Source organism: Stenotrophomonas sp. STEN063, from assembly GCF_056854515.1.
Genome location: NZ_JBXFWF010000043.1, coordinates 1 through 41,109, shown reverse-complemented (window position 1 = coordinate 41,109; position 41,109 = coordinate 1). Strand labels below are relative to the sequence as shown.

Below are 41,109 nucleotides of genomic sequence, written 5' to 3'. Positions count from 1 at the left end.
CCCCCCCCCCGCCCCGGCCCGCGGCGCCGGGTGTCCGACTCCCACTATATAATCAGCTCCCCGCCCGGGCCCCCCTCGCCCCCCCACTACAGCCCCCCTCTCCCGAGGGGAGAGGGGCTAAAGGTCAAGCGATCAGCGATCGCTCTTCATGTATTGCAGGAACGGGTCGTTCTTGTCGAGCACGATCACGCCGTTGCCGTCGGTCATCGAGGCGCGGTAGGCCTCCAGGCTGCGGTAGAAGGCGTAGAACGACGGGTCAGCCGAACCGGCCTTGCCGTAGATCGACGCGGCCTGGGCATCGCCCTCACCGCGCAGCTGCTGCGCATCACGTTCGGCTTCGGCCACGATCACGGTGCTTTCGCGGTCGGCCTGGGCGCGGATGGTCAGCGACTGCTCCTCACCCTCGGCGCGCAGCTTGGCGGCCTCCTGCTTACGCTGGGCGCGCATGCGCTCGTAGACGTCGGCAATCACCTGGCTGTCGGTCGGCAGGTCGATCTGCTTGATGCGCAGGTCGATGATCTCCATGCCCAAGGCAGCAATCGCCTCGTTGATCGACTTCAGCTGACCGGCAATCAACTCGCCACGGTCACCGGACACCAGTGCCTGCAAGGTGCGCGAGTTGATCTGGTTACGCAGCGAGTCGGTGATGATCGGTGCGAGGCGGGCGTTGACGATCTTGCTGTCGCCGCCGGTGGCGCGGTAGTAGGCGCGCACGTCGGAGATCCGGCCAATGGCGAAGAAGTCGACGCTGACGTCCTTCTGCTCGGCAGTGAAGTAACGCGCCGGGGCGGTGTCCAGCACCTGGAAGCGACGGTCGAACACGCGCACGGTTTCAACCAGCGGCACCTTGAAGTGCAGGCCAGGCTTGATGTCGGCACGCACCACCTTGCCCAGGTTGAGCACCATGGCGGTCTGGTCTTCGCGAACCACATAGACCGAACCCAACAGGCCCAGCAACACCGCGACGAGTACGCCGATAACGACTGAATTTTTCATCGGCCGGCCTCCTCACGCGATGCCGAGCGCGAGACCGAACGGTCCGCGTTGCGAATACTGTCGGTCGCTGCCGGCAAGGCCGGTGCCACCATTTCCGGAGTCAGCTGCGGGGCGTTGCCGGTCTTGCTGGCATCGGCCGGCATCGGCACGTAGATCAGCTGGCGGCCGTCACCACCGATGACCTTGCGGTTCTCGGCCAGCACCTGCTGCACGGTTTCCAGCCACAGGCGCTTGCGGGTGACTTCCGGCGCGTTCTTGTACTCCCCCTGCAACAGGGTGAAGCGGCGGGCGTCACCTTCGGCGCGGGCGACGATGGCCTGCTTGTAGCCTTCGGCGGTGGTACGGGCACGCGAGGCCTGGCCGCGCGCTTCGGGTACAACCTTGGCGGCGTAAGCCTGGGCTTCGTTGATCAAACGCTCCTTGACCTGCTGGGCACCGTTGACCTCGTCGAAGGCCGGCTTCACTTCTTCCGGCGGACGCGCATCGGGCAGGGTCAGGCCGGTCACACTGAGGCCGGTCTTGTAGGTCTTCAGCGAGGCCTGCAGGCGCTGCTCGGCGACCACGGCCAGCGGGCCACGGTTGTTCAGCACGGTATTCAGGTCGGCGCGGCCGACCTGCTCACGCACGGCGCTCTGCGCGGACTGTTCCAGCATCTGGTCGGCATCAACCGTACCGAACAGGTACTCGCGCGGGTCGTCCACGCGGTACTGCACGTTGACCGACACATTGACGATGTTCTCGTCCCGGGTCAGCACCGGCACGTTGCTGCTGAAAGTCTTGATCTGGGTCGCATTGACCTTGACCACCGATTCCAGCGGCCACGGCAGCTTGAAGTTGGGGCCCGGCTGCAGGATGCGCGAGTACTCGCCGAAGCGCAGGACCACACCGCGCTGCTGTTCGCCGATCAGCTGGAAGCTGGAGAACAACAACAGCAGAGCCAACGCGACCAGCACCCAGCGCCAGATACCGCCATCAAACAGGTCGCGCAGCGGTCCGGGCAGTCCACCACCCCAACCTCCGCCATTGCCGCCACGTGGCGTACGCGGCGCGCGGTTGTTGTCCGCACCACCACCGCTGTTGCCGCCGGGTGTATTCCAGGCCATGCATGCTCCATCTGTAAGGGCCAGGCTGCGGGGGCTCCCGCCGAGGACCTGACCATCTATCGAATCCCGATTCTAACAAGGCAGACTCTGAACAGGTTCGGGGCTACCTGAACGGAACGTTTTGCCCGCCAATCAGCTAGTCAGGCAGCTGATCCAGCGGTGCGAGCCCCAGCCAAGACGGGCCCCGCGGTATCCGTGCAGGCCCCTCCCGGCACCTGCTCTAAATAGGAATAAGGGCAGACCCGCCTTTTCACAACAGTTATGGTTGCACTCCCCCGTTCCGACGCAGGCCTACCGATGTCCCCTACCGCCCCGTTCACCGCCTTCCGCATCCACAACGACGACGCGGGCTACCGCAGCGGTCCTGAACAAGTGGACCTGGACCAGCTGAGCCCGGGCGAGGTGGTGATCCGCGCCCGCTGGTCGTCGGTCAATTACAAGGACGCGCTGGCCGGTACCGGCAAGGGCAAGATCCTGCGCCGCTTCCCGCTGGTCGGCGGTATCGACGTGGCCGGCGAGGTTGTCGCCTCCAGCGACCCGGTCTTCCGTGAAGGCGACCAGGTGCTGACCACCGGCTGCGGCCTGAGCGAAACCCGTGACGGCGGCTACAGCCAGTACGTGCGCCTGGAATCCAGGTGGGTGATCCCGCTGCCGGCACAGCTCAGCCTGCGCGAGGCCATGGTGCTGGGCACGGCCGGTTTCACCGCCGCACTGGCACTGCTGCGCATGACCGACAACCGGCAGACGCCTGCCCATGGCCCGCTGGCCGTCACCGGTGCCACCGGCGGCGTCGGCTCGCTGGCGGTGGACATCTTCAGCCAGGCTGGCTACGAGGTGCATGCCATCAGCGGCAAGGCCGAGGCGGCCGACTACCTGACCGCGATCGGTGCCAGCCAGATCCTCGGCCGCGATGCGCTGGCCACCACCCGGCCCATGGAATCAGCCCGCTTCGGCGGCGGCCTGGACAATGTCGGCGGCAGCATGCTGACCAGCCTGCTGGCGCAGACCAGCCCTTATGGCAACGTGGCATCGGCCGGCTTGGCCGCCTCCGGCGAGCTGGACATGACAGTGATGCCCTTCATCATCCGCGGCGTCTCCCTGCTCGGCGTGGCTTCGGCCGGAACTGCCCGCGACATCCGCGAGCAGGTCTGGCAGCGCCTGGGCAGCGACTGGAAGCCGCGTCACCTGGACCGCATCTGTACCCGCGAAGTGGGCCTGGATGGCCTGCCCGAGGTGTTCGCCACGATGCTGGAAGGCAAATCCTTCGGCCGTACCGTCGTAAGAATTGATTGACGGCAGTCACATGAACTTCCCCGGCGTGAAGGCAGCGACTTCACGCCGGCGGCGCGCCAGCACTACACTGCCGCTACTACTTGGGGAAAAACATGGCGCGTATCCTGATCGTCGACGATTCACCATCGCAGTTGATGGGCATCCAGCGCATTGTGGAAAAGCTGGGGCATGAGATTTTCACCGCAACTGATGGCGCCTCTGGGGTGGAGGTTGCCAAGCAGGTGCTGCCGGACCTGGTGCTGATGGACGTGGTGATGCCGAACCTCAACGGGTTCCAGGCAACGCGCACGCTCAAGCGCGAGGCGACCACGCAGCACATCCCGGTGATCCTGGTGACCACCAAGGATCAGGACACTGATCGCTTGTGGGGCATGCGCCAGGGGGCGAAGGCGTACATCACCAAACCGTTTACCGAAGACGACCTGTCGGCGGTGATCGCGCAGGTGTTCAGTGCCGAGGCGCCGCCGGTTGGGTGAGATGGCTTTCTTGGGGAAAGCTTTTTGAAAGGCGGGCTTTGCCCGCCTTTCTTGTTTTTGGGTGTTGGGTTTGCGTTGGGTTTGCTTTGGGTTTGCTAGCTAGAAGCTTCCCCTCACCCCAACCCCTCTCCCGCAGGCGGGAGAGGGGCTCGGATTGCTTGCGCTCGTAGTGCACTGGCAGCCCCGCATTGCTAGCCCCTCTCCCGCGTGCGGGAGAGGGGTTGGGGTGAGGGGAAGCTCCTGGCCAAAAATCCCAGCCAAAGAAAAAAGAAAAGCGGGCAAAGCCCGCTTCTCTTCAGCTGCAACAGCGCGAACCAAGCCGCGCTCAGTCCTCGCCAAACGCCTTGGCCAGGTCCTTGTACGCCTTGCGCTGGGCTTCGTTGCTCGCTACCGGCGCAATCACTTCCAGCTCCACGATCTGGTCACCATCCGGGCTGCCGGGCAAGCCTCGACCGCGCAGGCGCAGCTTGCGGCCGCTGTCCGAATCGGCCGGCACCTTCAGCTCCACCGCGCCACCCAACGTCGGCACGCTGATGCTGGTACCCAAGGCGGCCTGCCAGGGCGTCACCTGCAGCGTGTAAAGAATATTGCGGCCATCCACCTCGAACTGCGGATGCGAGGCGTACTCCACCTCCAGCATCAGGTTGCCGCCGCCACTGCCCTGCCCGCTCAGGCGGATCACCTGGCCCGGGCGGATGCCCTTGGGGACGCGCACGTCGAGCTGGCGACCGTCCACGGTGATGCGCAGGCTGTCGCCACTGTAAGCAGCCTCCAGCGGTACCGACAGCTTGGCGCGGGTATCGCGCATCGGCTGCGGGCCGGCACCACCGAAACCCGGGCCCGGGCGACGTCCACCGGCACCTGCGCCACCGCGCTGACGGGCAAACAGGCTCTCGAAGAAATCGCTGAAGCCGCCATTGGCGTTGCCACCGCCGAACACTTCCTCGAAATCAAAGCCCTGCCCGCCGCCAAAGCCCGGCGGTGCATTGAATTCCTCGCCAGGGCGATAGCCCTGCGCGCGCAGCTGGTCATAGGCCTTGCGCTTGGCTGGATCGCGCAGCGCCTCATAAGCCTCATTGACCGCCTTGAATTTCTCCTCAGCGCCGGCTTCCTTGCTTACGTCCGGGTGGTACTTGCGCGCCAACCGACGGTAGGCCGTCTTGATCTCGGCATCACCGGCGCTGGGTTCAACCCCAAGCGTGGCGTAGTAATCCTTGAATTCCATCCTCACACCTCTGAAAAAAAGCTGGCCCGACACCTTGCGGCAACGGGCCATCGTGCAATCGGCAAGCACCGTGGCCCCATTCTACCGGGCCACGGTGCCTGCGCAGGTGGAAGTTCGCTCACGCCGTCAGGCGCTGGGCTGGCCCTGCACCACCTGGATGCGGCGCGGTGCCGCCTCGCTGCGCTTGGGAATGCGCACTTCCAATACGCCATTGTGGCTATGGGCCACGATGCCCTCGGCATCGGCGCTGTCAGGCAGCACGAAACGGCGGTTGAAGGCACCCTGGGCGCGTTCACTGCGGGTCAGACGCTGGCCTTCAGCCAGCTCAGGCGCGCTGCGCTGGCCGCTGATGGTCAACACGCCCTTTTCCATCTGCACGTCGATGCTGGAAGCATCCACGCCGGGCAGGTCTGCCGAAACAACGAACCGGCCAGTTTCCTCGCGGATATCGACCGCAGGCACCCAGGCTGACGCGCTGCTGTTGGTGACGGTTTCAAGCAATGGCGACAACAACTGATGAATCTCGGACTGGGTCGGCCACTGGCGGTAACGTACGATGCTCATGATGTCCTCCTGCAAGATATGGGGACTGGCATGCCGGAATGGCGCTGCCTTTCCCATGCACACGACGTATTGTGTGAAGACCGCCTTTTCAAGCTGTTGACGCGGTGCTTCCACCGTCTCTTTAAACTTCAATTCAGCCTAGGAGTCCTGCATGTCCATCAACGTTGGCGACCGCATCCCTGAAGTCACTCTCAAGCGTCTGCGCGAAGGGCTGGAAACGATCGACACCCACGCATTGTTCGATGGCCGCAAGGCGGTGCTGTTCGCCGTGCCCGGCGCATTCACCCCGACCTGCTCGGCCCGCCACCTGCCCGGTTATGTCGAGCATTTCGAGGATTTCCGTAACCGCGGTATTGAAGTGTTCTGCATGGCGGTCAACGACCCGTTCGTGATGCAGGCCTGGGCCAAGAGCCAATCAGTGCCCGATGGATTGCAGATGCTGTCCGACGGCAATGGCGATTTCACCCGCGCACTGGGCCTGGAAATGGATGCCAGCGCGTCCGGCATGGGCATCCGTTCGCGTCGTTTTGCGCTGTACATCGAGAACGGCGTGGTCCGCGCAACCTACATCGAACAGCCGGGACAATTCGAGGTATCCGGGGCCGAGCATGTGCTCGCCCATCTCCCCACCTAGGGGTTCAATAGAAGGAAAGGCCAGCCATGAGCAAGCAGCCCGCCGCCAAGTCGACAAAAACAACGCAGTTGGCAGGAATCACTGATCGAAAAACCCTGCGCGCCAACGCGCGCAAGAGCATCGAGGATGGCGCGGTCACGCCCACCTACAGTGCCAACCGCCCAGCGGTGATCAAACTGCTCAACGACGCGCTGGCCACCGAATGGGTGTGCGTGCTGCGCTATTACCGGCATTACTACATGGCCAAGGGCATGCTGGCCGACTCGGTCAAGGCCGAGTTCCTTGAACACGCGCAGCAGGAGCAGACACATGCCGCCCTGCTATCCGAACGCATCGTGCAACTGGGCGGCGAACCCGACCTCAATCCGGACACCCTCACCGCCCGCGCGCACGCCGAATACAAGGAAGGCGGCAATCTGCGCGACATGGTGCGCGAGAACCTGATCGCCGAGCGCACCGCCATCGACAGCTATCGCGAGATGATCAACTTCATCGGCGACAAGGACACCACCACCAAGCGCATCCTGGAGCAGATATTGGCGCAGGAAGAGGAGCATGCCGACGATTTCGCCGACATGCTGGAAGGCTGGATAGGCGAGTAAGCCGGAGATGTGGTAGAGCCGAGCCATGCTCGGCTGGAGCGTTACCGACAAACCCATGTTGTAGGAGCGGTGTAAGCCGCGAAGCTGACACCAATGAAATTGCTGGGATCTCTGCAGCTTGATTCATTTGTTGCTTCGCGGCTTACGCCGTTCCTACAAGCGGGCGGTATTGCTTGCAACGCCCCTTGCCGAGCATGGCTCGGCACTACAGGGCATTGCTGGGAAAGCCCCTGCCGAGCATGGCTCGGCACTACATTGCGCTTCTCAGTTCACTACGCGGAAGCGGACGCGCGTCCATGTGCCGTCGGCGGCCAGCGCCGTCAGGGTGTGTTCGCCGGCATCGTTGAAGTCGCGGGTGAAGGTGCGCGCGCCTTGTGTCTGCGCTATCCAGCGGCCGTCGAGCAGCCATTCAATCGTTGCTTCGCTGCCCAGCGCGCGCAGCTGCAGGCGCGGGCCATGCTGTGCACCCGGCGGGCGCGCCAGCGTGGCCAGGTCATTCAAGCCATCGATATGCAGTACGCCATCGGACTGCCGCCCGTCATCGGTACAGTCCGCTGCCAAAGGCGGCAGGCTTTGCGCCTGCCGTTGCGCCACGGTCAGCCAAGGCGACGCCATCGCTGGCCAGCGCGCGATCTCGCGATCCTCGACCCGTGGATGGCCTTCGCAACCGGGCGACAGCCGCTGGCCCGTCGTTGCATCCACCTGGTAGCGCATGCGCCCGGATTGCCAGAACCTTGCCTCGCGCTCAGGGAAGCTTGGCGGCACCACGCCGTCCAGCACCCAGGCAGGGAAGCGGCGTTGGCACATCGCAGGCGGGGTCTGCTCGGCGGCAATGCCCAACGGCCAGCAGATCTCGACCTCGCTGACGCTATCCGGCCGTGCCCGCACGGCATTGTCACCGGCCTGGCGCGGCAGGCTGTCGATCACCTCGAACATCAGCGGCAAGGCCGTCACCGCGCCGTACTGCCCCGGCAACGGCGTGCCATCCGGACGACCGACCCAGACGCCGACGGTATAGGAGCGAGTGCTGCCGATTGCCCAGGCGTCGCGGTAGCCGTAGCTGGTACCGGTCTTCCATGCCACGCGCGGGCGGTTGCCAGTATCGAAGGTACCCACGCCATAGCCCGGGCGCGGATTGGATTCGAGCACATCGCGCACGATCCACGCGGCACCCGGCGATACCAGCCTACGCTCGATGCGTGGGTCGTTGGGCGTGTAGCGCACGCGACCGGCGATACCTTCCCGGTTGAGCGCGGAGAACGCACCGACCAGATCCTCCAGGCGTGCCCCGGTACCACCGAGTATCAACGCAAGGCTGGGCTGCGTGCCATGCGGAAAACGCAGATTGATGCCGGCATTGCCCAACCGTGCAGCGAACCGCGATGGACCAACCCTGTCCAGCAGATCCACCGACGGCACGTTCAAGGACAAACGCAACGCCGTTGCCGCACCAACCGGCCCGTTGAAAGCCGCATCGAAATTACCGGGACGGTAGCCACCAAAACTCTGCGGCGCATCGACGATCAGGCTTTCCGAATGGATCAGCCCATCGTCCAGCGCCATGCCATACAGGAACGGCTTGAGCGTTGAACCCGGCGAACGCCACGCCTGCACCATGTCCACATGACCAAGCCGCGCCTTGTCGGCAAAGGTGACCGAACCGACATAGGCGCGTGCTTCCAGCGTGTTGTTGTCCATCACCAGCAGCGCAGCCGAGGTGCGTTCCGGCAGTTGTGAGAAGTACGAGGAAACACGCTCTTCCAGCGTGCGTTGCAGACCGCTGTCGATCGTGGTTTTGATCTGCGGCACACGCGGATAGGCGCTGCGCATGCGTTGCGCCAGCAAGGCGGCATGCAAAGGCTGTTGCAGCGAACGCGCCACCACCGGCTCGATGCGCGCGTCGGCGACATCATCGGCCGACCACACTTTGAGCTCGGCCATGCGTGCCAGCACCTTGTCGCGGGCGCGCTGCGCGGCTTCCGGGTGCCGATCAGGACGCAGCCGGCTCGGCGACTGCGGCAACACCGCCAGCAACGCGGCCTCGGCCTGCGACAGATGCGTGGCCGACTTGCCGAGATAGGCCCAACTCGCCGCTTCCACACCTTCGATGGTGCCACCGTAAGGCGCGCGTTCCAGGTACAGGTCGAGGATCTGTGTCTTGCTCAGGTGCACTTCCAGCTGCAGCGCACGCAGCAGCTGTTTGAGTTTGCCCCAGGGCGTGCGCGTATGCGGATCGAGGATGCGCGCGACCTGCATGGTCAGGGTTGAGCCACCGGAGACGATGCGTCGCTCCAGCAGCATCTGCTTGCCGGCGCGCGCCAGCGCCCACGGGTTGATGCCGGGATGGCGCCAGAACCAGCGGTCCTCGTAGGTCAGCAAAGCCTGCAGGTACAGCGGCGAGATGGTCTTTGCATCGGCCGGGTAACGCCACACGCCTTCTGCATCCGCGAAGGCACGCAGCGGTGTGCCGTCGCGCGCGACCACCAGCGTGCTGGTGTCGCGTGATTTCGGCAGCGGCAACGGAAATGCCAGGTCCAGCACCAGCAACAAGGTCAGCAGGGCGGCAAGCGCCCAGCGCAGGTTGCGGAGCGTAAGGACGGCGCGCACGCGGGTGGCAATCTGTTTCAGCCGGGAGGCGCGCGTTTTCAATGGGGATGATTCTTCAGACATTGCCTGTGGAGCTGGGGCGGAACGGCTTGGCCGCGGAAGAGCTTACCCCTCCCCAGCCCTCCCCTTGCCTTCGGCAAAGGGAGGGAGCAGGAGCCGACTACGGCTGCACCACCGTGATGGTGCTGGGGTTGGAGCGGCCCACGCCGCGCATGTCGGGACGGTACATGTCCTCGGCCAGCGGCGGCGGCACCATGTACGTGCCCGGGGTGACCGCACGCACCAGATAGAACACGTGCGCTGTGCTGCCACGCGACAGCTTCAAGGCGGCCACATAGCGGTCGTCGCGGAACTCCTCGTGCTTGACGTCGGCAGCGCTGGAGCGGTCACTCACCTTGACCTCGCCCACCACCACGTCGGCCCACTGCTTGGCATCGCCGAGGTTGAAGTTCTCGATTTCCAGGCCGGCCGGCAACAGGTCGGTGAGCAAGGCATCGGGCATGTTCGTGTTGGAAGTGACGCTGAGGCGCACGATCAGGGCCTCGCCTTCCTTCAACGGGCGCGGCGTCCACGGCTTGCCGTCGGTGCCGAACCAGGAGCGCTCGATGCCGATCACGCTGTTGTCCGGTGCCGGTGGCTGACGCGGAATGCCGGCAACGTCGAGGCTGGCGAACATCGGCGCCTCGCCCTGCGGCGAGAACCGCACGCCCTGCGCCAGCTGCGCCATGTCGAACACGCGACCAAAGGCCTTGCGTGCACTGATGTCCTCAACCTTGTCGCCAACCGCCAGTTCGCCGGACACCAGCTTCTTCTGGTTGGCCATCAAGGCCTTGCCCAGGCGCGCCAGTGCCACCTGTTCCTGCGTGCTCAGCCACATCAGGCCACTGCCACGACGCACGTCCAGCGTGCGTCCCAGATCGATCACGCGCGCGTCGTATTCCGGCTTGGACAGGCCGCGCTCATGCAGCAGGGCGATCATCAAAGCCTCGTCGCGCAGGCGGGTGCCGTAGTCGCCGAAGTATTCCGGACGGTCGGCGCTGGACTTGGCGAAGCCAGCAGCAATAGCCGCCTGGCCACGCTTGCTGTCGCCCTGGATCGCCAGGGCCGTACCCAGATGCACCAGCGACAAACCGGTCACCGCCTTGCTGCGCTCGTTGTCCCACAGCGTGCGCAGCGTACCCAGCGGTGCGCGATTGACGCGTGCCAGCACATAGCCGGAATAGGCCTGGTTGGCGAACTTCAAACCGTCACGGCGATCACTGCCGTAGAACTGGTTGCCACCGCTGAGCAGGTCTTCGCTGATCCGGTTCAAGGCCTTCTGCAGCACGTTCTCCGGCACCGCGAAGCCTGCATCCTTGGCGTCGAGCAGGAACTCTGCGACATACGGCGTCAGCGCCGGATTGATGTAGTCGTCATCGCCCCACATCGAGAAGTTGCCGTTGGACACCTGCATCGACGCCAGCCGGCCGAACGCACCTTCCATGCGCTCACGACGGACCTTGGCGTCCAGACCATCGGCACCGAGCATCGCCGACGTGGCCTCATCCAGCATCAGCGCTGCATACCCCTTGCTGGTGGTCTGTTCGGCGCAGCCATAGGGATAGTTCAAGGCGCCCTGCAGGGCCGATGCGAACGGGATCGGCGGCAAGGCGCTGACCAGCATGCGCGCATTGACCGAGCCACTCATCAAACCATTGGCGAAGCCGCTGTCCAAGGTGATCGGCGCCAGCGGATCCAGGGTCCGGGTCTGCGAACGCAGCACCGATGGCCACGCCGCGCGCACCGGCAGGTCGTAGCGGCGGTCCACCTTGAAGCCATTGCCATCAACGCGCACCCGCACCTTGGCCACGCTATAGCCTTCCTGCGCGCTCAGCGGGAAGCTCAGCGTGCTCTTGGCGTCCGCCGCCAGTTGCACCGTACGGGTCGACTCAGCGATGCCGAGCGGGCCTTCACCGTCCACGCGCACGTTGAACTCGCCGGGCTTGCCGGTGAAGTTCTGCACGTCGAGGGTGACCGTGCTGCGATCGCCCGGTGCCATCACCCGCGGCATGCTGGCCTCGGCCAGGATCGGCGCGCGCACCAGCGTCTCCACATCCCGATTGCCGTAGCGGTCGGCCGAGTAGACCATCGTCGAAACGCGCAGGGTGCCGTTGAAATCCGGCACCTGCAGGCGCACCCGCGCATTGCCCTTGGCATCCAGCGCCACCGGCCCGGAGAACAGGTCCACGGTCTGCACGCGGGCGGTCGGCCGCTTGGCCTGCGGCAGTGCCGCCAATGCCATGTCGCCGCCGAACTTCAGCTTGCCGCTATTGCCCTCGAAACTCTCGATCACGCGGCCATAGATGTCATAGGCATCCACGCCCAACCGACGCTGCGCGAAGAAGTGCCCGGGTGCATCCGGCACCGGGAAGCGGGTGATGTTGAGGATGCCCACGTCCACCGCCGAGACGGTGACGTGTGCCGGCTTGCCGGCCAGCTCGGGCGCGCTGACGGTAACCGTCATCGGCTGTTCCGGGCGCATCTGCTTGGGCGCGATCAGGCCGACCGCGACGCGGCGGTCGCGGCGGTCCATCGGCACATGCGCCACGCCAACGGCACGCGCCGGGGTAATCTTGCTCGGCGCGCTGCCACCACGGAACACCAAGGCGGTGATGTAGACATCGTGCCGCTCCCAGTCCTTGCTGACCGGGATTTCAAACGTGCTGCCCGGCTTGGCATCGATGTCCTGCACGTACAGCATGCGGTCGCTTTCCACCATCAACACGCCACGGCCGGCATGCGGCGGGGTCAGCGTGACCTTGACGGTGTCACCGGCGCGATAAGCGGTCTTGTCCAGCGACAGCTTGACCTTGTCAGGGCGGGCATCCAGCCCACGGTTCTGATCGTCCCAGCTCCAACCGGCGCGGAACGGATAGCGCATGGTCAGGCCGGTGGCCGGATCGAACACGTCCACCCGGTACTCGCCCCACTCCACCGGGAAATCGAACCGGGCCGAGGTGGCACCGGCATCGATGGTGCGGGTTTCCTTGTTCTCGAAGCGGCGGGTGAAGTCGTAGTCCCAGCGGTTGTCGGTATAGGTCCAGTGGTAGTCGCGCAGTTCGCGCACCAGGGTGACCTTCAGCCCCTTGGCCGGCTGCGGCTTGCCGTCGGCATCCACCCGCATCAGCTCGAAGCGGGCATTGGCGTTGGCATCCGCACCGTCGCTGTCGCTGAACAGCGGGCGCAGGGCGACCAGCGCAGGTGCCGGCCACATCACCCGCTTCAGGGTGCGGGTAACGGTGCGGCCACCGGTTTCATAGACACTTCCGGACAGCAGCGCAGCCACGGTGGTGGCCTTGCCTGCCTCGGCCGGCAAGGCGACGTCTTCGCGCAGCTTGCCGTCCTTGGGCAGGGTGGTATCGATCACGTCATTGGCTTCGCGCGGCAGCTGCACGGTCGGGTCGCCGAAGAACCAGCCCGGCATCGACTCGACCGGGTGCTGCTCCACCGCCACCGCCAGTCGCGCGGTAAAGCGGTTGCCGTCGGCCGGTGCGCCATACAGATAGGCCGCATCGGCCTGCAGCTTCAATGCCTCGCCCGGCTTCAGCGTCTTCTGCGCGCTGGCCAGGTCCAGCTTCATGCGCTCGGGCAGGAACTCCTCGATGCGCAGGGTCATGCCCTGCACCGCCTCCTTGCTGGCCGGATCGGTGCGGAACTCGACAGTCCAGCGCCCGGTTGGTGCCTCCACCGGAATGGTCTGCTCGAACGCGAAATAGCCCTGCTCGCCCGGTTGCAGGCGGGTCTCGCGGAAGGTCTTGCCGTCCGGCTGCTTGAGCCGCAGGAACACCGGCTGGCCGCCGGTGGCTGGCCCGGCCAGGGTCTTGCCGTCGTTGTCGCGCAGCAGCGCGGAGATGCGCACGGTCTCGCCCGGGCGGTACAGATCGCGCCCGGACCAGGCGAATACATCGAAATTGGCGTTCTGGCGCCCGGCCACCGCGAACTCGCTCAGGTCCAACGCTGGCTGGTTGAACGGCAGCATGGTGGTGTCGCTGCCACTGCTGGCGACCAGCACATGCGCGGCATCCAGCGTGTAGTTGAGCAAGGCGTTGCCGTTGCCGTCGGTCTGGCCCTTGAGGATGACCTCGCCCTTGCCGTCGATGACCTTCAGCTCGACCTTCTTGGCCGGCGCGCCGTCGGCCAGCGAGGCGGTGTGGACGAACAGCTTGTCCTTGTAGGCGCGGGTATGCAGGCCGATGTCGCTGACGGTGAAGAACGAGGTATCGAACTCGCTGTCGAAACTGCCCGTGCGCTTCATCACCGCGAAGTACAGGCCGGGCTGCTGCAGCTCCTTCACGTCCTGGATCGGCAGATAGGTCAGCACGCGCTCGTTCTGCTTGCCGCCGAGGATGAAGCGGTTGACGTAGACCGGCTCGGCCAGCTGGTTGAGCGGGGTCTTGTCACCGTATTCGCTGTCCAGCTCCCAGCTGCCACGGCGACCGCCGCGCTGGTACTGGCTGAAGAAGGTGGGCAGGTCCTTTTCGCGCACGCGCAGGAACTCCACGTCCACCTCCGGCACGTTCACCGAGACCACCGGCAGGCCGCGGCTTTCGCGGGCCGGCAGCACGCTGCCCTGCGAGGCGAAACCTACTGCAGGATCCAGCTCGCCGGTGAAGACCTTCTGCTTGACCTCGGTACCCAGCCGGTTGCCGTCGGCCGCCAGCAGGTCGGCCGAGATGATCAGCGTGTACTCCTTGGCCGCCTCCACATAGGGATAGCGCAGGGTCTTGCCGTCATCGGACAGCGACCAGCTGCTGTCCTCGTTGCCGACCTTCTCCTCGAAGCGCAGCAGCTTGTCGAAGTCCTGGGTGCCAACCAGCGGGCGCGAGAACTCCACCGCCAGCGCAAGGCCGTCACCGCTCTTCTGGTCCGGGTAGGCGCGCAGCATGGCAAAACCCTTGACCTCTTCCTGCTTGGTCTGGATCGCCTCACCGCTGGCCCCGGGCAGCTGCCCGGTTTCGTTCCTGCTGCATCCTGCAACCAAGGCCAGCGCCACCAAGGCGGCCGCAGCCCAACGCATACCCTTCAACATCCTGTTACCCATGGCGTCCTCCCGCAGATCGCCGGAGTATAACCAGCCTGCTTGTAAGGGCTTGTGTAGCAAGCTGCCCTCTGCTGGGGATTTGTCTGGAAACCCGCCAGGCGTGCTACACCCGCTACATGTGGGTCCTCGAAATCGCAAAAAGCATAAGGGCCACTGATCCCAGCAGCCCTTGCTCTTCTTTCGCCGCCCTCATTGCCATGGACGGAGCGCGATATCAGAACGCATCACCGGGCACGCGCACCCAGCCTTCCATCAGGATGCGGGCACTGCGGCTCATCACCGCCTTGGTGACCGTCCACTGACCATCAACCAGCGCGACCGCCGCACCGACGCGCAGCGTGCCGGAAGGATGGCCAAAGCGCACCGCATCACGCTGACCACCACCGGCGGCGAGGTTGACCAGCGTGCCCGGCACTGCCGCTGCCGTGGCAATTGCCACCGAGGCGGTGCCCATCATCGCGTGGTGCAGCTTGCCCATCGACATGGCGCGGGCGTTGAGGTCGATGTCGGCGGCGCGGATCTGCTTGTTGCCGCTGGACAGGTAGTCCTGCGGCGGCGCCACGAAGGCGACCTTGGGCGTGTGCTGGCGCTTGAGCGCTTCTTCAGGACTCTTGATCAGGCCCATGCGCAGGGCGCCGGCAACGCGGATCGCCTCAAGCTTTGCCAATGCCGCCTTGTCTTCATTGATGGCCGGCTGCAACTCGGCACCGGTGTAACCGATATCCGTTGCATTGATGAAAACCGTGGGGATGCCGGCGGTGATCATGGTCGCCTGCAGCTTGCCGACCCCGGGCACATCGAGCTCATCCACCAGGTTGCCGGTGGGGAACATCGCGCCACCACCCTCGCCTTCGCCCTCATCGGCCGGGTCGATGAACTCCAGCACGATCTCTGCTGCCGGGAAGGTCACGCCATCGAGATCGAAATCACCGGTTTCCTGCACCTGTCCGTTGCTGACCGGCACGTGGGCAATGATGGTCTTGCTGATGTTGGCCTGCCAGATACGCACCGCGCAGACGCCGTTTTCGGGCACGCGTGCCGGATCAACGTAGCCCGCGTGCAGCGCGAATGCACCAGCACCCGTGGACAGGTTGCCGCAGTTGCCGGACCAGTCGACGAAGTCGGTATCGATCGACACCTGCCCATATAAATAATCCACATCGTGATCGGGCTTGCTGCTGGGCGAGATGATCACGCACTTGCTGGTGCTGGAGGTGGCGCCGCCCATGCCGTCGGTGTGCTTGGCGTAGGGATCAGGGGAGCCGATCACCCGCTGCAATAAGCGGTCACGTGCCTGGCCCGGCTGTTGGGCGCTGGCTGGCAGGTCTTCCAAGCGGAAAAACACGCCCTTGGAGGTACCGCCGCGCATGTAGGTTGCCGGGATCTTGATCTGGGGGATGTGGGACATGGTGCGGGTTTCCTTGCTTCGATCGTGATGTGGAAGGCCGGATGCGATGCTAGCCGCCCATGCCCTCACCCCAACCCCCGCTCCGCGCCCCGGCCCTTGCGCTGGCGCAAGGGCGTTCGTGGGGCCGCGAACCAGGGGTTTGCTTACAGGCCCCTCTCCCGCGCGGGGGAGAGGGGCTCAAGTCATGCGTTTGCCGATTCCAGGAAGTCCTGCGCAAACCGCTGCAGTACGCCACCGGCCTCGTAGATCGCCACTTCTTCATCCGAATCCAGGCGACAGGTCATCGGCACCCTGACCACTTCACCGTTGCGGCGGGTGATGACCAGGGTCAGATCGGTACGCGGGGTGCGCAGGCCGATCACGTCATAGCTCTCGGTGCCGTCGATGCCCAGCGTGTTGCGGTTGGTGCCCGGCTTGAACTCCAGCGGCAACACGCCCATGCCGATCAGGTTGGTGCGGTGGATGCGCTCGAAACCTTCAGCCGCAATCGCCTCCACGCCCGCAAGACGCACGCCCTTGGCGGCCCAGTCACGCGAGCTGCCCTGGCCGTAGTCGGCACCGGCGATGATGATCAGCGGCTGCTTGCGCTCCATGTAGGTCTCGATTGCCTCCCACATGCGCATGACCTTGCCTTCCGGCTCCACCCGCGCCAGTGAGCCCTGCTTCACGCTGCCATCCTCGTTGCGCACCATCTCGTTGAACAGCTTGGGATTGGCGAAGGTGGCGCGCTGCGCGGTTAGGTGATCGCCGCGGTGGGTGGCGTAGGAATTGAAGTCCTCTTCCGGCAAACCCATCTTGGCCAGGTACTCGCCGGCGGCGCTGGACAGCAGGATCGCGTTGGACGGCGACAGATGGTCGGTGGTGATATTGTCCGGCAGCACCGCCAGCGGAAGCATGCCGCGCAGCGTACGCTCACCGGCCAATGCACCCTCCCAATACGGCGGGCGGCGGATGTAGGTGCTCTGCGGGCGCCAGTCGTACAGCGGACTGACCTTCTCGCCATGCTCGACGCGGACGTTGAACATCGGGTTGTAGACCTTGCGGAACTGCTCCGGCTTGACCGCTGCCTTCACCACCGCATCGATCTCGGCATCGCTCGGCCAGATGTCCTTCAGGCGCACTTCCTTGCCATCGGCATCCACACCCAGCACGTCCTTCTCGATGTCGAAGCGCACGGTACCGGCAATGGCATAGGCGATCACCAGCGGCGGCGAGGCCAGGAAGGCCTGCTTTGCATACGGGTGGATGCGGCCATCGAAGTTGCGGTTGCCCGACAGCACGGCGGTCGCGTACAGGTCGCGATCGATGATTTCCTGCTGGATCTTCGGGTCCAGCGCGCCACTCATACCATTGCAGGTGGTGCAGGCGAAGGCAACGATGCCAAAGCCCAGCTGCTCCAAGTCCGGCAGCAGGCCGGCTTCTTCCAGATACAGCTGCACTGCCTTGGAGCCCGGCGCAAGCGATGACTTCACCCACGGTTTGCGGGTCAAACCACGCGCATTGGCATTGCGCGCCAGCAGCGCGGCGGCAATCACATTGCGCGGATTTGAAGTATTGGTGCAGCTGGTGATGGCAGCGATGATCACCGCGCCATCCGGCATCAGGCCTTCGGCTTCCTCACCCTTGCCACTGAGCAGCTTGGCTTCGTCGGCGATGCCGCGCTCGGCCAGGTCCGACACCGGCAAGCGCTTGTGCGGATTGCTGGGGCCGGCCATGTTGCGCACCACGCTGGACAGGTCAAACTCAACGACGCGCTCGTACTGCGCGGTTTCCAGTGCATCCGCCCACAGACCGGTGGTCCTGGCGTAGTTCTCGACCAGTGCGATCTGCGCTTCCTCGCGGCCGGTCAGGCGCAGATAGTCGATGGTCTGCTGGTCGATGTAGAACATCGCCGCGGTTGCGCCATATTCGGGGCACATATTGGAGATAGTGGCGCGGTCACCGATGGTCAGTGCTGCTGCGCCCTCGCCGAAGAACTCAAGGTAGGCGCCAACCACGCGCTCCTTGCGCAGGAACTCGGTGATCGCCAGCACCACGTCGGTGGCGGTGATGTTCGGCTGCGGCTTGCCGCTCAGCTTGACGCCGATGATGTCGGGCAGACGCATCCACGAGGCGCGACCCAGCATCACGTTCTCGGCTTCCAGGCCGCCGACACCTATGGCGATGACGCCCAGCGCATCCACGTGCGGGGTATGGCTGTCGGTGCCGACGCAGGTATCCGGGAAGGCCACCCCGCCCTGCTGGTAGATCACCGGCGACATCTTCTCCAGATTGATCTGGTGCATGATGCCGTTGCCCGGCGGAATCACATCGACGTTCTCGAAGGCCAGCTTGGTCCAGTCGATGAAGTGGAAGCGGTCTTCATTGCGGCGGTCTTCGATGGCGCGGTTCTTGGCGAACGCGTCCGGATCGTAGCCACCGCATTCCACTGCAAGGGAGTGATCGACGATCAGCTGCACCGGCACCACCGGGTTGACCTTGGCCGGATCACCACCCTTGTCGGCGATGGCGTCACGCAGGCCCGCCAGGTCGACCAGTGCGGTCTGGCCGAGGATGTCGTGGCAGACCACGCGCGCCGGGAACCACGGGAAATCGAGGTCACGTTTACGCTCGATCAGCTGCTTGAGCGAATCGCGGAGCGTGGCCGGATTGCAGCGGCGCACCAGGTTTTCGGCCAGCACGCGCGAGGTATACGGCAGCGTGGCGTAAGCGCCGGGCTGGATGGCATCGACTGCGGCGCGCGCATCGAAGTAGTCGAGCGTGCTGCCTGCGAGGTGTTTGCGGTAATCGGTATTCATGGCTGGCCTGTGAGGGTCTGGGCTTGCTGGTGTGCTTTGGGTTGTGCGCGAATGCCGCAAACCCACAGCAGCACATGGAATCTGAAGTATCCCTTCTCCCGCATGCGGGGGAAGGTGCCCAAAGGGCGGATGGGGGGAGCTTTGGCTTTGGCTTTGGCTTTGGCTTTGGCTTTGGCTTTGGCTGTGGCTTTGGCTTTGGCCTTTTCCAAAAGCGAGAACCTGCTCCACGTGCCAGGAGCTTCCCCTCACCCCAACCCCTCTCCCGCAGGCGGGAGAGGGGCTTTATCTCGCTTGTGGCGGAGATGCTGCAGGCGTCATCTCGCTTGTGGCGAAGATGGCTTTGTCTCCATCAAGCGCGCTTGTCCAACGGCACGAAGGTCTGGTCTTCCGGGCCGGTGTAATTCGCGCTCGGGCGGATGATCTTGCCGTCGATGCGCTGCTCGATGATGTGCGCACTCCAACCTGCGGTACGTGCAATCACGAACAACGGGGTGAACATCGCGGTCGGCACGCCCATCATGTGGTAGCTGACGGCGCTGAACCAATCCAGGTTCGGGAACATCTTCTTGATGTCCCACATCACCGACTCAAGACGCTCGGCGATGTCGTACATCTTCATGTTTTCCTGCTCGGCCGACAGCTCACGCGAGACATCCTTGATCACCTTGTTGCGCGGGTCGGACACGGTGTAGACCGGGTGACCGAAACCGATCACCACTTCCTTGCGCTCGACGCGGGCCTTGATGTCGGCTTCGGCTTCGTCCGGGGTTTCATAACGCTTCTGCACTTCGAAGGCGACTTCATTGGCGCCACCGTGCTTCGGGCCACGCAGTGCGCCGATGCCGCCGGTGATGGCGCTGTACATGTCGCTGCCGGTGCCGGCGATGACGCGGCAGGCGAAAGTCGAGGCGTTGAATTCATGCTCCGCGTACAGGATCAGGCTGGTGTGCATGGCCTTGACCCAGGAGTCGCGCGGCTGCTCGCCGTGCAGCAGGTGCAGGAAGTGGCCGCCGATCGAGTCATCGTCGGTCTCCACGTCGATGACCTTGCCGTTGTGGCTCCAGTGGTACCAGTACAGCAACATCGAACCCAGCGAGGCCATCAGCTTGTCGGCGATGTCGCGTGCGCCCGGGTGGTTGTGGTCGTCCTTCTCCGGCGACACGCAGCCCAGCACGGAAACGCCGGTACGCATCACGTCCATCGGGTGCGCCGACGGCGGCAGTTCTTCGAGCGCGGCCTTCACCGATGCGGGAATGCCACGCAGCGCCTTCAGCTTGGCCTTGTAGGCGCGCAGCTCGGCCTTGTTCGGCAGTTTGCCGTGCACCAGCAGGTGGGCGATTTCCTCGAACTCGCTGGTGTTGGCCAGGTCCAGGATGTCGTAGCCACGGTAGTGCAGGTCGTTGCCGCTGCGGCCAACGGTACACAGGGCGGTGTTGCCGGCAGCGGTACCGGACAGGGCGACGGACTTCTTCGGCTTGAACGCGGGTGCGGTGGTGGATTCAGACATGGTGTGAACCTCGATCAGATGCGGGATTTTGATGCCCCTCTCCCGCCGGGAGAGGGGTTGGGGTGAGGGTGCAGTCAGCCACAAAGACTTCGTCGTACCCTCATCCGGCGCTACGCGCCACCTTCTCCCACAGGGAGAAGGAAGTGCTGTTACTTCTTCGCAGCAAACGTCTTGTCCAGGCTGCGCTCGAATTCGTGGTAGCCAATACGGTCATACAGCTCCTCGCGGGTCTGCATGCTTTCCACCACATTACGCTGGTGGCCATCACGGCGGATGGCTTCGTAGACGTTCTCGGCCGCCTTGTTCGCTGCACGGAACGCCGACAGCGGGAACAGCTGCATCGCCACACCGGCCGAGGCCAGTTCATCACGGCTGAACAGCGGCGTCGCGCCAAATTCGGTGATGTTGGCCAGCAACGGCACCTTCACCGCGTCGGCGAAGCGCTTATAGGTCTCCAGGTCGTAGGCAGCCTCGGCAAAGATGCCGTCTGCGCCAGCTTCCACGCAGGCCAGCGCGCGCTCGATGGCCGCGTCCACGCCTTCCATCTGGATAGCATCGGTGCGGGCGATCAGGAAGAAATCCGGATCGGTCTTGGCATCGGCGGCAGCCTTCACCCGGTCGACCATTTCACCCTGCGAGACGATTTCCTTGCCCGGGCGGTGGCCACAACGCTTGGCGCCCACCTGATCCTCGATATGGCAGGCAGCAGCACCGGCCTTGATCAGCGACTTCACCGTGCGCGCGATGTTGAACGCGCTTGGGCCGAAACCGGTGTCGATATCGACCATCAACGGCAGATCGCAGACATCACTGATGCGGCGCACGTCGATCAGCACGTCTTCCATGGTGTTGATACCCAGGTCCGGCAGGCCCAGCGAGCCGGCAGCAACGCCGCCGCCGGACAGGTAGATGGCGCGGTAACCGGCGCGCTTGGCCAGCAGGGCGTGGTTGGCGTTGATCGCGCCGACCACCTGCAACGGGGATTCGGCGGCCAGTGCGGCGCGGAATGCAGCGCCGGCGGAAGAACGACTCATGGGATGGCTCCTGGCTTGTGGCTGGGCGGTGGCGAGCATGCCATTCCGCTGTGACGGTTAATCTGTCACCATCAGATGCATTGATCAATCTTGATTCAATAAATCAATATATTGAATACGCCATGTCCGACGCCCTCGACCCCGAACTGATACCCGCCAGTGAAGCCTGTGCCCTGCTCGGCATCAGCGCCGCCACGCTGTACGCCTATGTCAGCCGCGGCCTGCTCAGCTCGCGACCTGGCACCTCGGCGCGCAGCCGGGTGTACCTGCGGGCGGAAGTAGAGCGCCTGGCGCAGCGCAAACAGGCCGGGCGCGGTGCCGAGCGCGGTGCCGCGCAGAGCCTGGACCGCGGCCTGCCGGTGCTGGAAACCCGTATCTCGCTGATCCGTCCGGATGCGCCCTATTACCGGGGCCGGTCAGCCGTGGCTGCCGCGCAGGCCGGTGCCACGCTGGAAGACATCGCGCGCCTGCTATGGGAATGCGAGGAGCAGGATCCGTTCGCCGCGGCCGCCCTGCCCTCCTGGCCGCCGCGTATCGCCAGCCTGGCGCTTGATGGCAGCCTGCCGCCGGTGGAGCGCGCAATGGCCTGCATTCCGCTGCTGGCCTTGGAGCAACGCCAGTCGCTCAATGCAGCGGTCTCCGTGCGCCGCGAGGTCGCTGCGACGCTGCTGCGCCAGAACGCGGCGTTGCTGGTCGGCACCGAGCCAGATGCGCGGCCGGTGCATCGCCTGCTCGCCGATGCCTGGATGCCTGGCGATGCGGACTTCGCCGAACTGGTGCGCTCGGCCTTGGTGCTGTGTGCCGACCACGAACTGAATGTTTCGGCGTTTGCAGCGCGCGTGGTCGCCTCCACTGGCGCACACCTGCACGCGACGGTGAGCGCTGGATTGGCTGCCCTGTCCGGCCCGCGCCATGGCGGTGCTACCGCTCGTGCACATGCCCTCCTGGTCGATGCCGAAACCCGCGGGTCACCCGCCACCTTCATCGCCGAACGCTGGCGGCGCGGTGATGAACTACCCGGCTTCAACCATCTGCTGTATCCCGATGGCGACCCACGAGGCGCGGAGGTTCTGCGTCAATTGCGCGAACTGCGCGGCGATTCACCGCGCATGCGCCATGTGGAAGCGGTTTTGGCTGCTACCGAAGAAGTCAGCGGCCAGCGGCCGAATATTGACGGGATGCTGGGGGCTATCTGTTATGTGCACGAACTGCCAGGCGCGCATGCCTTGGTGATGTTTGCTACCGCCCGGCTTACTGGTTGGTTGGCGCATGCATTGGAGCAGCAAGCCCTGGGCACCTTGATACGGCCGCGTGCGCGCTACACCGGGTTGGCACCGAGAGGGTGAGCTCTTGCCTCCTCCCTTTGGCCAAAGGCCAAGGGGAGGGTTGGGGAGGGGTAAGCTCTTGCGGCCTTTCCAGCATCACCAGCTTCGCGGCTCATGCCGCTCCCACATCCGGTAGATGTGCCGTGATTGCAGATTGATCGGCGGCTGGGCTGTTGTGAGCTTCGCGGCTTACGCCGCTCCTACAAGGCCCCTGCCCGTTTTGACCATTGATTGATGATCTGCGCGATCGCCTGCACGCCATCGGTCAAGGCCGCCGGCCCGGGCTGCAGGATCAGCGGTGACTTGATCTCGTGCAGCTCGCCATCACGCACGGCGTTGATCGCCTCCCAGCCCGGGCGCGCAGCCACCCGCTCCGGGCGAAATTTCTTGCCGCACCATGAGCCGATGATGATGTCCGGGTTGCGCGCGATCACCGGATCACCATTGGCAAGGATGCGCGCCTTGGCCAGCGGCTCACGCGACAACTCCGGGAACACATCGATGCCGCCGGCAATCTCCACCAGCTCCGCGCCCCATTGGATGCCGGTGATGATGGGCTCATCCCATTCCTCGACATAGACGCGCGGACGCTGCGACAGCTTAGCCGCCTGCCCGGCAATTGCATCCAAGCCCTGCTGCAGTTCGTCCGCATAGGCATTGGCACGCGCGGCCACGCCCACCAACCCGCCCAGTCGACGGATGTAGTCGATGATGCCGGCGACGCTGCGGTGGTTGGCGATCCACACTTCCACACCGTTGCGTATCAACTCGGCAGCGATATCGGCCTGGATATCGGAGAAACCAATCGCCAGGTCCGGCTTCAGCTTCAGTATCTCGCCGACCTTGGCGCTGGTGAAAGCGCTGACCTTGGGCTTGTCACGGCGTGCCTCGGGCGGCCGCACGGTGAAGCCACTGATGCCGACGATGCGGTCCTGCTCGCCGAGTGCATAAAGCGTTTCGGTCGGCTCTTCGGTCAGGCAGACAATGCGGCGCGGGCCAATCATGGCGCGGCGAACTCCGTTGTATCGACGAATACGGCAGGGCTGCTCCAGGGATGATTGGCGGCAATGCCATCATCCAGAATCCGTTGCAGCCGCTGCGGATCGCGCTCGATGCAGAACTCCAGCCGCACCGCGGACACGCGCACCAGCTCGCCCGCCCCGCCAACTGCGCTCTGCGCACCTTGCAGCACACGGAACTGCTCCTGCCCCGGCGCCGACTCCCACATGCCGTGTGCGTAGCCTCCGGCAGCCAGATCGTCCACTGCAAGGATGCCCTGCTTCAGCGCCTCCAGCTGCGCCGGCGGCACGAATACGGTGATCCTGTAGATCGGATGGAGCTGCATCAGCCAATCGCCCGCAGTGGCATGTGGTAGTAGACGACTCGCTCGGTTTCAGTGAAGCCGCACGCCTCGTGCGCCGCCTGCGCCGATACATTCGCCAAGTCCGAATCCGATGCCAGCTCGGTACAGCCCTGGTCACGCGCCCATTGCGCCACAGCGTCAATCAACAAACGCCCAAGACCACTGCCCCGCGCCGATGCATGCACAACCCAGCCTTCCAGAAAGCCCACCGGAGAGCCGTCGGTACCATTGACATACTCATGGCGGACACTCGCTTCAGCCATACCCAGAACCCGCCCATCGGCGGTGCAGGCAAGCAGGCAGGTGCTAGCTGCCGATTCAATCAAGTCCAGCAGGTCAACCAGTTCTGTCTCGCTGTCTGGCCACAGTTCCAAGCGCAGCTCGGCCCAGTCCTGCCAATCCCCGGCTTGGGCACGCCGCACACTGCAGCCAGCGTTGTTCACGGGAATAGCATCCGCTTGCTCCACTCGCCCGCCGCATCGGCCTCGTAGCACCAACGCTCATGCAGGCGGAAGTCAGCGCCGTACCAGAACTCGATGCGCCGCGGCACCACACGCACCCCGCCCCAGCCGTCCGGACGCGGCACATCGCGGCCTTCAAAACGTGTCTCGAAGTTGGCCAGGCGCTGTTCGAACTCCTCGCGCGACGCCAATGGCTGCGACTGCACCGAGGCCCAGGCGCCAATCTGGCTCATGCGCGGGCGGCTGGCGAAGTAGGCATCGGATTCGGCAGCCGATACCAACTGAGCATCGCCTTCGATCCGCACCTGGATGCCAGCCTCGCGCAGGCTGCGCCACAGGAACAACAGCGCCGTTGCCCGGTTGTCGTGCAGTTCGCGGCCCTTGCGGCTGTCCAGATGGGTATAGAACACAAAGCCGCGCTCGTCGAAGGCCTTCAGCAACACCGTGCGCGCCGACGGGCGGCCATCGATGTCAGCGGTTGCAACCGTCATCGCGGTGGCATCGATCTCCTTGCCAGCCTTGGCCTCTTCAAACAATGCGGCGAAAGTCGAAAGCGCTTCTGCGTAAAGATTGGTCATGGTCCTGCTTCGTAGGGCACGTGTTTGGGCTATTGTGGCGGCATGTCCCCCGTTCCGCACAGTTTTTCCCAACGCCGCTTTGCGCCGACACTGGTTGCACAGGCGTTGGACGATGCGCTGGCCAGTACCAACGGCACGCCGGTACTGGCAATCAGTGGTGTGCAAGGCAGTGGCAAGTCCACGCTGGCCGCGCAGATCGTGGACCTGGCGCGCACGCGCGGCCTGTGCGCGGCGGCGGTGTCCATCGACGACACCTACCTGACCCGCGCGCAACGGCAACGGCTTGCCGATCGCGTGCATCCCTTGCTCGCCACACGTGGGCCGCCGGGCACGCATGACCTGGCCCTGGCGATGGCCACGCTGGATGCGGCCAAGGCCGGGCAAGGCTTCCTGCTGCCGCGCTTTGACAAGCTCGCCGATGAACGGGTGCCGGAAGCACAGTGGAAGAAGATCGAGCAACCGCTGGACCTGCTGGTGTTCGAGGGCTGGTTCCTGGGCACGCCGGCAGAAGCCGACGATGCGCTGCAGGTGCCCTTGAACGCACTGGAACGCGAGGCCGATGCCGACGGCCGCTGGCGGCGCTGGTGCAACCAATCACTGGCCGAGCATTACCCCGGCCTGTGGCAACGTTTTGACCGGCTGTGGATGCTGCAACCGCCAAGCTTCGCCGTGGTCCCGCACTGGCGCTGGCAGCAGGAGCAGGCGCTGCAGCAGGCATCGCCTGGCCGCAGCAGCATGACAAGGCCGCAGCTGGAGCGCTTCGTGCAGTTCTACGAGCGCATCAGCCGGCAGGCGCTGCGCACCCTGCCCGGCATCGCCGACCGGGTCATTGCCCTGGATGCACAACGACAGCCGTTGGCGGATACAGCGGACTGAGGCGACCCGGCCAGCTGCAGCACAACGGTTTCGCATGAACGGCTCGACGGCGCTGGCGCCGCCGAGCCCTTGCAGATGCGTGCCCAGCCTGATCAGCGGGCACCCACCGCGCGATTACTGCAAATGCATTACTGCACCAGGAACGTGATCCGCAGGTTGACCCGCCACTCGGTGACGTTGCCGTCGCCGTCGGTGACAACCTTGGTTTCGTTGATCCACGCACCCTGGATGCCCTTGACCGTCTCGGCCACCTTCTTGATGCCGCTGCGCACCGCATCCTCGATGCTGGTCTTGGAGGACGCGTTGACTTCAATGATTTTCGCCACTGACATGTCCAACTCCTTGGTTGCACCACGAACCATTCGTGGAACTGCCGAGCTTGGCTGCTACCGTGTTAAGGCACTGACACGAGGTGCTAGCATCTTCCGGTAATGAATCCCGCCCCCAATCTCATTCTGGTCGGCCCCATGGGCGCCGGCAAAACCAGCATCGGCCGTCGCCTGGCCGAGCGTTTCGGGCTGGTGTTCGTGGATGCCGACCAAGCCATCGTCGACGACGTGGGCTCCAGCATTCCGGCCATTTTCGAGAACGTCGGCGAAGCCGGCTTCCGTGCCCATGAAAAACGGGTCCTGTCACGCCTGCTGGACGGCAGCGGCCAGCTGATCTCGACCGGCGGCGGCTGTGTGCTCGACCCGGAGAACCGTGAACGCATCCGCGTCCGTGGTTTCGTGGTCTACCTGCGGGTCAGCGTGGCCTCGCAGCTGTCACGGCTGCAGCGCGACAAGACCCGCCCGCTGCTGCAACGCCCCGACCGCGAGCAGGTGCTGCACGCCATGGCGGCCATCCGCGACCCGCTGTACCGCGACGTTGCCGACCTGATCATCGATACCGACCTCTACACCCCCGCCGACGCCACCGCGCACACCGTCACACGGCTTGCCGCGCAATGGCAGATCCTGGAACCGACCCGCATGACCGCTCCCACCCGCACCGTCGCCGTCGGCGGCGAACACCCCTACCAGATCCATATCGGCCCGGGCCTGTTGTCGCAGGCACAGGCGCTGGTCGGCGCCATCCGTGGCCGCCATGTGCTGCTGGTCAGCGACGACACCGTCGCACCGCTGTACCTGGCCAAGGTACAGACCGCGCTATTGGCAGCCCGACCCGACCTGAAGATCGGCCAGCACATCATCCCGGCCGGCGAGGCATCCAAGACCCTGGACAATTTCGCTGGCGCGATCAACGCGCTGGCAAGCCTCGGCGCCACCCGCGACGCCTGCGTGCTGGCGCTGGGCGGCGGCGTGGTCGGCGACCTGGCCGGCTTCGCCGCGGCCTGCTGGATGCGCGGCGTGGACTGCGTGCAGTTGCCCACCACCCTGCTGTCGATGGTCGACTCCTCGGTCGGCGGCAAGACCGCGGTGGATATCCCGCAGGGCAAGAACCTGGTCGGTGCCTTCCATCCGCCGCGTGCGGTCGTCGCGGATACCGCTGCGCTGCGCACCCTGCCTGCACGTGAGCTGCGGGCCGGCCTGGCCGAGGTGATCAAGTACGGCGCCATCCGCGATCCGCTGTTCTTCCAGTGGCTGCAGGCAGAACGCCAGGCCCTGCTGGCCGGCGACGACGGCGCGCTGGCCCAGGCCATCGCCCGCAGCTGCGAGCACAAGGCCGAGATCGTCGAACGTGACCCGCTGGAGAAGGGTGAACGCGCCCTGCTCAACCTCGGCCACACCTTCGGCCATGCGATCGAGACCGCGCAGGGTTACGGCGCGCCGGGCAATGACAACCTCAATCACGGCGAGGCGGTAGCGGTTGGCATGATGTTGGCCGCCAAGCTGTCGGCGGCGCTGGGCATGGCCGATGCGGCCGATACCGAGGTTCTGCGCGAGCTGCTGGAGGCTTACGGCCTGCCGACCACCATCCCCGCAGGCCTGGATGCCGAGGCGCTGCTTGGGCATATGCGGCTGGACAAGAAGAACATCGCCGGGCGCCTGCGACTGGTGCTGTGGCGCGGCATCGGCAAGGCCGAGGTGGTGCCGGATGTGGATGAGGCGGCGGTGTTGGACGTGCTGCGACTGGGTTGAGCGGGAAGTCAAAGGCTTACCCCTCCCCAACCCTCCCCTGCTAAGCAAGGGAGGGGGAAGAGCGGGCATGGTCGTTATCTGACAGATCGCAGAGGACGGCCCCCTCCCCTGCGCAGCAGGGGAGGGCTGGGGAGGGGTAGCTCTTCGCAACACCCCAAAAACCAGCCCAAAACCCGCACACCGGCTACAATCGCCGCCATGCGCGTCCTACTGCAACAGCCGCCCAGCGGCAAAGAAGCCCCCCGCTACGTTCAACTGTCCCTGGTGCCGGATCTGCTCGGCGGCTGGGAGTTGCTGCGTGAAAGCGGCCAGACCGGTGGCCGCATTCAGTTGCGCCGCGAGCTTTTCCTGCAGCACGACGACGCCATCCACGCCTTCGAAAAGGCCCGCGATGGCCAGATCAAGAAAGGCTTCCAGGTGATGTTCACCGCCGGCCAGCCCGCGCCCTGAATCCCGCATTCCCTGCAGGTGCGCCGCAGCGCGCCTGCGGTTCTTACCCAGGAGTTCCATGTGACCAGCCCACTTCGCAATGATCGCTTCCTGCGCGCCCTGCGCCGCGAGCCCGTGGACTACACCCCCGTCTGGCTGATGCGCCAGGCCGGCCGCTACCTGCCCGAATACCGCGCCACCCGCGCCCGCGCCGGCAGCTTCCTGGGCATGGCCAAGAACCCGGAAGTCGCCTGCGAAGTGACCCTGCAGCCGCTGGAACGCTTCGACCTGGATGCCGCGATCCTGTTCTCGGACATCCTCACCGTGCCGGACGCCATGGGCCTGGGTCTGTACTTCGTCGACGGCGAAGGCCCCAAGTTCAAGCACCCGGTGCGTGATGCCGCCGCGGTCGCCAAGCTGGCGGTGCCGGACATGGAAACCGAGCTGCGCTACGTGATGGACGCAGTCCGCCTGATCCGCCGCGAGCTCGACGGCAAGGTGCCGCTGATCGGTTTCTCCGGCAGCCCGTGGACCTTGGCCTGCTACATGATCGAAGGCGGCGGCAGCAAGGATTTCGCCCGCATCAAGGCAATGGCGCTGAACGAGCCCAAGGCCCTGCACCAGCTGCTGGAAGTGGTGACCGATGCGGTCATCGCCTACCTGTCGGCACAGCGCGCGGCCGGTGCGCAGGCCCTGCAGGTGTTCGACACCTGGGGCGGCGTGCTGGGTCCGGCGATGTACCGCGAGTTCTCACTGCGTTACCTCAACCGCATCGCCAGCGAGCTCAAGCGCGGCGACGGCGCCGAGCGCACCCCGCTGATCCTGTTCGGCAAGGGCACCGGCCAGTACGTCGCCGAGTTGGCCGCCAGCGGCGCTGAAGGCGTCGGCGTGGACTGGACCATCTCGCTGGAAGACGCTGCACGCGCAGCCGGCGGCAAGGTCGCACTGCAGGGCAATCTGGACCCGACCACGCTGTATGGCTCGCCCGATGCGATCAGCCGCGAAGTCGGCAAGGTGCTGGAAAGCTATGCCGCTGGCAACGGTGGCTCGCGCGAAGGCCACGTGTTCAACCTGGGCCACGGCATGTCGCCGGATATGAACCCCGAGCACGTCGCCGTGCTGGTGGATGCGGTGCATCGCCTCAGCCGCCGCTGAGGTCCGAAGGCCCGGAAGCTTGACTTCAATCTTCCGGGCCCGGACGCTGGGCGCCCCTCATCAGGCCCGCGTCCCATGTCCAAACGTTGCACGTCACTGCTGCTCGCACTGGCAATCGCTGCGCCGATTGCAGCAATCGCTGCACCGCCGCCACTGCAGTTGGGCGAGGATGACTTCCCGACGCTGGCCGCGTTTCCTGAAGTCGCACAGCTGACCATCTTCAGCACCGGACCGATGGAATTCCCGACCAGCTGCAAACAGATCCGCATTGCGCGAGCAGAAGAAATCGCACCTCGCTGGCGGCCGTACATCACCCGCCTTTCGCTCGACCGCTGCAGCACCGAATCCGTCGGCACCGATGCCATGCAGGACACCTCGTACGATGCCAGCGCCCGGATCAGGCCCGGACTGGTAACCCTGTACGGATTGCCGGTGACCGAGACGCGCGAAACGTTGGCCGAAATGTACGGCAACCGCACGCTGGTGCTTGCGGTTCCGCTGCAGGAGGCATTGGAGAAAATACGTCCGATCAGCGAGCGCAACTGTGCACCGGTGGCGCGCAACAACCCCGGCATCCCAACCAACTGCAAGATGGAACGCATCGACGAGGACAGCTGGAGCATCACCATCGGTGAACTCAATTCCACCATCATGCTGAGCCGGAACCCTGATGATTCCGGATCAACCCTGTACACCATTGGCGGCGGCGACTGATCTACGCAACATCTGCACACGCATCGGAGGACAATAAGCGCCTGCTCCAGTGCGAGTCGTCTTGATGCCCCCAGCTCCCCCCATCCCGCAGCCTGCCAGTTCCGCCCAGAAGCCGCTGCTATGGCTGGTGTCGCTGGCCATCTTCATGCAGATGCTGGACTCGACCATCGTCAACACGGCCTTGCCGGCGATGGCGCGCAGCCTCGGCGAGAGCCCGCTGCAGATGCAGTCGGTGGTGTTCAGCTACGCGCTGGCGGTGGCTACCTTCATCCCCGCCTCGGGCTGGATCGCCGACCGCTTCGGCACGCGTCGCACCTTCCTCGCCGCGATCGTGCTGTTCACCCTGGGCTCGCTGGCTTGCGCGCTGTCACCCACGCTGCAGTGGCTGGTGGCCTCACGCGTGCTGCAGGGCATTGGCGGCGCGATGTTGCTGCCGGTCGGCCGTCTGGCGGTGATGCGTTCGGTGCCGCGCGAACAGTTCCTGTCGGCGATGAGCTTCATCGCCATCCCCGCGCTGATCGGCCCCCTGCTGGGCCCGACCCTCGGCGGCTGGCTGGTGGAAGTCGCCTCCTGGCATTGGATCTTCCTGATCAATCTGCCGATCGGCATCATCGGCTTCGTCGCCGCGCTGAAGATCATGCCCGACCACTACGGCCAGCGGAATCAACGCTTCGACCTGGCCGGCTATGTGATGCTGGCGTTCGGCATGATTGCCTTGTCACTGGCATTGGATGGTGTGTCAGCGCTCAACTCGGCGCATGCACTGGTGCTGCTGCTGGCAGTGGTTGGCATCGCCGCATTGGCCGGTTACTGGCTGCATGCGGCCAACGCCGCCAATGCGCTGTTTCCGCTGAGCCTGTTCAAGGTGATCAGCTTTCGCATCGGCATCCTCGGCAACCTGTTTTCGCGCATCGGCAGCGGAGCGATGCCGCTGCTGATTCCGCTGCTGTTGCAGGTCGGCATGGGCCTGAGCCCGATGACCGCAGGCATGATGATGATTCCGGTCGCCCTGTCCGGCATGGCCGCCAAGCGCGCAGCGGTGAGTCTGGTGGAGCGCTTTGGCTACCGCCGCATCCTGATGATCAACACCGTCTGCGTCGGCCTGGCGATGGCCAGTTTCTCGCTGATCACCGCCGAGCAGCCGCTGTGGTTGCGGCTGACCCAGCTGGCGATCTTTGGTGCGGTCAATTCGATGCAGTTCACCGTGATGAACACCGTCACCCTGCGCGACCTGGACACGCACCAGGCCAGCAGCGGCAACAGCTTGTTGTCGATGGTGATGATGCTCGCCACCGGCTTTGGCGCGGCCACCGCCGGCAGCCTGCTGGCGGCCTTTGGCAATCACTTGAGCGGCCACGGCGCGACTGCCGCGTTGCACGCAACTTTCCTCTGCGTCGGGGCGATCACCCTCAGCTCGACCTTGGTGTTCTGGCAGCTGCCCGACAACCGCCCGCACCCGCGGGCGGTGGAAGAAGTTGCCGAGTAAGCGCGCCCTTCAGTCGGGCGCGGCCTGCGCCTGCTGCCGGCGCTGCGCCTCCAATACGCCAGCGATAGCCTCCAACAACACCTGCGCGGTCACCGGCTTGCGCAGGAAGTCGGCAAAGCCGGCCTCACGTGCCAGCGGCTCGGCCTCGGCATCAGAGCGCGCGGTTACCGCGATCAACGGCATCTCGTAGCCCATTGCCTTCAATTGCCGTGCGAGCCCGAAGCCATCGATGCCGGGCAGATCCAGATCCAGCAAGGCCACATCGAACTCCTGGCTGGAAAGTTCGGCCAATGCTGCCAGGCCATGCGCGGCATGCACCGCGCTATGCCCGTGCACTTCCAGCAAGCCACGGATCACCGCAGCAATCGTCGGGTCGTCCTCCACCAGCAGCACCCGCTGCGCCGGCAAGTTCATCCACGCGTCGCTGGTGGCATCATCGTCCATCGAGGTCGGCGGCACTTCCCAGGCCAGCGGCAGGTCGACGATGAAACAGGTGCCCTCCCCCAGACTGCTCTCCACATCGATGCTGCCGCCCATCGCCACGCTCAACTCGTTGCAGATGGCCAAGCCCAGACCGCTGCCACCATAGCGCGCGGCGGTGCGCGCGCCATCGGCCTGCTCAAAGCGACGGAACAGGCGTTGCTGCTGCTCGGCACTGATACCCGGACCGGTGTCACTGACCTCGAAACGGACACCCTTGCCACCGTCCTGCAGGCGCACGCGCAGGCTCACCGAACCATGGCTGGTGAACTTGATCGCATTACCAAGCAGGTTGAGCAGTATCTGCCGCAAACGCATCACATCGCCGATCAGGCGCGTGCGTGGCGCTGCAGCGCTGTCGAATTCGAATGCCAGCCCGCGCCGCTGCGCCAGCGGTTCCATCAGGCCGCGCACGTCTTCCAGCAACTGCCGCAGCTCCAGGGGCTGATTCTGCAGCTCCAGTCGCCCGGCTTCGATACGGGCAAGATCCAGCGCATCGTTGACCAGTCGCAGCAGGTGTTCACCCGCCCGGCGGATCGACTGCGTATAGCCACGCTGGCGCTCGTCCAGCGGTGTCGCCAGCAACAGTTCGCTCATGCCCAGCACCCCGGTCATCGGCGTGCGCACCTCATGGCCGAGCGTGGCAAGGAAGCGGGTCTTGGCCAGGGACGCCTGCTCGGCCAGCTCCTGCTTGTGTCGCGCCAGCTGCCATTCATTGCGGCGGCGCAGGCGCCGCTGGTACAGCCAGGCACCACTCAATATCAGCGCAACAGCTATCACGAGGAAAGTCATCACCCCGGCCGGGCTGCGCGCCCATGGCGGCTGCACGCGGAAGGCCAGGGTCTGCACCGGCGACCACACATTGTCCGAAGTGGCGGCCTGTATCTCCAGCTGATAGCGCCCCGGCGGCAGCCGCGAGAACACGCGATCGCCGGACGCGCCCACGTCCACCCAGTCCGGGTCATAGCCGGCCAGGCGGAAGCGGTAGGTATTGGTCGCCGAGTCGGCGAAGGACAGCAGGCGCGCGGCAATGCGCAGGTCGCGGTCGCCGTCGAGGATCTGCAAGGGTGACTCCAGGGTGATGTCGCGTTCCTTGTCGCCACGACGCACGCTTACCCGCTCGATGATCAGCGGCGGTCGGCGGGTTGAAGGCTTCACCTGGCTGGGGTCGAACAACACCACGCCATCGGGCGTGCCACCGGCCAGCTGGCCGGTACGCGCCTGCACCAGCGAGCGACGGCGGAACTCCTGCCCAGGCAGGCCATCGTGCACGCCATACATGCGCACCGAGCGATTGGCCGGGTCAATGCGGATCAGGCCGCGCGCACTGATCGCCCATGCCACGCCTTCGGCGTCCACCAGCAGGCCGGTGGCAGCCAGCATCGGAAAGCCCTGCTCGACGCCGACGCGATCAAGCAAGGTCATGCGCTGACCATCCCACAGATAGCGATCCATGCGCCCAAGGCCGGCGATCCAGACCACACCGGTATCGGTGACGTGGAAGGTGGAGACGCGCCCTGTCGGCGCGCCCGGCACCGGCGCGAAGCGCCCCTGCTGCGACTGCCAGGCATGCAGGCCGGTACCGGTCGCCAACCACAGCTGATCCGCAGGGCCGCACTGCATGTCTTCGATCAGTGCTTCCGGCACCCCGGCCTGGCCCGGTTTCAGCTGCAGCAGCACGTGGCCATCAGCATCGCGTTGCTGCATGCCGCCGTCTTCGGAATAGATCCAGATCCGGCCACCGTTGCAGCTGCGCACGATGTCGGCATCACCGATCATCGCCGCGTCCTTGCCGTCATTGCCATGCCAGCGCTGTACGCTGCCGTCACCCGGGTCGTAGCGCACCAGCGCATCCAGACTGCCTATCCAGACCTTGCCGTGTGCATCCTCAACCAACGACTGCGGCCAGTTCTTGCCATCAATCGCCTGCAGGTGGTGTTGCACTTCACCGGTACCGGGGTCGAGCCGATCCAAGGCGCCGCGCGTACCCACCACCCAGATACCACCAGAGGCCGATGGCGCCAAGGCCAGTGCATAAGGATTGCGCAACGAGGATGGATCGTCCATATGCCGCGACAACACCGAGAACTGCCGCCAGCTAGGTGGCAGATGCCATAACCCGGCATTGGTGCTGGCGAACCACAGCCCGCCTTCGCGGTCCTCGTAGGCGCTGGACCAGTTGGGCTTGACCAGCCCGCGTTCCTGCGCGCTGTACAAGGGCACGTTGCGCACCACGTTGCTGCGTATCCGGCCCAGCCCGGAACGGGTATCCAGCCAGTAACTGCCATCGGCCGAATACTGCAGCATGTTGAACACATCGCCGGGCGCGGCACCTGCCCAGGTTGCCGCCTCGAAGCGGCCGTCGGCATGGCGCTGGACCACGCCTTCATTGGTGGCCACCCACAGCCGGCCTTGCTTATCAACCTTCAAGCCATTGATGCGCGGCGAAGGCAGCAATGCATTGCTGACCCGGTCGAAGCCCGCGCCATTCCAACGCGCCAAGCCGCCCTTGGTGCCAACCCAGAGGCTGCCATCCGGGGTGACTGTCATGTAGGTCACCGACGACGCCGGCAGGCTGTGCTCATCGCCGGCTATCGGCATGAAGCGACGGATATTGCCGTCCGGATCGAGCCGGTGCAGGCCACCGGTAGCGGTACCGAACCAGACGCTGCCATCAGGCGTGGAGGCGATGGCCCAGATCGTATTGCTGCCGATCTGCGGATAGGTCTGCTGGTCGAAGAAGGTGAACTTGAGCCGGTCCGGCGACAACATCACCAGCCCGGCGTTCTGCGTGCCAATCCACAGCCGGTTGCTTTTATCCGCGTGCAGACTCCACACCACGTTGTCGCGCAGCCCGTTCTCCGCGCGCCAGATGCGGTAATTGCGACCGTCGTAGCGGGCAAGCCCGTCTCGGCTGGCCAGCCACAGGTAACCGGTGAGGTCTTCGGCAAAGGCATTGATGTTGCTGGAAGGCAGGCCATCGGCCACGGTCAACTGCCGTGGCTGCGGTGTTGCAGGCACTTCGGCCAGTGCCGCAGATGGCACCAGCAACAGTCCGCCCAGCAACAACCCTGCGAGCCATTTCATCAAACCCAACCTCCTGCCACGCCGCCCGGCGCGCCTGTGATGGCGACTATTGTGCCTGTCCCGGCGCCAACGCATCAGCGATCGCATCGACCAGCATCTGCCCGGTTACCGGCTTGCGCAGGAATTCCTTCATACCTGCAGCGCGCGCCAGCTGTTCGGCCTGTGCGTCAGCGCGCGCGGTGACCGCAATCAACGGGAAGCGGTGACCGGACCCACGCAGCTGGTCAGCCAGCGCGATGCCATCCAACGCCGGCAGATCCAGGTCCAGCAGACCCACATCGAATGCCTGCTCGCCCACCTCCGCCAACGCGGCCAGTCCGTGTGCGGCATGTATCACCTGATGGCCGCGCGCGGTCAGTAGACCGGTGATCACCTGGGCCACGGTCGGATCGTCCTCCACCAGCAGTATGGTCAGTGGCCGCAGCGCGACCGCAGGCTCGGCAGCAACCGCCCCGGCGCTGCTCGAGTGCTGCCATGGCAGCGGCACTTCAAGCACGAAGCACGCGCCTTCACCCAGACGGCTCTCGACGCGGATGTTGCCGCCCATTGCTATTGCAAGCTCCTGGCATATCGCCAGACCCAGACCACTGCCACCGTAGCGCGATGCAGTACGGTTGCCGTCAGCCTGCTCAAAACGTTGGAACAGACGACTCTGCTGCTCGGCACTGATACCCGGCCCGGTGTCGCTGACGCTCAGGCAGATGCCGCCGTGCCCTGGCAGCAGCTGCGCGCCAACCGCGACCTTGCCACGTTCGGTGAACTTGATTGCATTGCCCAGCAGGTTCATCAGGATCTGCCGCAGGCGCATGGCATCACCCACCACCATCACCGGTGTTGCAAACGGCGCAGCAGCCTCGAACACCAGCCCGCGACGCTCCGCCATCGGCGCCATCAGAGCGCTCACTTCCTGCAGCAGGCGGCCGAGGTCGAACGGGCGATTGTCGAGCTCCAACTTGCCTGCCTCGATACGCGCCAGGTCCAGCGCGTCATTGACCAAGGCCAACAGGTGCGTGCCGGCCTGCTGGATCGCACCGGCAAAGCGCTGCTGGCGCTCGTCCAGATCGGTGCTCAGCAACAATTCGCTCATGCCCAGGACACCGGTCAACGGTGTGCGCACCTCATGGCCCAAGGTTGCCAGGAAGCGGGTTTTCGCCTGCGAGGCTTGTTCGGCCAATTCCTGCTTGTGCAGCGCCAGCTGCCATTCGTTGCGCCGACGCTCACGCCGCCGGTACCCGAGCACCGCTGCCACCGCCAACACTCCGAGCAGCAGCGCCCAGGCCGCCAGCGCCCAGTTGCTGCGCCACCACGGTGGTGCGACCTCGATCTGCAATGTCTGCGGTAGCGTCCACGGACCATCGGCGGCTGCACCCTGCACCTGCATCCGGTAGCTGCCGGCAGGCAGGCGCGATACCAGGCGTTCACCATCACTGCCCAGATCCACCCAGTTCTGGTCGTAGCCTTCGATCTGGACGCGGAAACGATGCCGCGCCGGATCGACATAGGACAGCAGTCGCCCGGTCACCCGCAGATCGCGATCCTCCGGCCCAAGGTGAATCGACGTCCCCTTGAGCCGCTGCTCGCGTGCAGCATCATCGCGACGCACGCCGATCGACTCGATCACCAGCTGCGAGCCCACTGGCGCGGTGACCTTGGCATCGGGATTGAAGCTGAGCAGGCCTGTCGCAGACACCGCCAAGGCCCGTCCGCAACCCGCATGCGCCGGTGGCCGCGCGGTGAACTCGGTATCGGTCAGGCCATCGCCTTCTTCCAGCACCCGCACCCGCGCCGCACCCGGCTGCCACCACAGCAGCCCGCGCGTCGTGGTCGCCCACAACTGGCCACTGCAGCCCACCACCAGCCCACCCATCGCCACTGCCGGCACCCCTTCATCGGCACTCAGCCGCTGCAGCAGGGAGAATCCATTCGCGTCATGAGCGTAATGTTCCAACGCGCCATCACGCGCCAACCAGGCGCTGCCATCGGCGAGGAACACCAGGTCATAGACCATTCCTTCCGAAACACCTGGCACGACGACAAAACGTTTGCCATCAAAACGCTGCACGCCGCCACCGCCAACCACCCACAGGCTGCCATCGGCCCCCTGTCGCAGCTGCTCAACCAGCTTTTCCGGCAGGCCGGAGGCCGTTCCCTGCGGATAATCCGCCAACAAGCGACCATCGGCCGCTCGGTGCTGCAGGCCGTAATTGATGATGGACAGCCACATGCTGCCGTCGGCCGCCAGCCGCATCAGATCCGCGCGCTGGGTTGGATCGTCACCAACGCCCAGATCGATCCGCCGCACCTGTCCATCCGAGGGCCGGTACAGGGTGATCCCACCGGCGCGGCCCAGCCAGATCACCCCATCACTACCGCGCTGCACCGACCAGATGCTGCCGGGGCCGAGTTGTGCATCACCGGCCAGCTGCGACAGCTTTCCATCCACATCCAACTGGTACAGGCCATGGCCGCCAACCACCAGGAAGCCCTTGCCGTCGGCGGCGGAGTTGATCAGGTACAGGCTCTCCAGCGATTTGCCGTCGAGCTGGTAGTGACTGGAAAACCGCGACCAGTCCGGACGCAGATAGGCCATGCCCTGGGTCAACATGGCGGTCCAGATGCCGCCTTCGTGATCCTGCAGCAGATCCAGCACACCACTGTTGGCAGTCAGGAAGCCGCTGCCACCGTCACCGTCCAGCAACTGCAGGTTATGCGCATCGCCGCGATACAGTCCGGAGGAGCTGCCCATCCAGTAGCGCCCATCGCGGTCATGCAGGACCATGGCCGCACGCGCCTGCGCCGCCTGCGGCCATGGCGCAGCCGACACCGTACCGTCGTCGAGTACCCGGTACAGGCCGGCATCGGTGCCTACCCAGATGCCGCCATCGCGATCGCCGCTCAGGCGGATCACATCCTTGCCTTCGAGCAGTGGCGAACGCACAGCCGCAAAGCCGTCCCCCCGCCGCCAGCGCACCAGGCCACTGGTGGTACCGATCCACATGCTGCTGTCCTTGCCGGGCAGCAAGGCGTAGATGGTGTCGTCCGGCAGGCTGCGCGGATCATCCGGCTGGTGCTGGTAGCGGCTGATCCGGCCGTCGGCATGCCGCAGGCAGATACCGCTGCCGCTGGTACCCACCCACAGGTCGCTGCCCTGCATGGCCAACGCCCAGACCTGCTGTTTGCAGATGGCCTCCAGCTCGGCGAAGCGGGTGAAGCGCTGGCGGTTGGCATCCAACATCGCCAAGCCGGCACCGTTGGCACCGACCCAAACCCGGTCCTGTGCATCGATCAGCATGGTTTCCAGCGTGTTGCCCGGCAACGAGCCCGACACCTGCGGGTCGTGCCGCCATACCCGCAACTGGGTACCGTCGTAGCGTGCAAGTCCGTCATCGGTGGCTGCCCAGACATAGCCTTGATGATCCTGGCCCAGCGCAAGCACGGTCCGCGACGGCAGGCCTTCAGCCACACCCAGACGCCGCATGCGCGGCGTTTCAGCCAGATCCAGCGCCACCGCCCAGCACGGCCACAACAGCAGCAACGCCAGCACCGTCAGCCGTGCACCCCGAAAAATCCTTTTCATCAACGCCCGACACTCCCCATCGCGGCCCCACATGCTTCACCCCAATCGGTGCGACTTTAGCGCCGGCCCCGGCCCCGGGCAAAGTCACCTGAACCGACTGCGTAACAAACCGTTGCGCAATATGCGCACAAACCATCACCTGCATCCGCCTAGAATCCCCTATCCCGACCCGGAGCCGGACCTTGCTGCCACGCCTGCTACTGCTGACCTGCGGCCTGCTCTCCTTTGCCGCCACTGCTGCCAACGAGCGCTACCGGCTTGATCCCGTGCATACCCGGGTGCTGTTCTCCATCGAGCATGCCGGCTTCTCGCATGCGCTGGGCACGGTGTCCGGCAGCGAGGGTGTGCTCGACTTCGACCCGCAGGACTGGGCCAACGCCAGGCTCGACGTCGCGGTGCCGATCACCCGGCTGGACCTGGGCGATGGCAAATGGAACCAGGCCACGCTGGCGCGCAACCTGCTCGATGGCGAGCGCTTCCCGCAGGCACGCTTTGTTTCCAGCCGGGTCGAGCCGATTGATGCCAACCACGCCCGTGTGTTCGGTCAATTGACACTGCGCGGAGTCAGCCGAGAAGTCGCGCTGGAGGTCACCCTCAACGCGCTCAAACGCCACCCGCTGCCACCGTTCCGGCGTACCGCCGGGTTCTCGGCGACCACCACGCTCAGTCGCGCCGACTTTGGCGTCAGCGCCTGGCCCTCGGTGATCGGCGACAAGGTCGAACTGCGCATCGAGGCCGAGGCCGTACGCGATGCCGGCGCCGAAGCACCGCCCGCCACCACCGAACCGACACCCGCGCCGGACAGCAGCCTCGAAGATGCCGCCGACGCAGCCCTGAAATCCGCAACAGAAACGGAAAAACACCCATGAGCCTTGAAAACACCGCGCAACGCTGGGGCAGCCTCAGCAAAAGCCTGCACTGGCTGATCGCCGTGCTGATCCTGGCCCTCGGCATCGTCGGCCTGACCATGGGCGAGTTCCCGAAGACGCCGAAGTACTTCTGGATCTACACCATGCACAAGTCCATCGGCATCACCGTACTGGTGCTGGTGGTGGTTCGCCTGGGCTGGCGCCTGTATGCCGGCGCGCCGGAACCGGTGCCCGGCACCCCGAGCTGGCAGGAACGGATTGCTTCGGCCACGCATTGGCTGCTGTACGTGCTGATGTTCGCCATCCCGCTGTCGGGTTGGTTGTACGACTCGGCCAGTGGCCTGCGCCCGTTCAAGCTGTTCGGGTTGGTCGAAATGCCCAAGCTGGTTGCCCCCAGCGAGCAGGCCAGCCAGTTCTCCCATGCCATCCACGAATGGGGCTTCTGGGCGCTGATCCTGCTGGTGCTGGCACATGCCGGTGCCGCGTTCTATCACCACATTCATCTACGCGATGCCACGCTGGCACGCATGCTGCCGCAAGGCTGGCTCAACCTTCCGCAAAAGGATTCCGCATGAACATCAAGCTCACCTCCCCCGCCGCTGTTGCCGCCGCCCTTGCCGGCATGCTCGCTGTCGCCCCGGCCATGGCCGCCGACTACCAGCAGGCGCCAGGCGCCGGTTCCATCCTGGTGTTTGCCACCAAATATGACGGTGAAGTCTTCACCGGCAGCTTCCCCGGCTTCCAGACCCAGGTCAGCTTTGACCCGGCCAACCCGGCTGCCGGCAAACTGGACGTGACCATCCCGCTGGTTGGTGCCAAGAGCGGCAATACCGATCGCGACTCCACCCTGCAGGGCGCGGATTTCTTCAACGTCGCACAATTCGCCCAGGCCCGTTACACCGCCAACGGCTTCCGCGCGCTGGGCAACAACCAGTACGCCGCCGACGGCACCCTGGAGCTGCGCGGCGTCAGCAAGCCGGTGACGCTGACCTTCACCTGGGCAGCGGGCGCGCAGCCCGTGCTGACCGGCAAGGCCACGGTCAAGCGACTGGACTTCGGCGTGGGTGGTGGCGACTGGGCCGACACCAAGACCATCCCCAACGAAACCGCGATCAGCACTATCGTCAAGCTGAACGCCAAGTAAGACGCTGCCCTCGCCCCAACCCCTCTACCGCACGCGGGAGAGGGGAATGTAGTGGCGCGCCCGGCGAGGGGGCCGCGGGCCCGCGGACCTCCCCCCCCCGCCGGGGGGGGCGCGGCAAGTGTTGGGGGGGCCCCCCGCCCCCCACCGCCCCCCCCAA

Annotated in this window: 31 protein-coding genes and 1 pseudogene; 15 read left to right on the top strand and 17 right to left on the bottom strand. The window is 65.2% G+C overall.

Features of this window, described 5'->3' with window-relative positions; genetic code table 11:
* Positions 1-132 precede the first annotated feature (132 nt).
* Complete coding sequence (gene hflC / locus AC1VWL_RS12435) at positions 133-996, bottom strand: protease modulator HflC (RefSeq protein ID WP_282265868.1); 864 nt, start codon at positions 994-996, stop codon at positions 133-135.
* Positions 993-2,099: an FtsH protease activity modulator HflK gene (gene hflK, locus AC1VWL_RS12430; protein ID WP_296253517.1), complete on the bottom strand. Its 1,107-nt coding sequence runs from the start codon at positions 2,097-2,099 to the stop codon at positions 993-995. Before hflK ends, hflC begins: the two co-directional genes overlap by 4 nt.
* 297 nt (positions 2,100-2,396) lie before the next feature.
* Between hflK and AC1VWL_RS12425 the strand changes: the two genes are divergently transcribed.
* Both AC1VWL_RS12425 and pilH read left to right on the top strand, forming a co-directional pair.
* Complete coding sequence (locus AC1VWL_RS12425; RefSeq protein ID WP_481615749.1) at positions 2,397-3,392, top strand: YhdH/YhfP family quinone oxidoreductase; 996 nt, start codon at positions 2,397-2,399, stop codon at positions 3,390-3,392.
* 92 nt (positions 3,393-3,484) lie between these two features.
* Positions 3,485-3,868, top strand: coding sequence for a twitching motility response regulator PilH (pilH, locus tag AC1VWL_RS12420; protein ID WP_062166594.1), 384 nt, complete (start codon positions 3,485-3,487; stop codon positions 3,866-3,868).
* A gap of 325 nt (positions 3,869-4,193) precedes the next feature.
* Here the strand turns inward: pilH and AC1VWL_RS12415 are convergent, their stop codons facing one another.
* Positions 4,194-5,093 carry a DnaJ C-terminal domain-containing protein gene (locus AC1VWL_RS12415; RefSeq protein ID WP_482986894.1) on the bottom strand — a complete coding sequence of 300 codons (900 nt, stop codon included), beginning with the start codon at positions 5,091-5,093 and terminating at the stop codon, positions 4,194-4,196.
* Positions 5,094-5,219: 126 nt separating this feature from the next.
* Positions 5,220-5,657: an Hsp20/alpha crystallin family protein gene (locus tag AC1VWL_RS12410; protein WP_296253511.1), complete on the bottom strand. Its 438-nt coding sequence runs from the start codon at positions 5,655-5,657 to the stop codon at positions 5,220-5,222.
* A 151-nt stretch (positions 5,658-5,808) separates the two neighbouring features.
* Between AC1VWL_RS12410 and AC1VWL_RS12405 the strand changes: the two genes are divergently transcribed.
* Together AC1VWL_RS12405 and AC1VWL_RS12400 are read left to right on the top strand one after the other, a co-directional pair.
* Positions 5,809-6,291 (top strand): redoxin family protein, encoded by a 483-nt coding sequence (locus tag AC1VWL_RS12405; protein WP_481534261.1) that lies wholly within the window; start codon positions 5,809-5,811, stop codon positions 6,289-6,291.
* A gap of 26 nt (positions 6,292-6,317) precedes the next feature.
* Complete coding sequence (locus AC1VWL_RS12400; RefSeq protein WP_482986893.1) at positions 6,318-6,893, top strand: ferritin-like domain-containing protein; 576 nt, start codon at positions 6,318-6,320, stop codon at positions 6,891-6,893.
* A gap of 264 nt (positions 6,894-7,157) precedes the next feature.
* Here the strand turns inward: AC1VWL_RS12400 and pbpC are convergent, their stop codons facing one another.
* From pbpC to prpB, 6 genes are all read right to left on the bottom strand, one after another.
* Positions 7,158-9,521, bottom strand: a complete 2,364-nt coding sequence (gene pbpC / locus AC1VWL_RS12395) for a penicillin-binding protein 1C (protein ID WP_482986896.1) — start codon at positions 9,519-9,521, stop codon at positions 7,158-7,160.
* A 139-nt stretch (positions 9,522-9,660) separates the two neighbouring features.
* Entirely contained in the window at positions 9,661-14,580 is a 4,920-nt protein-coding gene (locus AC1VWL_RS12390; RefSeq protein WP_482986892.1) for an alpha-2-macroglobulin family protein, read from the bottom strand.
* Positions 14,581-14,794: 214 nt separating this feature from the next.
* Positions 14,795-15,988, bottom strand: a complete 1,194-nt coding sequence (gene prpF / locus AC1VWL_RS12385) for a 2-methylaconitate cis-trans isomerase PrpF (protein WP_482986891.1) — start codon at positions 15,986-15,988, stop codon at positions 14,795-14,797.
* A gap of 182 nt (positions 15,989-16,170) precedes the next feature.
* Positions 16,171-18,786, bottom strand: coding sequence for a Fe/S-dependent 2-methylisocitrate dehydratase AcnD (gene acnD / locus AC1VWL_RS12380; protein ID WP_482986890.1), 2,616 nt, complete (start codon positions 18,784-18,786; stop codon positions 16,171-16,173).
* Positions 18,787-19,135: 349 nt separating this feature from the next.
* On the bottom strand, positions 19,136-20,293 hold the full coding sequence (gene prpC / locus AC1VWL_RS12375; protein WP_482986889.1) for a bifunctional 2-methylcitrate synthase/citrate synthase: 1,158 nt from the start codon (positions 20,291-20,293) through the stop codon (positions 19,136-19,138).
* Between the two features lie 149 nt (positions 20,294-20,442).
* Complete coding sequence (gene prpB, locus AC1VWL_RS12370; protein WP_482986888.1) at positions 20,443-21,327, bottom strand: methylisocitrate lyase; 885 nt, start codon at positions 21,325-21,327, stop codon at positions 20,443-20,445.
* A 122-nt stretch (positions 21,328-21,449) separates the two neighbouring features.
* Between prpB and AC1VWL_RS12365 the strand changes: the two genes are divergently transcribed.
* Positions 21,450-22,673 (top strand): citrate/2-methylcitrate synthase, encoded by a 1,224-nt coding sequence (locus AC1VWL_RS12365; protein ID WP_482986887.1) that lies wholly within the window; start codon positions 21,450-21,452, stop codon positions 22,671-22,673.
* Between the two features lie 179 nt (positions 22,674-22,852).
* Here AC1VWL_RS12365 and AC1VWL_RS12360 read toward each other — a convergent pair whose 3' ends face one another.
* From AC1VWL_RS12360 to pdxH, 4 genes are read right to left on the bottom strand one after another with little or no spacing between them, the layout of a single operon-like run.
* The gene (locus AC1VWL_RS12360; RefSeq protein ID WP_482986886.1) at positions 22,853-23,656 is read right to left on the bottom strand and encodes a cobalamin-binding protein; all 804 of its coding nucleotides are present in this window, start codon (positions 23,654-23,656) and stop codon (positions 22,853-22,855) included.
* Positions 23,653-23,997 carry a YqfO family protein gene (locus AC1VWL_RS12355; protein WP_482986885.1) on the bottom strand — a complete coding sequence of 115 codons (345 nt, stop codon included), beginning with the start codon at positions 23,995-23,997 and terminating at the stop codon, positions 23,653-23,655. The genes AC1VWL_RS12360 and AC1VWL_RS12355 overlap by 4 nt, the downstream gene beginning before the upstream one ends.
* Positions 23,997-24,458, bottom strand: coding sequence for an aminoglycoside 6'-N-acetyltransferase (gene aac(6'), locus AC1VWL_RS12350; protein WP_482986884.1), 462 nt, complete (start codon positions 24,456-24,458; stop codon positions 23,997-23,999). Before aac(6') ends, AC1VWL_RS12355 begins: the two co-directional genes overlap by 1 nt.
* Positions 24,455-25,054 (bottom strand): pyridoxamine 5'-phosphate oxidase, encoded by a 600-nt coding sequence (gene pdxH / locus AC1VWL_RS12345; protein ID WP_481508768.1) that lies wholly within the window; start codon positions 25,052-25,054, stop codon positions 24,455-24,457. The genes aac(6') and pdxH overlap by 4 nt, the downstream gene beginning before the upstream one ends.
* Positions 25,055-25,096: 42 nt before the next feature.
* Here pdxH and AC1VWL_RS12340 point away from each other — a divergent pair, with 42 nt between their 5' ends.
* Entirely contained in the window at positions 25,097-25,930 is an 834-nt protein-coding gene (locus AC1VWL_RS12340; RefSeq protein WP_296249395.1) for a kinase, read from the top strand.
* A gap of 128 nt (positions 25,931-26,058) precedes the next feature.
* Here the strand turns inward: AC1VWL_RS12340 and AC1VWL_RS12335 are convergent, their stop codons facing one another.
* A complete protein-coding gene (locus AC1VWL_RS12335) occupies positions 26,059-26,262 on the bottom strand; it encodes a dodecin family protein (protein WP_282265844.1) in 204 nt (67 codons plus the stop codon).
* 99 nt (positions 26,263-26,361) lie between these two features.
* Here AC1VWL_RS12335 and AC1VWL_RS12330 point away from each other — a divergent pair.
* The 6 genes and pseudogenes from AC1VWL_RS12330 to mdtD form a co-directional block, all read left to right on the top strand.
* Positions 26,362-26,886 (top strand): annotated as a pseudogene (locus AC1VWL_RS12330) (shikimate kinase); the annotation flags it as partial.
* Between the two features lie 15 nt (positions 26,887-26,901).
* Entirely contained in the window at positions 26,902-28,011 is a 1,110-nt protein-coding gene (aroB, locus tag AC1VWL_RS12325) for a 3-dehydroquinate synthase (protein ID WP_482986895.1), read from the top strand.
* Positions 28,012-28,209: 198 nt separating this feature from the next.
* Positions 28,210-28,461 (top strand): WGR domain-containing protein, encoded by a 252-nt coding sequence (locus AC1VWL_RS12320; RefSeq protein ID WP_282265842.1) that lies wholly within the window; start codon positions 28,210-28,212, stop codon positions 28,459-28,461.
* Between the two features lie 60 nt (positions 28,462-28,521).
* A complete protein-coding gene (gene hemE / locus AC1VWL_RS12315; protein WP_296249391.1) occupies positions 28,522-29,595 on the top strand; it encodes a uroporphyrinogen decarboxylase in 1,074 nt (357 codons plus the stop codon).
* A gap of 75 nt (positions 29,596-29,670) precedes the next feature.
* Positions 29,671-30,309, top strand: coding sequence for a hypothetical protein (locus AC1VWL_RS12310; protein ID WP_482986883.1), 639 nt, complete (start codon positions 29,671-29,673; stop codon positions 30,307-30,309).
* 64 nt (positions 30,310-30,373) lie between these two features.
* Entirely contained in the window at positions 30,374-31,795 is a 1,422-nt protein-coding gene (gene mdtD, locus AC1VWL_RS12305; RefSeq protein WP_482986882.1) for a multidrug transporter subunit MdtD, read from the top strand.
* 9 nt (positions 31,796-31,804) lie between these two features.
* Here mdtD and AC1VWL_RS12300 read toward each other — a convergent pair whose 3' ends face one another.
* Both AC1VWL_RS12300 and AC1VWL_RS12295 read right to left on the bottom strand, forming a co-directional pair.
* Complete coding sequence (locus AC1VWL_RS12300; RefSeq protein ID WP_482986881.1) at positions 31,805-35,362, bottom strand: hybrid sensor histidine kinase/response regulator; 3,558 nt, start codon at positions 35,360-35,362, stop codon at positions 31,805-31,807.
* Positions 35,363-35,408: 46 nt separating this feature from the next.
* Entirely contained in the window at positions 35,409-38,939 is a 3,531-nt protein-coding gene (locus AC1VWL_RS12295; RefSeq protein WP_482986880.1) for a hybrid sensor histidine kinase/response regulator, read from the bottom strand.
* A 182-nt stretch (positions 38,940-39,121) separates the two neighbouring features.
* On the opposite strand from AC1VWL_RS12295, the gene AC1VWL_RS12290 reads away from it, so the two are divergent.
* The 3 genes from AC1VWL_RS12290 to AC1VWL_RS12280 are packed head-to-tail and all read left to right on the top strand — an operon-like array spanning position 39,122 to position 40,952.
* The gene (locus tag AC1VWL_RS12290) at positions 39,122-39,808 is read left to right on the top strand and encodes a YceI family protein (RefSeq protein WP_481534275.1); all 687 of its coding nucleotides are present in this window, start codon (positions 39,122-39,124) and stop codon (positions 39,806-39,808) included.
* Positions 39,805-40,383 carry a cytochrome b gene (locus AC1VWL_RS12285; protein ID WP_296249378.1) on the top strand — a complete coding sequence of 193 codons (579 nt, stop codon included), beginning with the start codon at positions 39,805-39,807 and terminating at the stop codon, positions 40,381-40,383. The genes AC1VWL_RS12290 and AC1VWL_RS12285 overlap by 4 nt, the downstream gene beginning before the upstream one ends.
* A complete protein-coding gene (locus tag AC1VWL_RS12280; RefSeq protein ID WP_296249376.1) occupies positions 40,380-40,952 on the top strand; it encodes a YceI family protein in 573 nt (190 codons plus the stop codon). The genes AC1VWL_RS12285 and AC1VWL_RS12280 overlap by 4 nt, the downstream gene beginning before the upstream one ends.
* The last annotated feature ends 157 nt before the right edge of the window (positions 40,953-41,109 follow it).

Excerpts from the sequence above, each read along its gene's own strand:
- prpB (WP_482986888.1), bottom strand. The coding sequence starts at position 21,327 with ATGAGTCGTTCTTCCGCCGGCGCTGCATTCCGCGCCGCACTGGCCGCC.
- AC1VWL_RS12320 (WP_282265842.1), top strand. The coding sequence starts at position 28,210 with ATGCGCGTCCTACTGCAACAGCCGCCCAGCGGCAAAGAAGCCCCCCGC.
- aroB (WP_482986895.1), top strand. The coding sequence starts at position 26,902 with ATGACCGCTCCCACCCGCACCGTCGCCGTCGGCGGCGAACACCCCTAC.
- AC1VWL_RS12425 (WP_481615749.1), top strand. The coding sequence starts at position 2,397 with ATGTCCCCTACCGCCCCGTTCACCGCCTTCCGCATCCACAACGACGAC.
- pdxH (WP_481508768.1), bottom strand. The coding sequence starts at position 25,054 with ATGACCAATCTTTACGCAGAAGCGCTTTCGACTTTCGCCGCATTGTTT.
- AC1VWL_RS12360 (WP_482986886.1), bottom strand. The coding sequence starts at position 23,656 with ATGATTGGCCCGCGCCGCATTGTCTGCCTGACCGAAGAGCCGACCGAA.
- hflK (WP_296253517.1), bottom strand. The coding sequence starts at position 2,099 with ATGGCCTGGAATACACCCGGCGGCAACAGCGGTGGTGGTGCGGACAAC.
- prpC (WP_482986889.1), bottom strand. The coding sequence starts at position 20,293 with ATGTCTGAATCCACCACCGCACCCGCGTTCAAGCCGAAGAAGTCCGTC.
- AC1VWL_RS12415 (WP_482986894.1), bottom strand. The coding sequence starts at position 5,093 with ATGGAATTCAAGGATTACTACGCCACGCTTGGGGTTGAACCCAGCGCC.
- hflC (WP_282265868.1), bottom strand. The coding sequence starts at position 996 with ATGAAAAATTCAGTCGTTATCGGCGTACTCGTCGCGGTGTTGCTGGGC.
- AC1VWL_RS12340 (WP_296249395.1), top strand. The coding sequence starts at position 25,097 with ATGTCCCCCGTTCCGCACAGTTTTTCCCAACGCCGCTTTGCGCCGACA.
- AC1VWL_RS12400 (WP_482986893.1), top strand. The coding sequence starts at position 6,318 with ATGAGCAAGCAGCCCGCCGCCAAGTCGACAAAAACAACGCAGTTGGCA.
- AC1VWL_RS12310 (WP_482986883.1), top strand. The coding sequence starts at position 29,671 with ATGTCCAAACGTTGCACGTCACTGCTGCTCGCACTGGCAATCGCTGCG.
- acnD (WP_482986890.1), bottom strand. The coding sequence starts at position 18,786 with ATGAATACCGATTACCGCAAACACCTCGCAGGCAGCACGCTCGACTAC.
- AC1VWL_RS12285 (WP_296249378.1), top strand. The coding sequence starts at position 39,805 with ATGAGCCTTGAAAACACCGCGCAACGCTGGGGCAGCCTCAGCAAAAGC.
- AC1VWL_RS12390 (WP_482986892.1), bottom strand. The coding sequence starts at position 14,580 with ATGGGTAACAGGATGTTGAAGGGTATGCGTTGGGCTGCGGCCGCCTTG.
- AC1VWL_RS12295 (WP_482986880.1), bottom strand. The coding sequence starts at position 38,939 with ATGAAAAGGATTTTTCGGGGTGCACGGCTGACGGTGCTGGCGTTGCTG.
- pilH (WP_062166594.1), top strand. The coding sequence starts at position 3,485 with ATGGCGCGTATCCTGATCGTCGACGATTCACCATCGCAGTTGATGGGC.
- AC1VWL_RS12355 (WP_482986885.1), bottom strand. The coding sequence starts at position 23,997 with ATGCAGCTCCATCCGATCTACAGGATCACCGTATTCGTGCCGCCGGCG.
- prpF (WP_482986891.1), bottom strand. The coding sequence starts at position 15,988 with ATGTCCCACATCCCCCAGATCAAGATCCCGGCAACCTACATGCGCGGC.
- AC1VWL_RS12410 (WP_296253511.1), bottom strand. The coding sequence starts at position 5,657 with ATGAGCATCGTACGTTACCGCCAGTGGCCGACCCAGTCCGAGATTCAT.
- AC1VWL_RS12280 (WP_296249376.1), top strand. The coding sequence starts at position 40,380 with ATGAACATCAAGCTCACCTCCCCCGCCGCTGTTGCCGCCGCCCTTGCC.
- AC1VWL_RS12300 (WP_482986881.1), bottom strand. The coding sequence starts at position 35,362 with ATGAAATGGCTCGCAGGGTTGTTGCTGGGCGGACTGTTGCTGGTGCCA.
- AC1VWL_RS12365 (WP_482986887.1), top strand. The coding sequence starts at position 21,450 with ATGTCCGACGCCCTCGACCCCGAACTGATACCCGCCAGTGAAGCCTGT.
- AC1VWL_RS12405 (WP_481534261.1), top strand. The coding sequence starts at position 5,809 with ATGTCCATCAACGTTGGCGACCGCATCCCTGAAGTCACTCTCAAGCGT.
- AC1VWL_RS12335 (WP_282265844.1), bottom strand. The coding sequence starts at position 26,262 with ATGTCAGTGGCGAAAATCATTGAAGTCAACGCGTCCTCCAAGACCAGC.
- mdtD (WP_482986882.1), top strand. The coding sequence starts at position 30,374 with ATGCCCCCAGCTCCCCCCATCCCGCAGCCTGCCAGTTCCGCCCAGAAG.